Origin of the sequence: Gorillibacterium timonense, assembly GCF_001457415.1 — a bacterium.
In the GTDB taxonomy this organism is placed as follows: domain Bacteria; phylum Bacillota; class Bacilli; order Paenibacillales; family NBRC-103111; genus Gorillibacterium; species Gorillibacterium timonense.
The window spans coordinates 1-55,564 of the sequence record NZ_LN881719.1 but is presented as its reverse complement, the minus strand read 5'-3'; the positions used below and the strand labels follow the sequence as shown (position 1 = coordinate 55,564).

Annotated in this window: 66 protein-coding genes, 2 rRNA genes, 1 pseudogene and 1 other annotated feature; of the genes and pseudogenes, 1 reads left to right on the top strand and 68 read right to left on the bottom strand. The window is 54.0% G+C overall.

What is annotated here, in order from left to right; all coding sequences use genetic code 11:
* Positions 1–6 precede the first annotated feature (6 nt).
* The 58 genes and pseudogenes from rplQ to BN2684_RS00150 form a co-directional block, all read right to left on the bottom strand.
* A complete protein-coding gene (rplQ, locus tag BN2684_RS00425) occupies positions 7–369 on the bottom strand; it encodes a 50S ribosomal protein L17 (protein ID WP_058300220.1) in 363 nt (120 codons plus the stop codon).
* Positions 370–396: 27 nt separating this feature from the next.
* Complete coding sequence (locus BN2684_RS00420) at positions 397–1,341, bottom strand: DNA-directed RNA polymerase subunit alpha (protein WP_058300219.1); 945 nt, start codon at positions 1,339–1,341, stop codon at positions 397–399.
* Positions 1,342–1,467: 126 nt separating this feature from the next.
* Positions 1,468–1,866, bottom strand: coding sequence for a 30S ribosomal protein S11 (gene rpsK / locus BN2684_RS00415; protein ID WP_058300218.1), 399 nt, complete (start codon positions 1,864–1,866; stop codon positions 1,468–1,470).
* An 18-nt stretch (positions 1,867–1,884) separates the two neighbouring features.
* On the bottom strand, positions 1,885–2,253 hold the full coding sequence (gene rpsM, locus BN2684_RS00410; protein WP_058300217.1) for a 30S ribosomal protein S13: 369 nt from the start codon (positions 2,251–2,253) through the stop codon (positions 1,885–1,887).
* Positions 2,254–2,272: 19 nt separating this feature from the next.
* Positions 2,273–2,386, bottom strand: a complete 114-nt coding sequence (rpmJ, locus tag BN2684_RS00405) for a 50S ribosomal protein L36 (protein WP_023388342.1) — start codon at positions 2,384–2,386, stop codon at positions 2,273–2,275.
* Between the two features lie 151 nt (positions 2,387–2,537).
* Entirely contained in the window at positions 2,538–2,756 is a 219-nt protein-coding gene (gene infA, locus BN2684_RS00400; RefSeq protein ID WP_023558720.1) for a translation initiation factor IF-1, read from the bottom strand.
* A gap of 2 nt (positions 2,757–2,758) precedes the next feature.
* On the bottom strand, positions 2,759–3,064 hold the full coding sequence (locus BN2684_RS00395; RefSeq protein ID WP_058300216.1) for a KOW domain-containing RNA-binding protein: 306 nt from the start codon (positions 3,062–3,064) through the stop codon (positions 2,759–2,761).
* 6 nt (positions 3,065–3,070) lie between these two features.
* A complete protein-coding gene (gene map, locus BN2684_RS00390) occupies positions 3,071–3,820 on the bottom strand; it encodes a type I methionyl aminopeptidase (protein WP_058300215.1) in 750 nt (249 codons plus the stop codon).
* Positions 3,817–4,470 (bottom strand): adenylate kinase, encoded by a 654-nt coding sequence (locus BN2684_RS00385; RefSeq protein ID WP_058300214.1) that lies wholly within the window; start codon positions 4,468–4,470, stop codon positions 3,817–3,819. Before BN2684_RS00385 ends, map begins: the two co-directional genes overlap by 4 nt.
* Positions 4,471–4,516: 46 nt before the next feature.
* Positions 4,517–5,833 carry a preprotein translocase subunit SecY gene (gene secY, locus BN2684_RS00380; RefSeq protein WP_058300213.1) on the bottom strand — a complete coding sequence of 439 codons (1,317 nt, stop codon included), beginning with the start codon at positions 5,831–5,833 and terminating at the stop codon, positions 4,517–4,519.
* Positions 5,833–6,273, bottom strand: coding sequence for a 50S ribosomal protein L15 (rplO, locus tag BN2684_RS00375; protein WP_058300212.1), 441 nt, complete (start codon positions 6,271–6,273; stop codon positions 5,833–5,835). Before rplO ends, secY begins: the two co-directional genes overlap by 1 nt.
* Positions 6,274–6,334: 61 nt before the next feature.
* Positions 6,335–6,523: a 50S ribosomal protein L30 gene (gene rpmD, locus BN2684_RS00370; protein WP_058300211.1), complete on the bottom strand. Its 189-nt coding sequence runs from the start codon at positions 6,521–6,523 to the stop codon at positions 6,335–6,337.
* Positions 6,524–6,535: 12 nt separating this feature from the next.
* Positions 6,536–7,033 carry a 30S ribosomal protein S5 gene (gene rpsE / locus BN2684_RS00365; RefSeq protein WP_058300210.1) on the bottom strand — a complete coding sequence of 166 codons (498 nt, stop codon included), beginning with the start codon at positions 7,031–7,033 and terminating at the stop codon, positions 6,536–6,538.
* A 29-nt stretch (positions 7,034–7,062) separates the two neighbouring features.
* Positions 7,063–7,428, bottom strand: coding sequence for a 50S ribosomal protein L18 (gene rplR, locus BN2684_RS00360; protein ID WP_058300209.1), 366 nt, complete (start codon positions 7,426–7,428; stop codon positions 7,063–7,065).
* 76 nt (positions 7,429–7,504) lie between these two features.
* Positions 7,505–8,047 carry a 50S ribosomal protein L6 gene (gene rplF, locus BN2684_RS00355; protein WP_058300208.1) on the bottom strand — a complete coding sequence of 181 codons (543 nt, stop codon included), beginning with the start codon at positions 8,045–8,047 and terminating at the stop codon, positions 7,505–7,507.
* 31 nt (positions 8,048–8,078) lie between these two features.
* The gene (rpsH, locus tag BN2684_RS00350; protein WP_058300207.1) at positions 8,079–8,477 is read right to left on the bottom strand and encodes a 30S ribosomal protein S8; all 399 of its coding nucleotides are present in this window, start codon (positions 8,475–8,477) and stop codon (positions 8,079–8,081) included.
* Positions 8,478–8,508: 31 nt separating this feature from the next.
* A complete protein-coding gene (locus BN2684_RS23720; RefSeq protein ID WP_082651657.1) occupies positions 8,509–8,694 on the bottom strand; it encodes a type Z 30S ribosomal protein S14 in 186 nt (61 codons plus the stop codon).
* A gap of 25 nt (positions 8,695–8,719) precedes the next feature.
* The gene (rplE, locus tag BN2684_RS00345) at positions 8,720–9,262 is read right to left on the bottom strand and encodes a 50S ribosomal protein L5 (RefSeq protein WP_058300206.1); all 543 of its coding nucleotides are present in this window, start codon (positions 9,260–9,262) and stop codon (positions 8,720–8,722) included.
* A gap of 29 nt (positions 9,263–9,291) precedes the next feature.
* On the bottom strand, positions 9,292–9,645 hold the full coding sequence (rplX, locus tag BN2684_RS00340) for a 50S ribosomal protein L24 (protein WP_058300205.1): 354 nt from the start codon (positions 9,643–9,645) through the stop codon (positions 9,292–9,294).
* Between the two features lie 41 nt (positions 9,646–9,686).
* Complete coding sequence (gene rplN / locus BN2684_RS00335) at positions 9,687–10,055, bottom strand: 50S ribosomal protein L14 (RefSeq protein ID WP_058300204.1); 369 nt, start codon at positions 10,053–10,055, stop codon at positions 9,687–9,689.
* Between the two features lie 31 nt (positions 10,056–10,086).
* The gene (gene rpsQ, locus BN2684_RS00330; RefSeq protein ID WP_058300203.1) at positions 10,087–10,350 is read right to left on the bottom strand and encodes a 30S ribosomal protein S17; all 264 of its coding nucleotides are present in this window, start codon (positions 10,348–10,350) and stop codon (positions 10,087–10,089) included.
* Between the two features lie 31 nt (positions 10,351–10,381).
* Positions 10,382–10,579, bottom strand: coding sequence for a 50S ribosomal protein L29 (rpmC, locus tag BN2684_RS00325; RefSeq protein WP_058300202.1), 198 nt, complete (start codon positions 10,577–10,579; stop codon positions 10,382–10,384).
* Positions 10,576–11,004, bottom strand: coding sequence for a 50S ribosomal protein L16 (gene rplP / locus BN2684_RS00320; protein WP_058300201.1), 429 nt, complete (start codon positions 11,002–11,004; stop codon positions 10,576–10,578). Before rplP ends, rpmC begins: the two co-directional genes overlap by 4 nt.
* A 2-nt stretch (positions 11,005–11,006) precedes the next feature.
* Positions 11,007–11,669, bottom strand: a complete 663-nt coding sequence (gene rpsC, locus BN2684_RS00315) for a 30S ribosomal protein S3 (RefSeq protein ID WP_058300200.1) — start codon at positions 11,667–11,669, stop codon at positions 11,007–11,009.
* 13 nt (positions 11,670–11,682) lie between these two features.
* Positions 11,683–12,015, bottom strand: a complete 333-nt coding sequence (gene rplV / locus BN2684_RS00310; protein WP_058300199.1) for a 50S ribosomal protein L22 — start codon at positions 12,013–12,015, stop codon at positions 11,683–11,685.
* A 79-nt stretch (positions 12,016–12,094) separates the two neighbouring features.
* Positions 12,095–12,379, bottom strand: coding sequence for a 30S ribosomal protein S19 (gene rpsS / locus BN2684_RS00305; protein WP_058300198.1), 285 nt, complete (start codon positions 12,377–12,379; stop codon positions 12,095–12,097).
* 39 nt (positions 12,380–12,418) lie between these two features.
* Positions 12,419–13,249 carry a 50S ribosomal protein L2 gene (rplB, locus tag BN2684_RS00300; protein ID WP_058300197.1) on the bottom strand — a complete coding sequence of 277 codons (831 nt, stop codon included), beginning with the start codon at positions 13,247–13,249 and terminating at the stop codon, positions 12,419–12,421.
* Positions 13,250–13,282: 33 nt separating this feature from the next.
* Positions 13,283–13,573, bottom strand: a complete 291-nt coding sequence (gene rplW / locus BN2684_RS00295) for a 50S ribosomal protein L23 (RefSeq protein ID WP_058300196.1) — start codon at positions 13,571–13,573, stop codon at positions 13,283–13,285.
* On the bottom strand, positions 13,573–14,196 hold the full coding sequence (gene rplD / locus BN2684_RS00290) for a 50S ribosomal protein L4 (RefSeq protein WP_058300195.1): 624 nt from the start codon (positions 14,194–14,196) through the stop codon (positions 13,573–13,575). The genes rplW and rplD overlap by 1 nt, the downstream gene beginning before the upstream one ends.
* A gap of 21 nt (positions 14,197–14,217) precedes the next feature.
* Positions 14,218–14,841: a 50S ribosomal protein L3 gene (gene rplC / locus BN2684_RS00285; protein ID WP_058300194.1), complete on the bottom strand. Its 624-nt coding sequence runs from the start codon at positions 14,839–14,841 to the stop codon at positions 14,218–14,220.
* Positions 14,842–14,887: 46 nt separating this feature from the next.
* Positions 14,888–15,196 carry a 30S ribosomal protein S10 gene (gene rpsJ / locus BN2684_RS00280; protein WP_027092000.1) on the bottom strand — a complete coding sequence of 103 codons (309 nt, stop codon included), beginning with the start codon at positions 15,194–15,196 and terminating at the stop codon, positions 14,888–14,890.
* A gap of 251 nt (positions 15,197–15,447) precedes the next feature.
* The gene (gene tuf, locus BN2684_RS00275; protein ID WP_058300193.1) at positions 15,448–16,638 is read right to left on the bottom strand and encodes an elongation factor Tu; all 1,191 of its coding nucleotides are present in this window, start codon (positions 16,636–16,638) and stop codon (positions 15,448–15,450) included.
* Positions 16,639–16,675: 37 nt separating this feature from the next.
* Positions 16,676–18,751 (bottom strand): elongation factor G, encoded by a 2,076-nt coding sequence (fusA, locus tag BN2684_RS00270; protein ID WP_058300192.1) that lies wholly within the window; start codon positions 18,749–18,751, stop codon positions 16,676–16,678.
* A gap of 41 nt (positions 18,752–18,792) precedes the next feature.
* Entirely contained in the window at positions 18,793–19,263 is a 471-nt protein-coding gene (rpsG, locus tag BN2684_RS00265; protein ID WP_058300191.1) for a 30S ribosomal protein S7, read from the bottom strand.
* A gap of 50 nt (positions 19,264–19,313) precedes the next feature.
* Complete coding sequence (gene rpsL / locus BN2684_RS00260; protein ID WP_058300190.1) at positions 19,314–19,736, bottom strand: 30S ribosomal protein S12; 423 nt, start codon at positions 19,734–19,736, stop codon at positions 19,314–19,316.
* A gap of 125 nt (positions 19,737–19,861) precedes the next feature.
* The gene (locus BN2684_RS00255) at positions 19,862–20,113 is read right to left on the bottom strand and encodes a 50S ribosomal protein L7ae-like protein (RefSeq protein ID WP_058300189.1); all 252 of its coding nucleotides are present in this window, start codon (positions 20,111–20,113) and stop codon (positions 19,862–19,864) included.
* A gap of 168 nt (positions 20,114–20,281) precedes the next feature.
* The gene (rpoC, locus tag BN2684_RS00250) at positions 20,282–23,935 is read right to left on the bottom strand and encodes a DNA-directed RNA polymerase subunit beta' (RefSeq protein ID WP_058300188.1); all 3,654 of its coding nucleotides are present in this window, start codon (positions 23,933–23,935) and stop codon (positions 20,282–20,284) included.
* Positions 23,936–24,090: 155 nt separating this feature from the next.
* Positions 24,091–27,627, bottom strand: a complete 3,537-nt coding sequence (gene rpoB / locus BN2684_RS00245; protein ID WP_058300187.1) for a DNA-directed RNA polymerase subunit beta — start codon at positions 27,625–27,627, stop codon at positions 24,091–24,093.
* Between the two features lie 544 nt (positions 27,628–28,171).
* Positions 28,172–28,768, bottom strand: a complete 597-nt coding sequence (locus BN2684_RS00240; protein WP_058300186.1) for a class I SAM-dependent methyltransferase — start codon at positions 28,766–28,768, stop codon at positions 28,172–28,174.
* A gap of 80 nt (positions 28,769–28,848) precedes the next feature.
* Entirely contained in the window at positions 28,849–29,214 is a 366-nt protein-coding gene (rplL, locus tag BN2684_RS00235) for a 50S ribosomal protein L7/L12 (protein WP_058300185.1), read from the bottom strand.
* Positions 29,215–29,300: 86 nt separating this feature from the next.
* Entirely contained in the window at positions 29,301–29,813 is a 513-nt protein-coding gene (gene rplJ, locus BN2684_RS00230) for a 50S ribosomal protein L10 (protein ID WP_058300184.1), read from the bottom strand.
* Between the two features lie 41 nt (positions 29,814–29,854).
* Positions 29,855–30,004 (bottom strand) — a sequence feature (ribosomal protein L10 leader region).
* 43 nt (positions 30,005–30,047) lie between these two features.
* Positions 30,048–30,740 carry a 50S ribosomal protein L1 gene (rplA, locus tag BN2684_RS00225; RefSeq protein WP_058300235.1) on the bottom strand — a complete coding sequence of 231 codons (693 nt, stop codon included), beginning with the start codon at positions 30,738–30,740 and terminating at the stop codon, positions 30,048–30,050.
* A gap of 145 nt (positions 30,741–30,885) precedes the next feature.
* Positions 30,886–31,311, bottom strand: a complete 426-nt coding sequence (gene rplK / locus BN2684_RS00220; protein ID WP_058300183.1) for a 50S ribosomal protein L11 — start codon at positions 31,309–31,311, stop codon at positions 30,886–30,888.
* Between the two features lie 223 nt (positions 31,312–31,534).
* On the bottom strand, positions 31,535–32,068 hold the full coding sequence (nusG, locus tag BN2684_RS00215) for a transcription termination/antitermination protein NusG (protein WP_058300182.1): 534 nt from the start codon (positions 32,066–32,068) through the stop codon (positions 31,535–31,537).
* A 21-nt stretch (positions 32,069–32,089) separates the two neighbouring features.
* Positions 32,090–32,302: a preprotein translocase subunit SecE gene (gene secE / locus BN2684_RS00210; protein ID WP_058300181.1), complete on the bottom strand. Its 213-nt coding sequence runs from the start codon at positions 32,300–32,302 to the stop codon at positions 32,090–32,092.
* A 20-nt stretch (positions 32,303–32,322) separates the two neighbouring features.
* Positions 32,323–32,472, bottom strand: a complete 150-nt coding sequence (rpmG, locus tag BN2684_RS00205) for a 50S ribosomal protein L33 (protein ID WP_040953140.1) — start codon at positions 32,470–32,472, stop codon at positions 32,323–32,325.
* Between the two features lie 345 nt (positions 32,473–32,817).
* A complete protein-coding gene (locus BN2684_RS00200) occupies positions 32,818–33,837 on the bottom strand; it encodes an AraC family transcriptional regulator (protein ID WP_148449835.1) in 1,020 nt (339 codons plus the stop codon).
* A gap of 58 nt (positions 33,838–33,895) precedes the next feature.
* Positions 33,896–34,543, bottom strand: coding sequence for an RNA polymerase sporulation sigma factor SigH (sigH, locus tag BN2684_RS00195; protein WP_058300179.1), 648 nt, complete (start codon positions 34,541–34,543; stop codon positions 33,896–33,898).
* A 156-nt stretch (positions 34,544–34,699) separates the two neighbouring features.
* On the bottom strand, positions 34,700–35,206 hold the full coding sequence (locus BN2684_RS00190; protein ID WP_058300178.1) for an NYN domain-containing protein: 507 nt from the start codon (positions 35,204–35,206) through the stop codon (positions 34,700–34,702).
* Positions 35,207–35,213: 7 nt separating this feature from the next.
* Positions 35,214–35,954 (bottom strand): 23S rRNA (guanosine(2251)-2'-O)-methyltransferase RlmB, encoded by a 741-nt coding sequence (gene rlmB, locus BN2684_RS00185; RefSeq protein ID WP_058300177.1) that lies wholly within the window; start codon positions 35,952–35,954, stop codon positions 35,214–35,216.
* Between the two features lie 74 nt (positions 35,955–36,028).
* Entirely contained in the window at positions 36,029–36,448 is a 420-nt protein-coding gene (locus BN2684_RS00180) for a Mini-ribonuclease 3 (RefSeq protein ID WP_234340119.1), read from the bottom strand.
* A gap of 14 nt (positions 36,449–36,462) precedes the next feature.
* Positions 36,463–37,920 carry a cysteine--tRNA ligase gene (gene cysS, locus BN2684_RS00175; protein WP_058300175.1) on the bottom strand — a complete coding sequence of 486 codons (1,458 nt, stop codon included), beginning with the start codon at positions 37,918–37,920 and terminating at the stop codon, positions 36,463–36,465.
* Entirely contained in the window at positions 37,917–38,591 is a 675-nt protein-coding gene (cysE, locus tag BN2684_RS00170; protein ID WP_058300174.1) for a serine O-acetyltransferase, read from the bottom strand. The genes cysS and cysE overlap by 4 nt, the downstream gene beginning before the upstream one ends.
* Before the next feature lie 128 nt (positions 38,592–38,719).
* Entirely contained in the window at positions 38,720–39,001 is a 282-nt protein-coding gene (locus BN2684_RS00165; protein ID WP_058300173.1) for a hypothetical protein, read from the bottom strand.
* Positions 39,002–39,103: 102 nt separating this feature from the next.
* The gene (gltX, locus tag BN2684_RS00160; RefSeq protein WP_058300172.1) at positions 39,104–40,570 is read right to left on the bottom strand and encodes a glutamate--tRNA ligase; all 1,467 of its coding nucleotides are present in this window, start codon (positions 40,568–40,570) and stop codon (positions 39,104–39,106) included.
* 37 nt (positions 40,571–40,607) lie between these two features.
* Positions 40,608–41,093: a 2-C-methyl-D-erythritol 2,4-cyclodiphosphate synthase gene (gene ispF / locus BN2684_RS24815; protein ID WP_234340121.1), complete on the bottom strand. Its 486-nt coding sequence runs from the start codon at positions 41,091–41,093 to the stop codon at positions 40,608–40,610.
* A 90-nt stretch (positions 41,094–41,183) separates the two neighbouring features.
* Positions 41,184–41,753: pseudogene (gene ispD, locus BN2684_RS24810) on the bottom strand (2-C-methyl-D-erythritol 4-phosphate cytidylyltransferase); the annotation flags it as partial.
* A gap of 169 nt (positions 41,754–41,922) precedes the next feature.
* A complete protein-coding gene (locus BN2684_RS00150) occupies positions 41,923–43,008 on the bottom strand; it encodes a PIN/TRAM domain-containing protein (RefSeq protein WP_058300170.1) in 1,086 nt (361 codons plus the stop codon).
* A 209-nt stretch (positions 43,009–43,217) separates the two neighbouring features.
* Between BN2684_RS00150 and BN2684_RS00145 the strand changes: the two genes are divergently transcribed.
* Positions 43,218–43,613, top strand: a complete 396-nt coding sequence (locus BN2684_RS00145) for a hypothetical protein (protein WP_058300169.1) — start codon at positions 43,218–43,220, stop codon at positions 43,611–43,613.
* Between the two features lie 136 nt (positions 43,614–43,749).
* On the opposite strand, the gene pssA is transcribed toward BN2684_RS00145, so the two are convergent.
* The 10 genes from pssA to BN2684_RS00095 all read right to left on the bottom strand — a co-directional run.
* A complete protein-coding gene (gene pssA, locus BN2684_RS00140) occupies positions 43,750–44,448 on the bottom strand; it encodes a CDP-diacylglycerol--serine O-phosphatidyltransferase (protein ID WP_058300168.1) in 699 nt (232 codons plus the stop codon).
* A gap of 66 nt (positions 44,449–44,514) precedes the next feature.
* Complete coding sequence (gene disA, locus BN2684_RS00135; protein ID WP_187385731.1) at positions 44,515–45,585, bottom strand: DNA integrity scanning diadenylate cyclase DisA; 1,071 nt, start codon at positions 45,583–45,585, stop codon at positions 44,515–44,517.
* A 120-nt stretch (positions 45,586–45,705) separates the two neighbouring features.
* A complete protein-coding gene (gene radA, locus BN2684_RS00130) occupies positions 45,706–47,076 on the bottom strand; it encodes a DNA repair protein RadA (RefSeq protein WP_058300166.1) in 1,371 nt (456 codons plus the stop codon).
* A gap of 88 nt (positions 47,077–47,164) precedes the next feature.
* On the bottom strand, positions 47,165–49,543 hold the full coding sequence (locus BN2684_RS00125) for a DUF6242 domain-containing protein (protein ID WP_058300165.1): 2,379 nt from the start codon (positions 49,541–49,543) through the stop codon (positions 47,165–47,167).
* Between the two features lie 369 nt (positions 49,544–49,912).
* Positions 49,913–52,339 (bottom strand): ATP-dependent protease ATP-binding subunit ClpC, encoded by a 2,427-nt coding sequence (clpC, locus tag BN2684_RS00120; protein ID WP_058300164.1) that lies wholly within the window; start codon positions 52,337–52,339, stop codon positions 49,913–49,915.
* Positions 52,340–52,387: 48 nt separating this feature from the next.
* The gene (locus BN2684_RS00115; protein ID WP_058300163.1) at positions 52,388–53,446 is read right to left on the bottom strand and encodes a protein arginine kinase; all 1,059 of its coding nucleotides are present in this window, start codon (positions 53,444–53,446) and stop codon (positions 52,388–52,390) included.
* Positions 53,447–53,458: 12 nt separating this feature from the next.
* On the bottom strand, positions 53,459–53,980 hold the full coding sequence (locus BN2684_RS00110; RefSeq protein WP_058300162.1) for a UvrB/UvrC motif-containing protein: 522 nt from the start codon (positions 53,978–53,980) through the stop codon (positions 53,459–53,461).
* Positions 53,981–53,994: 14 nt separating this feature from the next.
* A complete protein-coding gene (locus BN2684_RS00105; protein ID WP_058300161.1) occupies positions 53,995–54,459 on the bottom strand; it encodes a CtsR family transcriptional regulator in 465 nt (154 codons plus the stop codon).
* 625 nt (positions 54,460–55,084) lie between these two features.
* Positions 55,085–55,201: ribosomal RNA gene (gene rrf, locus BN2684_RS00100) — 5S ribosomal RNA — on the bottom strand.
* Between the two features lie 256 nt (positions 55,202–55,457).
* Positions 55,458–55,564: ribosomal RNA gene (locus BN2684_RS00095) — 23S ribosomal RNA — on the bottom strand; the annotation flags it as partial.

Sequence of the window (55,564 nt, the reverse complement as noted above, 5' to 3'; positions counted from 1 at the left end):
GTACGACTAAGCGCGATCTACCAGTTCCAGATAAACCATAGGAGCTGCATCGCCGCGGCGAGGCCCCAGCTTCAGGATCCGAGTGTATCCGCCCTGCCGCTCGGAATAGCGGGTAGCCAGTTCCGTGAACAGCTTTTGAATCGCATCTTGATCGCCTGCGGATTCGCGGCGAACGTAGGCTGCGACTTGACGGCGAGCATGCAGATCTCCACGCTTTGCCAGAGTGATCAGCTTCTCGGCGATGGAGCGCACTTCTTTCGCTTTCGCTTCCGTCGTCTGAATGCGTTCGTAAATGAACAGATCGGTTACAAGATCACGGAACAATGCTTTCCGCGCGCTTGCGTCACGACCTAATTTTTGATATGCCATGAGGTTCCCTCCTCCTGTACGTAGTGATTATTCTTCGCTGCGAAGGCTGAGTCCGAGCTCGTCGAGCTTCTCTTGAACTTCCTCCAAGGACTTGCGTCCAAGGTTGCGCACCTTCATCATGTCTTCTTCGGTCTTGGTGATCAGTTCCTGCACCGTGTTGATGCCGGCCCGCTTCAGACAATTGTAAGAGCGCACAGAAAGATCGAGCTCTTCGATGGTCATCTCGAGAACTTTTTCCTTCTTGTCCTCTTCCTTCTCGACCATGATCTCGGCATCCTTCGCTTCATCGGTCAAGCCGACGAACAGATAGAGATGCTCGGTGAGGATTTTGGCGCCGAGACTTACCGCTTCTTCCGGACGAATGCTCCCGTCGGTCCAAACTTCCAGCGTGAGCTTGTCATAGTTGGTCACTTGACCGACTCGGGTGTTCTCCACGGTGTAGTTGACGCGCGTAATGGGCGTGTAAATCGAATCGATCGGGATTACGCCAATCGGCTGGTCATCCCGCTTGTTCTTGTCCGCCTGCACGTAACCGCGGCCCCTGTTCGCATGAATTCTCATGTGGACACGAGCGTCCGGGGAAAGCGTTGCGATATGAAGGTCCGGATTCAGGATTTCTACGTCGCTGTCGGCGCGGATGTCTCCTGCGGAAACCCGGCCTTCCCCTTCGGCGTCGATCTCAAGAATCTTCTCTTCGTCAGAGTGAATCTTAAGCGACAAGCCTTTGAGGTTAAGGATAATTTCCGTAACGTCTTCCATTACGCCCGGGATCGTCGAGAATTCGTGAAGAACTCCGTCGATCTGCACGGACGAAACAGCAGCACCCGGAAGCGAGGAGAGCAGAATACGGCGCAGGGAGTTTCCCAGCGTGGTTCCGTAGCCCCGCTCAAGCGGTTCTACCACGAACTTGCCGTAGTTGCCTTCCTCGTTTACGGTTACGGTCTCTATTTTCGGCTTTTCGATTTCTATCATGAAACTGAACCCTCCTTCGAAACGTCGTTTCCTCGGGATTACTAACGGATAATAACCTGGTAGTATGGCTTCCTTCTCCAGCTTTAACCAGAGAACGGATATTTATACTACCGAGCGATCCTTGGGTTACACGCGACGACGTTTCGGCGGGCGGCAGCCATTATGGGGAATCGGAGTGACGTCCTTAATCAGGTTCACTTCGAGGCCGGCGGCTTGCAAAGAGCGGATAGCTGCTTCGCGGCCCGATCCGGGTCCCTTGACCATCACTTCAACAGATTTCATACCATGTTCCATTGCGGCCTTGGCTGCAGACTCCGCTGCCATTTGAGCGGCGAACGGCGTGCTCTTCCGGGAGCCCTTGAAGCCCATGTTGCCGGAGCTGGCCCAGGAAATTGCATTTCCGTGCGGGTCGGTGATGGTAACGATGGTGTTGTTGAACGTAGAGCGAATGTGTGCTACGCCGGATTCAATGTTCTTCCGGTCGCGACGTTTCGTACGAGCAATTTTTGCTTTCGGTTTAGCCATTAGTGGTTTCCCCCCTTTTTATTTCTTCTTATTCGCTACGGTACGACGAGGACCTTTACGCGTACGGGCGTTGGTCTTCGTGCGTTGCCCACGAACGGGCAGGCCGCGGCGGTGGCGCACTCCGCGATAGCATCCGATTTCGACCAGACGCTTGATGTTCAGCGAGATCTCACGGCGCAGATCGCCTTCCACCTTGATATTCTTGTCGATCGCATCACGCAGACGGCTAACTTCATCTTCCGTCAGATCGCGTACGCGGGTATCCGGGTTAACTTCAGTTATGGCAAGAATCTTTTGCGACGTGGTTTTGCCGATTCCGAAAATGTACGTCAGGGCAATTTCCACACGTTTGTCACGGGGTAAGTCTACTCCAGCAATACGAGCCATTCTAGGCTACACCTCCTTGTTATCCTTGTTTTTGTTTGTGTTTCGGGTTTTCACAGATGACCATGACATTGCCTTTGCGCTTGATGACTTTGCATTTTTCGCAAATCGGCTTGACCGAAGGTCTGACTTTCATGGTTATGCCTCCTCTTCAAGCTTTTCGGCGCAGCTTCTCCTGCGGGAAAGCTTATTCGTGTGTGACGGCAAGCTTCCCGATGAGGGAAAGCCGTGTAATCGCCGCCGTAGAGCGGCTATCTGTTCTTCCTTGCGGAAGGGGATCTTGCTGCTTATTTGTATCGATAGGTGATCCGGCCGCGCGTCAGGTCGTAAGGCGACAATTCCACGGTCACTTTGTCACCCGGCAGGATTCGGATAAAGTGCATCCGGATTTTACCGGAGACATGGGCCAGGATCTTGTGCCCGTTCTCAAGCTCTACGCGAAACATGGCGTTCGGCAAAGGCTCGATAACCGTACCTTCTACTTCAATAACATCATCTTTGGCCACTTTCATTCTCCTCTCTCATGCGCTTCAAGCGTAAGATCCGCATTCTTCCGGTAGGAAAGAACAGCGAACCTCAGCTTTCCGTTGGTTACACGTCCCGTTTCGTTCAAACTATCCGCTACCTCGCGGCTCACTTCTTCAAGGAGCTCCAAGTGCTGGATGTTTTTTTTCTTCGGCTGGTCAAACTTGCGTTTGTCGCCATCCGCGATCCAAACGAACCGGGCATCTTCAATTCCGATGATGACCGCATATTGCTCCAGGCCACGGCCTCGCAAGATTCTCACAAGCTGGCCGATTTGAGCCGTTCTCATCGCTGGTCACCCGACTTTCGTCAGAATCTCATAGCCATCCGCCGTGATGGCGATGGTGTGCTCGAAATGAGCACAAAGAGATCCATCTACCGTTACCACCGTCCAATTGTCGGCGAGCGTCTTAACGTAGCGCTCGCCTGCGTTCACCATCGGCTCGATCGCCAGCACCATCCCCGGTCTCAACCGCGGTCCCCGATCAGCGGGGCCGAAATTGGGAATCTGCGGTTCCTCGTGGAGCTTCGTACCGACTCCGTGTCCGACGTATTCGCGGACAATGGAGAAACCGGCGCTCTCCGCGTAGGTTTGAATCGCATGGGAGATGCTGAACAGCCGCGCATCCGGCTTCGCTTCCGCGAGTCCGGCAAACAAGGATCCCTCCGTTACATCCAGAAGCCTCTGGGTTTCGGGAGAGATGGTTCCCACCGGATAAGTCCAGGCGGAGTCACCGTGATAACCCTTGTACTGCGCACCGATATCGATGCTGATGATGTCGCCCTCTTGGAGCGTTCGGTCGCCGGGGAAGCCGTGTACCAATTCATTGTTGACGGAAGCGCAGATGCTGGCAGGAAAACCGTTATAGCCCTTGAATGAAGGTACTGCTCCCTGACTTCGGATGTAATCCTCTGCGATCCGGTCAAGCTCCCGAGTCGTGATGCCCGGTTTAACCGCCTCCGCCATGAGACGATGAGTCTCGGCGACGATGCGGCCTGCTTGGCGCATCCATACAAGCTCTGCCTCGGACTTGTAGATAATCATTCAGCCTGCCCCCGCAGGATGGAATGAATCTCCTCCGTGACCGCATCGATGTCCTGTTCTCCGTTCAATTGCCGCAGCTTGCCCTTGGCCTGATAGTAGTCCAGAAGGGGAGCGGTCTTGTTGATGTACTCATCAAGCCGTGTGCCAACCTTCTCTTCCGTATCATCAGCGCGTTGGTAAAGCTCGCCGCCGCATTTGTCGCAGACACCCTCCTGCGAAGGAGGGTTGAACAGAACATGATAAGTCGCGCCGCAAGAGCGGCACACTCTCCGTCCGGTCAACCGGGCTAGAAGCAGACTCCGATCGACATGAAGGTCGATGACGTGATCAATCTCCTTGCCCATGCCGGTGAGCATGTCGTCCAGCGCCTCGGCTTGGGATATCGTGCGCGGAAAGCCATCCAGGAGAAATCCGGTTTCACAGTCTTTCTCCTGCAGCCTTTCCCGTACGATCCCATTCGTGATTTCATCGGGAACGAGCAGCCCTTGGTCCATGAACTTCTTGGCTTCCAGGCCGAGCGGCGTTCCCTGCTCTTTGGCCGCCCGAAACGCGTCTCCGGTTGAGATGTGCGGGATGTGATAACTCGCCACAATCCGCTCCGCCTGCGTTCCTTTACCCGCTCCCGGGGGGCCCATAAATACGATGTTCACGTTATGCCACCTCCCCATGGGTGTTTGGCAAGTTCCGGGCCATGCTTTATTTGTTAATGAAGCCTTTGTAGTGGCGTTTGATCAGTTGGCTTTCAATCGTCTTCATCGTCTCAAGAGCAACCCCGATCAAGATGAGGAGCGATGTGCCACCGATCTTCAGGCTTGCCGGCAAACCGACCAGATCCGTAAAGATCAGAGGGAGAACCGAGATCAAAGCCAGGAAAATCGCTCCGGCAAGAGTCAGTCTCGTCATAACCCGCGTCAGGTAAACCTGAGTGGTTTTGCCAGGACGGATACCCGGAATGTAGCCGCCGTTCTTCTTCATGTTTTCCGCCATTTGCTGCGGGTTCATCTGAACAAACGTGTAGAAGAACGTAAAGCCGACGATCAGCAGGACGTACAGCGTGATGCCGATTCCGGCCGGTTCTTGAATCGTGATGTTGTGCTGAATCCATTTGGCCCAAGCTTTATCGCTCCAGAACTGGGCGATGGTCGCCGGGAACATAAGCAGCGATACCGCGAAGATGACCGGGATAACGCCCGATGCATTCACCTTCATCGGAATGTGCGTAGATTGACCACCGTACATCTTGCGACCGACGACGCGTTTTGCGTATTGAACCGGAATTTTGCGTACGCCTTGCTGTACGAAGATAACTCCAGCTACGATCGCGATCACGACGACGACCAGCACGATGAATTTGATGATGTTCAAGAACAGCTTGTCGCCTGCATCGATGAACATCTGCTGAACCAGTTGACGAAGTCCTGTCGGGATGTTCGCTACGATACCGGCAAAGATCAGGATCGAGATCCCGTTACCGATTCCTTTCTCGGTGATTTGTTCACCGAGCCACATGAGGAACGCCGTACCTGCCGTGAGGACGAGCGCAATCAATGCATACGTAGAGAACTTCGGATCGATGACGATGGTGCCAGCCCCGGTCCGAACCAGGTTGTTGAAGCCGACCGCCGTACCAAAGCCTTGAACCAGACCGAGGACAATCGTGCCGTACCGGGTAATCTGAGCCAGCTTCTTCCGACCGCTCTCCCCTTCCTTGGCCCATTCCGCAAACTTCGGAATGACATCCATCGAAAGAAGTTGAACGATGATCGACGAAGTGATGTAAGGCATGATCCCCATCGCAAAGATGGAGAAGCGGAACAAGGCTCCGCCTGAAAAGGTGTTCATCAACCCGAAGACACTGCTGCCCTGCTCATCGAGGGCCTTCAGTGCTTCCGAGTTGATGTTGGGGGTAGGAATGAAGTTCCCGATCCGGTAAACAATCAAACAGAGAAGTGTAAAAATGATCTTCTTGCGGAGATCTTCTACCTTCAGAATGTTGGACAATGTTTTGAACATTAGATCACCTCGGATTGACCGCCGGCAGCTTGGATTTTTTCAACTGCGGAAGCAGAGAACTTATTCGCTTTGACCGTCAGCTTCACGGTCAACTCTCCATTGCCCAATACCTTGATGCCATCTTTGGGGTTCTTGACCAGACCGGTCTCCAGCAGCAGTTCCGGAGTTACAACGGTATCCGCTTCGAATGCGTTCAAGTCAACCAGGTTGATTACGGCGAATTCAACTCGGTTGAAGTTCTTGAAGCCGCGTTTCGGAAGACGACGGTACAACGGGTTTTGACCACCTTCGAAACCGGGGCGAACACCACCGCCGGAACGAGCTTTTTGGCCTTTGTGACCCTTACCCGAAGTTTTGCCGGTACCGCTACCGATACCACGGCCGATGCGTTTGCTAACGTGGGTAGAACCCGGAGCCGGGGAAAGTTCATGGATTTTCATCGCTCAAGCACCTCCTTGTATGTCTTTTCTATTGCAGCCTGACACAGGCTTTTGATTCGAGTTACGCTTCTACTTCAACAACGTCAACCAGGTGCTTCACTTGATTTACCATTCCGCGAATGGCCGGGTTGTCCTGTTGCAGCACCGTTTGGTGCATTTTCGTAAGTCCCAGCGTCTTAACGGTTACACGCTGCTTCTCCGGACGTCCGATCAAGCTGCGCACGAGGGTGATTTGCAATTGCTTAGCCATGATTACCCCTCCTTAACCCATCAACTCTTCAACGGTTTTGCCGCGAAGCTTGGCAACTTCTTCTGCCCGCTTCAAGCGTTGCAAGCCTTCCAACGTCGCATTAACCATGTTTGTCGAGTTGGAAGAACCGAGGGATTTCGTCAAAATGTCGCCTACACCAGCGAGTTCGAGTACGGCGCGAACAGGGCCGCCCGCAATAACTCCGGTACCTTCGGAAGCCGGCTTCAGAAGAACGCGGCCTGCTCCAAAACGTCCGGTAACCAGGTGAGGAATCGTCGTTCCGACGATCGGAACATGGATCAAGTTTTTCTTGGCATCTTCGATACCCTTCTTGATCGCATCGCCTACTTCGGAAGCTTTGCCGATCCCGGCGCCAACCCAGCCGTTGCCGTCGCCGACAACTACGAGTGCGCTGAAGCTGAAGCGGCGTCCGCCTTTGACTACTTTCGCAACACGGTTAATGTGTACGGTTTTGTCTTTCAATTCAAGTGTGTTCGGATCTACGCGCAAGTCCTTAACCTCCTTATTGGCAAAATGGATCAGAATTCGAGTCCGGCTTCGCGAGCCGCATCGGCCAGTGCTTGGATCCGACCGTGGTACAAGTACCCTCCGCGGTCAAACACGACTTTCTCGATTCCGTTTTCTTTGGCACGCTTTGCGATCAGGGCGCCAACTTGCTGAGCCGCTTCGACGTTACCGCCGTTTGCGATTTCTTTCAGTTCTTTATCTTGAGTCGACGCAGCTGCCAAGGTCTTGCCGTTGACGTCGTCGATGATCTGAGCATACATGTGCTTGGAGGATCGGTAAATGCTCAAGCGGGGACGTTCTACCGTTCCCTGGATTTTCTTGCGCACGCGCAAGTGCCGTTTCAAACGAGCTTCGTTCTTATCGCCTTTGGTGATCATGGGGAACACTCACTCCTTTCAGCTTATCTTCAGTTGCGGCCTGGTCTTGTCAGGCCACTAAGCCGCGAGTATCGGCTTATTTCTTCTTACCGGCTTTGCCTTCCTTGCGGATGATCCGTTCACCTTCGTATTTGATGCCTTTGCCTTTATACGGCTCGGGCTCGCGTACGGAGCGGACCTTGGCAGCCGTAGCGCCGACGAGTTCCTTGTCGATGCCGCGGACGATAATTTTGTTTTGTGCAGGCACTTCGAACTCAATGCCTTCTTCCGGGTTGATTTCAACCGGGTGGGAGTAACCGACGTTCAAGACCAGCTTGTTGCCGTTCTTGTTGGCACGGTAGCCGACGCCGACGAGCTCGAGGGATTTGCTGAATCCTTCGGTAACTCCGTTCACCATATTTGCAACCACGCTCCGGGTCGTTCCGTGCAGGGAACGGTGCAGCTTGTTGTCGGAAGGACGCTCAACGGTGATGACGTTCTCTTCGACGCTGACTTTCATATCTTTATGCAGTTCGCGGGACAAGGTACCTTTCGGGCCTTTTACCGTGATCAGGGTGTTGTCGAGAGTAACGGCAACTCCGCTGGGGACTGCAATGGGTTTACGACCAATACGGGACATGTTCACACCTCCATTCGTTCACGTTAGCCGATTACCAAACGTAGCAGAGAACCTCTCCGCCAGCTTTGGATTGACGAGCTTCTTTATCCGTCATGACGCCTTTGGACGTCGAGATGATCGCGATACCGAGACCACCCAGTACCCGGGGAATCTCTTGACTTTTCGCATAGACGCGCAGTCCCGGTTTGCTGATTCTCTTCAGACCGGTGATGACACGTTCGTTGTTCGAACCATATTTCAGGAACAGGCGGATGATGCCGTGCTTGTTGTCCTGAACATATTCCGCGTCACGGATGAAGCCTTCCCGTTTCAAAATCTCGGCGATTTCGCGTTTGATCTTGGAAGCGGGGATTTCCACGGTTTCGTGACGGACGATATTGGCATTGCGGATGCGCGTAAGCATATCGGCAATAGGATCAGACATTACCATGTAGCGAACCTCCTTCCCGTAAGCGGGGTGATTACCAGCTGGCTTTTCTTACGCCAGGGATCTGGCCTTTGTATGCTAATTCACGGAAACAAATCCGGCAAATCTTGAATTTGCGCAGGACGGAATGGGGACGCCCGCAGCGTTCGCAACGGGTGTACGCCTGGACCTTGAACTTCGGAGCGCGTTGTTGCTTGATCTTCATCGAAGTTTTTGCCACTAGATTTCCACCTCCATAGTAGGAATTACTTTACGAACGGCATGCCGAGTTGGGTCAGCAGTTCACGGGACTCTTCGTCCGTTTTTGCGGTTGTGACGATAACAACGTCCATCCCGCGGATCTTGTCAACTTTGTCATATTCGATTTCCGGGAAAATCAGTTGTTCTTTCAGCCCGAGCGTGTAGTTTCCACGGCCGTCAAAGGCTTTCGAGGAAACGCCGCGGAAGTCGCGAACGCGGGGAAGAGCAACGTTGAACAATTTGTCCAGGAAGTGATACATGCGCTCGCCGCGCAGCGTAACCTTCACGCCGATGGGCATTCCTTCGCGAAGCTTGAAGCCGGCGATGGATTTCTTAGCGCGGGTGATAACCGGTTTTTGACCTGCGATGATTTGCAGATCCTGAACTGCGGAATCAAGCACCTTGGAGTTGGCAACTGCGTCGCCTACGCCCATGTTGATGACCACTTTTTCCAGCTTCGGTACCTGCATAACCGTTTTATAATCGAACTTCTGCATCAGAGCAGGAGTGATTTCGTTTAAGTAACGATCTTTCATTCTTGCAGCCATGTTACATGTTCCTCCTTTCTTGCTTTATCTTAGTCGATTACTTCTCCGGAGCGTTTAGCTACGCGGACTTTTTCTCCATTGTCGAGCACTTTGTAGCCAACGCGAGTCGGTTTGCCGCTCTTCGGATCAGCCAGCATGACATTGGAGACGTGGATCGGAGCTTCCTGGTGGAGGATTCCGCCCTGCGGGTTTTTCTGGGAAGGCTTAGAATGCTTCTTCACCAGGTTGACCCCTTCAACCAGCACGCGGTTTTCGCGGGGAAAAGCAGCGAGCACGCGGCCCTTCTTGCCTTTATCTTTACCGGTAATGACAAATACCGTGTCGTCTTTTTTGACGTGAAGCTTGTTGCTGTGAGATTCCAGCTTCTTTTTTGCTTTCGGCATCTTCGGTTACACCTCCTAATGGCGGATAAAAGGTCCCTGTCTTAGATAACTTCCGGAGCCAGGGAGACGATTTTCATGAAGTCGCGGTCGCGGAGCTCACGGGCAACCGGCCCGAAGATCCGGGTTCCGCGGGGGCTCTTGTCGTCTTTGATGACAACCGCTGCGTTTTCGTCGAAGGAAATATAGGATCCGTCCTTACGGCGAGCACCGAACTTGGTGCGCACGATAACGGCCTTCACTACATCGCCCTTCTTGACAACGCCGCCTGGTGTTGCTTCTTTGACGGAGCAGATAATCGTATCACCGATATGTCCCACGCGACGTCCGGTTCCGCCCAGCACGCGAATGCACATCAGTTGCTTAGCGCCCGAGTTGTCGGCGACATTCAAACGGGATAAAGGTTGAATCATGGGGATACCCTCCTTTCGGCTTCAGTAGGCGTTAGATGATGACTGCTTTCTCTACGATTTCAACCAGTCTCCAGCTCTTGTCCTTGGACAGCGGGCGGGTTTCCATGATCTTCACCGTATCGCCAATCTTGGCTTCGTTCAGTTCATCATGAGCCTTGAACTTCTTCGTGTATTTGATCCGCTTGTGATACAAGCTGTGCTTTTTGTAGGTTTCAACGGCAACTACAACGGTTTTATCCATCTTGTCGCTGACGACTTTGCCGACTTGAACTTTACGTTCCTTGCGTTCTGCCATGTTTCATCCTCCTCTCTGGACTTGGATCGGATTAACCGATGCCGAGTTCCCTTTCGCGCAAAATGGTTTTGGCCCGTGCGATTTCCTTGCGCACGTTGCGGATTTGAGTCGGGTTATCCAATTGGCCGGTGGCCAGCTGGAAACGGAGGTTGAACAACTCTTCCTTGAACCCGGCCACTTTTTGCTCAATTTCGGCCGAGGTCAGGTTGCGGAGATCGCTAGCCTTCATTCTGCTTCACCACCCAGTTCTTCGCGTTTTACAAACTTCGTCTTGATGGGCAGCTTGTGAGCGGCGAGACGCATCGCTTCGCGGGCAATCTCTTCGCTAACGCCTGCCAGTTCAAACAGGATCTTGCCGGGTTTTACAACAGCAACCCATTTTTCCACGTTACCTTTACCACTACCCATACGAACTTCAAGGGGCTTTTGGGTGATCGGCTTCGAAGGGAAAATCTTGATCCATACTTTACCGCCACGTTTGATGTAACGGGTCATGGCAATACGGGCAGCTTCGATTTGACGGTTGGTGACCCAAGCCGGTTCGAGGGCTTTCAGGCCATATTCACCGAAGGATACTTCGGTTCCGCCTTTGGCGTTCCCTTTCATCGTACCGCGGTGCTCCTTGCGGTGCTTAACGCGCTTTGGTACTAACATGATTAGTTTCCTCCTTCCCGAACAGCCTTCTTCTTCGCCGTAGGAAGAACCTCGCCGCGGTAGATCCAGACTTTTACGCCGATCCGACCGTAAGTGGTGTGAGCTTCAGCGGTTCCGTAATCGATGTCCGCACGCAGCGTGTGCAGCGGTACAGTTCCTTCGCTGTAGCCTTCTGTACGGGCGATTTCGGCTCCGCCCAGACGGCCGCTTACCGAGGTCTTAATTCCTTTGGCTCCCGATCGAATCGTTCTTTGGATCGATTGCTTCATGGCGCGACGGAAAGATACACGGCGTTCCAATTGTTGAGCAATGCTTTCCGCAACGAGGATCGCGTCGAGCTCGGGGTTTTTGATTTCCGTGATGTTGATGTGAACTTTCTTGTTCGTCAGCTTCGACAGATGCGTGCGGATGTTCTCAACTTCCACTCCGCCTTTGCCGATAACCATACCCGGCTTAGCCGTGTGGATGGTGACGTTGACGCGGTTAGCTGCGCGTTCGATATCGATATGGGAAACCGAAGAATCCTTCAGCTTACCCTTCAGGTATTCACGAATCTTAACGTCTTCCATCAGCAGGGTGCCGTAGTCTTTACCAGCGTACCACTTGGATTCCCAATCACGGATGATGCCGATACGAAGACCGATTGGGTTTACTTTTTGACCCACACGTTTTCCCTCCTTATTTTTCGGATACCACCAAAGTGATGTGGCTCGTGCGTTTATTGATGCGGCTTGCGCGACCCATGGCGCGCTCCCGGAATCGTTTCATCGTCGGGCCTTGGTTGACATAGACTTGCGAGACAACCAATTTGTTCGGATCAAGCGAGTAGTTGTGCTCTGCATTGGCGATCGCCGAGTTCAGAAGCTTCTCGAGAATCGGGGATGCGGCACGCGGGGTGTTGCGCAGAATGGCAATCGCTTCGCCGACTTCCTTGCCGCGAATCAGGTCAACGACCAGTTGGGCTTTGCGGGGAGCGATGCGGATGAATTTCGCATTAGCAGTTGCTTGCATGGGATAAACCTCCTCTCATACCGTTGAAGTCAATGTGTACGGCTTCCGCTCTGCAAAACCGGTCTGGATAAGACCGGTTTTAGCGCTTGCCGGTTTTCTTGTCGTCGTCGGTGTGCCCTTTGTACGTGCGCGTCGGGGCAAACTCGCCGAGCTTGTGTCCCACCATGTCTTCCGTTACATAAACCGGAACATGCTTTCTTCCGTCGTACACCGCGAACGTATGTCCGATGAACTGCGGAAAAATCGTGGAACGGCGCGACCAAGTCTTGATTACCACTTTACGAGCCGTGGTGTCACCGGCCTGTTCGACTTTCTTAAGCAGATAGCTGTCCACAAAAGGTCCTTTTTTCAAGCTGCGTCCCATTGAAGATCCTCCCTTCCATAAGCCTTATCTCGTGCAATCTTATTTCGTGCGACGGCGTACAATGTACTTGTTGGAAGCTTTGTTCTTCTTGCGGGTTTTGTAGCCGAGAGTCGGTTTGCCCCAAGGAGACAAAGGCGATTTGCGGCCGATCGGAGCGCGGCCTTCGCCACCGCCGTGCGGGTGATCCACCGGGTTCATAACAACACCGCGGACTTCCGGACGTTTGCCCATGTGACGAGCGCGACCCGCTTTACCGATTTTGACGAGCTCGTGGTCGCCGTTACCAACGGAACCGATCGTAGCGCGGCAAACTTTCAGTACGCGGCGAACTTCGCCAGAGGAAAGACGGATGGTTACATACTCTTCTTCTTTACCAAGAAGTTGAGCTTCGGTGCCGGCTGCGCGAACCATTTGGCCGCCCTTGCCGGGCTTCAATTCAATGTTGTGGATAACCGTACCTACCGGGATGTTCTCGAGCGGCAGAGCGTTGCCCACTTTGATGTCGGAGTCTGCGCCAGACGTAATCACGTCGTCGACCTTCAGGCCTTTCGGAGCGATGATATAGCGTTTTTCCCCATCAGCATAATGAATCAAAGCGATGTTAGCCGAACGGTTCGGATCATACTCGATCGTAGCAACGCGACCAGGTATTCCATCTTTGTTCCGCTTGAAATCGATAATCCGGTATTTGCGCTTCGCACCGCCGCCTTGATGGCGAACCGTAATTTTGCCTTGGTTGTTGCGGCCGGCCTTCTTGTTCAAAGGCGCAAGCAAAGATTTCTCCGGTACGTTCGTGGTGATCTCTTCGAAAGTCGAGACGGACATCGAACGACGAGCCGGCGAAGTCGGTTTATATTTTTTTACGGGCACTTGGATTCCCTCCTTACTCGAAAGATAGTGGTCTTACACGGTTTCAAAGAACTCAAGTTCTTTGCTTTCCGGAGAAAGAGCCACGATGGCTTTTTTCCATTCCGAACGGAAGCCGGAATAACGGCCGTAGCGTTTCGGTTTAGCCGGCATACGGAGCGTATTGACGCTCACGACCTTCACTTTAAAGATCGCTTCAACGGCTTGTTTGATCTCGGTCTTGTTGGCGCGAATGTCCACTTCGAAGACGTACTTCTTCATGGCCATCAGGTCGCTGGTACGTTCCGTAATGACCGGGCGTTTGATAATATCGCGAGGATCTTTCATTACGCCAGCACCTCCTGTACTTTCTCGACCGCTTCCTTGGTGATGATCAGCTTGTCATGCAGCATGACGTCGAGGACGTTGATGCCGGTTGCGCTGACGAACTTCACGCCCGGAATGTTGCGAGCGGACAGAGCGACATTCTCATTGAAATCACCGGTGACGACCAGCGCACGGCGGTCTGCCTTCAGGTTCTTCAAGAGGCTGACGATCTCTTTCGTCTTGGGAGCAGCGAAGCTCAGTTGATCAAGGACAACAATGTTATTGTCGATCACTTTGGAAGACAGTGCGGATTTGATTGCCAGACGACGAACTTTCTTCGGCAGCTTGTAAGAATAGCTGCGCGGAGTCGGACCGAATACGATCCCGCCGCCTTTCCATTGAGGAGCGCGGATAGAGCCTTGACGGGCACGACCGGTTCCTTTTTGTTTCCACGGCTTGCGACCGCCGCCGCGTACTTCCGAACGACCCTTGGTGCTGTGCGTACCGGCACGCAGGGAAGCCTGCTGCATAACGACAGCCGAGTGAAGCACGTGTACATTCGGTTCAATTCCGAACACGGATTCGGACAGTTCGATTTCTCCTACTTCCGATCCGCTGACGTTGTAAACTGCTACTTTAGGCATGGTGATCCTCCTTTCCGTTTCTTACTTTTTGACTGTCGATTTGACAGAAACGTAGCTATTTTTAGGGCCTGGAATGGAACCCTTCACGAGCAGAACGTTGCGCTCCGTATCCACCTTCACCACTTGCAGGTTCTGCAGGGTTACGGTTTCTACGCCCATGTGACCCGGAAGGTGTTTGCCCTTCGGTACACGGTTCGCTTGGATGGAACCCATCGAACCCGGTCCACGGTGATAACGGGAGCCGTGAGCCATCGGTCCAGTATGTTGTCCCCAACGCTTGATGTTACCTTGGAACCCTTTACCCTTAGAAGTGCCTGTGACATCAACGAATTCGCCTTCGGAGAACACGTCAGCCTTAAGTTCCTGGCCAACTTCATAATCAGACAATGTTACCCCGCGGAATTCTTTAATGTAGCGCTTAGGGGCTGCGCCTGCTTTTTTCGCATGGCCCAGCTCAGGTTTGATGGCATTTTTCTTCTTATCGTCAAAGCCGAGCTGGATCGCTTCGTAGCCATCGTTCTCCACGTCTTTCTTTTGGAGGACTACGCAGGGACCGGCCAGGATGACGGTTACCGGAATAACCGTACCATCGGCAGCAAAAACTTGAGTCATGCCCAGTTTTTTACCTAAGATACCTTTTGTCATGTTGACACCTCGTTTCATTCACATGTGGATAATTTGTTTCTACTATTTACAGCTTGATCTCAATGTCCACTCCGGACGGCAGGTCCAAACGCATCAGTGCGTCGACCGTTTGCGGGGTCGGGTTGACAATGTCGATCAAGCGCTTATGAGTGCGCATTTCGAATTGTTCCCGAGAATCCTTGTACTTGTGAACCGCACGAAGAATCGTGATGACCTGTTTTTCGGTCGGAAGCGGAATCGGTCCCGATACACCTGCACCGGTACGTTTTGCCGTTTCAACGATTTTTTCTGCGGACTGATCAAGAATCCTGTGATCGTATGCCTTCAAGCGGATACGAATCTTTTGCTTTGCCATATGAGTCCCTCCTTCTATCGCCCAATTTTGTAATCGGACATACTCCGCGGAAATTCTCCAATACCCCTGCCAATGGCAAAGGGGCCGGGTGTATCGGCAACCTCCCGCATCATCGCAACGTCACAGACCAACGCTCACTATTATATAACAACGCCTAGATGAAAAGCAAGAATAATTTAAAGCTTTTTATTCCCGATTTAAAAAGAGCTCCCGTCTAACGACAGGAGCTCTCTTATTCGATTAGTGAAAACTTACTTCGTAATCGATACTACGGAACCGGCGCCAACCGTACGGCCGCCTTCGCGGATCGTGAACTTCGTTCCTTCTTCGATAGCAACCGGTGCGATCAGCTCGACGGTAACGGTGATGTTATCGCCAGGCATAACCATTTCGGTTCCTTCCGGAAGGTGAATAACGCCCGTTACGTCGGTCGTCCGGAAGAAGAACTGCGGACGGTAGCCCGTGAAGAACGGTTTGTGACGGCCGCCTTCTTCTTTGGTCAGGACGTATACGGAAGCGGTGAAGTTCGTGTGCGGCTTAACGGAACCCGTCTTAGCCAAAACTTGGCCGCGTTCGATGTCCTTACGGTCAACGCCGCGAAGCAGTGCGCCGATGTTGTCGCCAGCTTGAGCGGAGTCAAGCAGTTTGCGGAACATTTCAACGCCGGTAACGACGGTCTTGCGGGTTTCTTCAGCGATACCGACGATTTCAACTTCGTCGCCGACTTTAACCGTTCCGCGTTCTACACGGCCCGTAGCAACCGTACCACGACCGGTGATCGTGAACACGTCTTCGACCGGCATAAGGAAAGGCTTGTCGGTTTGACGTTCCGGAAGCGGAATGTATTCTTCGATCTTGTTGAACAGTTCAACGATCTTCTCAGCCCAAGGACCGTCCGGGTTTTGCAGAGCTTCACGAGCAGAACCTTGGATGATCGGCGTGTCGTCGCCCGGGAAGTCGTATTCGCTAAGCAGATCGCGAATTTCCATTTCAACCAGTTCAAGCAGTTCTGCGTCTTCTACCATGTCGCATTTGTTCATGAATACGACGATGTAGGAAACACCTACTTGACGGGACAGAAGGATGTGTTCGCGCGTTTGCGGCATCGGGCCGTCAGCAGCGGATACTACCAGGATAGCTCCGTCCATTTGAGCAGCACCGGTGATCATGTTCTTAACATAGTCGGCGTGTCCTGGGCAGTCAACGTGAGCGTAGTGGCGAGCAGCCGTTTCATACTCAACGTGAGCCGTGGAGATCGTGATACCGCGTTCGCGTTCTTCCGGAGCTTTGTCGATTTGATCGAAAGCTACGGCTGCGCCGCCGTATTTCTTGGAAAGAACAGTGGTGATCGCTGCCGTCAGAGTCGTTTTACCATGGTCGACGTGACCGATGGTACCGATGTTCATATGCGGCTTATTGCGTTCGTATTTAGCTTTAGCCATTGAAACGATTCCTCCTTAATTTAACTGATTATAATGGTTATGCACCTTTGTGCTTAGCCACGATTTCTTCGGAAATGGACTTCGGCACTTCTTCGTAGTGGGAGATCTCCATCGAGTAAACACCGCGACCTTGCGTCCGAGAACGCAGGGTGGTGGAGTATCCGAACATTTCGGACAGCGGCACCTTCGCACGGATGATTTGCGCTCCGTGACGAGCGTCCATCCCTTCGATGCGTCCGCGACGGGAGTTCAAGTCGCCCATTACGTCGCCCATGTACTCTTCCGGGACCGTCACTTCGACCTTCATGATCGGCTCGAGCAGGACGGGGTTACATTTGTCCTTGGCAGCCTTGAGGGCCATCGAGCCGGCGATTTTAAACGCCATTTCATTGGAGTCGACGTCATGGTAAGATCCGTCGAAGATCGTTGCTTTGATATCGACGAGCGGGAAGCCGGCGAGAACACCGTTCTTCATCGATTCTTCGATACCGGCTTGAACCGGAGCAATGTATTCGCGCGGAACTACGCCACCGACGATTTTATTCTCAAACAAGAAGCCTTCGCCAGCTTCGCGCGGTGCGAATTCGATCCATACGTGACCGTATTGACCGCGACCGCCGGATTGGCGAACGAACTTGCCTTCCACCTTGGCGGCGGAGCGGAACGTTTCGCGGTAGGCAACTTGCGGTTTACCCACGTTGGTTTCGACTTTGAATTCACGAAGCATCCGGTCAACGATAATTTCCAGATGGAGCTCGCCCATCCCTTGAATGATCGTCTGGTTAGTTTCTTCATCGGTGTAGTAACGGAACGTCGGATCTTCTTCCGCCAGTTTGGAGAGGGCGATACCCATCTTGTCCTGGTCAGCTTTGGTCTTCGGTTCAACTGCGATGGAGATAACCGGATCCGGGAAGTTCATGGATTCAAGAATTACCGGGTGCTTCTCGTCGCACAGGGTATCTCCCGTAGTCGTATCTTTCAGACCGACAGCAGCCGCGATATCACCGGAATACACTTCCTGGATTTCTTGACGGCTGTTGGCATGCATCTGAAGAATACGACCCACGCGTTCGCGCTTGTTCTTCGTGGCGTTCAGGACATAAGAGCCGGAGCTCAAAACACCCGAATACACGCGGAAGAAGGTCAAGCGGCCAACGTAGGGATCCGTTGCGATTTTGAAGGCAAGAGCGGAAAAAGGCTCGTTATCGGCCGAACGACGCGTAACTTCGTTGCCGTCTTCCAGATGTCCCTTGATATCCGGAACGTCGATCGGAGCAGGCAGGAAGTCGACAACAGCATCCAGCATCGGCTGTACGCCTTTGTTGCGATAGGAAGATCCCGCGATAACCGGGAAGATCTTCACTTCGCAGACACCCTTACGGAGAGCGGCTTTGATCTCCGGAATGGAGATTTCTTCGCCTTCCAAGTACTTCATCGTGAGTTCTTCGTCCAGCTCGGCGACTTTCTCGACGAGTTCAAGACGCAGCTCAGCAGCCTTGTCTTTCAGTTCGGCCGGAATTTCCACTTCGTCAGCTTGTTTTCCGAGGTCGTCTTTGTAGACAAGGGCTTTCATTTCGATCAGATCGACGATACCGACAAAGTCGTTCTCGGCTCCAATCGGGAGTTGAATCGGAACAGCGTTCGCTCCGAGCTTTTCGCGCATTTGCTGCACGGCTCCGAGGAAGTCAGCTCCGATGATGTCCATCTTGTTGACGTAAGCGATGCGGGGTACTCCATAACGGTCAGCTTGACGCCATACCGTTTCGGATTGCGGTTCAACGCCTTCTTTGGCGCTGAACACACCCACTGCTCCATCCAGAACGCGCAGGGAGCGTTCAACTTCAACGGTGAAGTCAACGTGTCCCGGGGTATCGATGATATTGATGCGGTGTCCTTTCCACTGAGCAGTGGTCGCGGCAGACGTAATCGTAATACCGCGCTCTTGTTCCTGCTCCATCCAGTCCATCGTGGCAGCACCTTCGTGCACTTCCCCGATCTTGTGGGTACGGCCGGTGTAGAACAAGATCCGTTCCGTAGTGGTGGTTTTCCCGGCATCAATGTGAGCCATGATCCCGATGTTACGCGTATCTTTCAAGGAGAACTCTCTTGCCATGGGGTATTCTCCTTTCGTTTAACCCGGTTATACCGGAGGGTTTACCAGCGGTAGTGGGCGAACGCTTTGTTGGCTTCCGCCATCTTGTGTGTATCTTCGCGTTTCTTGACGGATGCGCCGGTGTTGTTGCTGGCGTCGATGATCTCGGCGGCCAGGCGCTCTTCCATCGTCTTCTCGCCACGGAGGCGAGAATAGTTCACCAACCAACGGAGACCGAGGGTGGTGCGGCGTTCCGGACGAACTTCAACCGGTACTTGGTAGTTGGAACCACCAACGCGGCGAGCTCTTACTTCCAGTACGGGCATGATGTTCTTGATAGCAGCTTCAAACACTTCCATCGGATCCTTACCCGTGCGCTCTTGAATCGTCGTGAACGCATTGTACAGGATCTTCTGGGCGGTTCCCCGCTTACCGTCGATCATGATGCGGTTGATCAAACGGGTGACTAATTTGCTGTTGTATATGGGATCAGGCAGCACGTCTCTGCGTGTTACAGGACCTTTGCGCGGCATAGTTATCCCCCTTTCTTACGGAATCGTTCATCTTAACGGTTGTTGCGCCATTATTTCTTGGCAGCTTTGGGACGTTTCGCTCCGTATTTGGAACGGGATTGTTTGCGGTTGTTGACGCCAGCGGTGTCAAGCGCGCCACGAACAATGTGATAACGTACACCAGGCAAGTCCTTAACACGACCACCACGAACCAGCACGACACTGTGTTCTTGCAGGTTGTGTCCGATCCCAGGAATATAAGCCGTTACTTCGATCCGGTTGGACAGACGTACACGGGCATATTTACGGAGAGCAGAGTTTGGTTTTTTCGGCGTCATCGTACCGACACGAGTGCAAACTCCACGTTTTTGCGGTGCGCTCAGGTCGGTTTCTTCCCTTTTCAGCGCGTTAAAGCCAATTTGCAGAGCAGGCGATTTGGATTTAACCACCTTTGCTTTGCGGCCTTTACGAACCAATTGATTGATTGTCGGCATTTCAGCACCCCCTTCCAGTCATTCTAAAAACCTTGTATTGCAAGCCCACAGATCCAGGTGAGTCGCAATTGGACAAAGGAAACGTTTTTGCCGCCGGAATCCAGCAACAAAAACGAGTAGGTCCTTCATTCAGCTGCAACTGCCGCCACAGCGGCTCCCACTTCAATTCCGCATGCTTTGCCAAGCTGCTTCATGGAATCGACGTAAGTGACTTTCACTCCGCAATTCTTGCAGAGGCTCACAACTTTTGCGGTGAGACGCGGATCCGCATCTTTGGCAACGAAGACCTCAGTCGCTTCTCCAAGCTCGATCATTCTTGTCGCCTGCTTTGTGCCAATACGGAGCTTACTAGCCTGTTTTACTTTATCATAAGACATAAAAATCATATCCTCCAAAGCACAGGGAAACAATCGATTTTGGCACACTACGACATAATAGCATTTCCCCCTATCGCGTGTCAAGAAAAGTTCGTGCTTTCTGTGGAGAAAGTGAACGATTCTTGACACGGCTTAAGGGTTATCCCCAGGGGGATAGCTTATATCTACTTACTGAACTTCTACAGCGTCGGCTTGCTCGGCCGTCTCGCCCGAGCCTAAGGCCTGTTCCGCAGCTTCCGGTTCGCCGAGCGCTCCGTTGGCATCGCTTAAACGGATATTGCGGTAGCGTGCCATCCCGGTTCCAGCCGGAATCAGCTTGCCGATGATGACATTTTCCTTGAGGCCAAGCAATTTGTCCACTTTGCCCTTGATCGCTGCGTCCGTGAGAACCCGGGTCGTCTCCTGGAAGGATGCTGCGGAGAGGAAGGAATCCGTTTCAAGCGATGCCTTCGTGATCCCGAGCAGAACCGGTTTGGCTACAGCGGGCTCATCACCACCAAGCAGAGCTTCCAGGTTGGCCGCTTCATATTCATGCATGTCGACGAAGGAACCGGGCAGAAGCGTTGTGTGACCCGCGTCGATAACGCGAATCTTACGCAGCATTTGCCGGATCATGACCTCGACGTGCTTGTCATTAATTTCTACACCTTGGTTCCGGTATACGCGCTGGACTTCCTGAAGAATGTAGTTCTGCACGCCGCGAATTCCCTTGATGCGGAGCATGTCTTTCGGGTCGATGGAGCCTTCGGTGAGCTCATCTCCCGCTTCAACCTGCTGGTCTTTGTAGACGCGGATCCGGGATCCGTAGGTAACCGAATATACCTTGGACTCGGCTTCGCCCTGAATTTCGATCTCACGGCGATCTTTCGCTTCGCGAATGTCCTTCACGACGCCGTCGACTTCGGAGATGATCGCTTGGCCCTTCGGATTCCGAGCTTCAAAGAGCTCCTGAATCCGGGGAAGACCTTGCGTGATATCGTCTCCGGCAACGCCTCCGGTATGGAACGTACGCATCGTGAGCTGGGTTCCCGGCTCTCCGATGGATTGGGCGGCGATGATGCCGACCGCTTCTCCGATCTCCACATGATCGCCGGTCGCCAGATTGCGTCCATAGCACTTCTTGCAGACGCCATGACGAGCGCGGCAGCTGAGAACGGAACGAATCTGCACCTTTTCGATGCCGGCATTGATAATCTCATCCGCGATAGAGGGCTCGATCAACTCGTTGCGGCGGACAATGATTTCGCCCGTCTGCGGGTGCTTGACGGTTTCGAAAGCATAGCGCCCTTCAATCCGGTCGTACAGCTCCTCAATGATTTCCTTGCCGTCCTGTATGCGGCTGACGGAGAAGCCCTTGTCGGTTCCGCAGTCATCTTCGCGTACGATGACATCCTGCGCGACGTCGACGAGACGGCGGGTCAGGTAGCCTGAGTCAGCGGTACGGAGCGCGGTATCGGCAAGACCCTTCCGGGCGCCGTGCGTCGAGATGAAGTACTCGAGGACCGTCAGGCCTTCGCGGAAGTTCGAGATGATCGGCAGCTCGTAAATCCGTCCGGTCGGCGTAGCCATCAGGCCGCGCATCCCGCCGAGCTGGGTGATCTGAGATTTGTTACCCCGCGCTTTCGATTCGACCATCATGTTGATCGAATTGAACTTGTCGAGCGACTTCATCAGGATATCGGTCAGTTCGTCCTTCGTCCGACTCCAGATGGCGATGACGCGGGTATAGCGTTCTTCATCGGTGATGAGCCCGCGGCGATATTGGTTCGTAACCGTGCGGACCTTCTCGTCGGATTCCTTGATGATGCGCGCTTTATCCTGCGGAATCGTTACGTCAGAGACGGCGATGGAAATACCGGCTTTGGTCGAATAGGTAAAGCCATTTTGCTTGATACGGTCGAGAATGACCGAGGTTTCCGTCGTCTTGTAGCGGCGGAAGCATTCGGCGATGATCGAACCGAGGTACTCCTTGCCGACGCCCTTCGTTTCCGGAGCGTTTGCAATGCGCTCTTGAATGTCGGCGCCCTTCTCAAACACAAAGTGCTTGTCGGAGATGCCGTTCAAGAGGTTTTCCTTGGTCGCTTCGTTGATGTATGGGAAATCGTCCGGGTAGATTTCATTAAAGATAATCTTCCCGATCGTGGTGATCACCATGGCATTTTGCTGCTCGGGCGTAAAGCTCGTCTTGTGCAGAATGCGAGCAGGAACTGCTACTACAGCGTGCAAGGAAGCAATGCCGCGTTGGTACAGGGAGACGGCTTCATGAATCGAGCCGATAACCGCACCCGTACCCTTCGCTTCCTTGTCGGACAAGGTCAGGTAGAAGCTGCCAAGAACCATATCCTGCGAAGGCGTAACGACCGGTTTGCCGTCCTTCGGGTTCAGAATGTTGCCCGAAGCAAGCATGAGCAGGCGGGCTTCCGCTTGAGCTTCTGCCGAAAGCGGAACGTGGACAGCCATTTGGTCACCGTCGAAGTCAGCGTTATACGCCGTACAAACGAGCGGATGAAGCTTTATGGCTTTGCCTTCGACCAGAATCGGCTCGAACGCTTGAATCCCCAGTCTGTGCAGCGTGGGGGCACGGTTCAGGAGAACCGGATGCTCCTTGATGACTTCTTCGAGAACGTCCCAAACTTCACCGCTGCTGCGCTCAACCTTACGCTTCGCGCTCTTGATGTTGTGAGCGAGTCCCTTGTTGACGAGCTCTTTCATGACGAACGGCTTGAACAGCTCGAGTGCCATTTCCTTCGGAAGACCGCATTGGTACATCTTCAGGTTCGGGCCGACAACGATAACGGAACGGCCGGAATAGTCAACCCGTTTGCCGAGCAGGTTTTGCCGGAAACGGCCTTGTTTCCCCTTCAGCATATGGGACAGGGATTTGAGCGGACGGTTGCCGGGACCCGTAACCGGGCGGCCGCGGCGGCCGTTGTCGATCAAAGCGTCAACGGCTTCTTGAAGCATCCGCTTTTCATTCTGCACAATGATGTCCGGAGCGCCCAGATCAAGCAGACGTTTCAGACGGTTGTTCCGATTGATTACACGACGATAAAGATCGTTCAAGTCAGACGTAGCGAAACGGCCGCCATCCAGCTGAACCATCGGACGAAGCTCCGGAGGAATGACCGGAAGCACATCGAGGACCATCCAGTCCGGCTTGTTCTTGGAGTTGCGGAACGCTTCGATGACCTCAAGGCGTTTGATCGCCCGGTTGCGGCGTTGGCCTTGTGCCGTGCGAAGCTCTTCTTTGAGCATTTCCAGCTCGCGATCGAGATCGATGTCCTGCAGAAGCTTTTTAACGGCTTCCGCACCCATGCCAGCTTGGAAGGCATACCCGTATTTCTCACGGTAGCTGCGGTATTCCTTCTCGGACAGGAGCTGCTTCTTCTCAAGAGGCGTGTCTCCCGGATCGGTTACGACATAGGATGCAAAGTAGATGACTTCTTCCAGAGAACGCGGGGACATATCAAGAGCAAGACCCATGCGGCTCGGAATGCCTTTGAAGTACCAGATATGGGATACCGGAGCAGCGAGCTCGATGTGGCCCATGCGTTCGCGACGAACCTTCTGGCGGGTAACTTCAACTCCGCAGCGGTCGCAGACAACGCCTTTGTAGCGCACTCTCTTGTACTTGCCGCAATGGCACTCCCAGTCCTTCGTCGGTCCGAAGATCTTTTCGCAGAAGAGACCTTCTTTTTCCGGCTTCAGCGTCCGGTAGTTGATCGTTTCAGGCTTTTTGACTTCGCCGCGGGACCAGGAGCGAATCTTCTCCGGTGAGGCGAGGCCGATTTTCATGTATTCAAAATTGTTAACGTCGATCAAGGAGCAACCCTCCTCAAGATTGAAAAGCTAGGGAAACGGAAATGACACGGTGGCTTGCCGAAGGCCCCGGGCTTCTCCTACGAATACCGGGGCGCTTCAACAAAGCGATAAATTATGGTACGGCTGATGGAGCCGTGACTAAGTGGGACCGGGAGTTATTCGACGCCGTATTCCGCGCCTTCGAGATTGAGGTTCAGCTTATCGCCGCTGACGTCGTCCTCGTCGTCGAGCTCTTTCATTTCGATCTCCTCTTCGTTCTCGGAGAGGATCTTGACATCCATGCCAAGACTTTGCAGTTCCTTGATGAGAACCTTGAAGGATTCCGGTACGCCCGGCTCCGGTACGTTCTCGCCTTTGACGATGGATTCATAGGTTTTGACGCGGCCGACCACATCGTCGGACTTCACGGTCAAAATTTCTTGCAGTGTATAAGCGGCGCCGTAGGCTTCCAGCGCCCATACTTCCATTTCCCCGAACCGCTGGCCGCCGAACTGGGCTTTACCGCCGAGAGGCTGCTGGGTGACGAGAGAGTACGGACCCGTCGAACGGGCATGGATCTTGTCATCGACCATGTGCGCCAGCTTGATCATGTACATGACGCCGACGGTGACTTCGCGCTCGAATTCCTCGCCGGTGCGGCCGTCGTACAGCTTGGTCTTACCGTTTCGCTGCATACCGGCTTCCACCATCGTATCGAACACGTCATTTTCATGCGCGCCGTCGAAGACCGGCGTAGCCACGTGAATGCCGAGGCCGCGAGCTGCCATGCCGAGATGGACTTCAAGCACCTGCCCGATGTTCATCCGGGACGGAACCCCGAGAGGGTTCAGCACGACTTGAACCGGCGTGCCGTCCGGCATGAAAGGCATGTCTTCTTCCGGAAGAATCCGGGCGACGACCCCTTTGTTCCCGTGGCGGCCGGCCATCTTATCGCCTTCGGAGATCTTCCGCTTTTGCGCGATGTAGACGCGCACCAACTGGTTGACTCCAGGCGGCAACTCGTCGCCGTTCTCGCGGGTAAAGACCTTCACGTCCACGACGATCCCGTCGGTGCCGTGAGGAACGTGCAGCGAGGTGTCGCGCACTTCGCGCGCCTTCTCGCCAAAGATCGCATGCAGCAGGCGCTCTTCCGCCGTCAGCTCGGTTACGCCCTTCGGCGTTACTTTGCCAACAAGGATATCGCCAGCCGCGATTTCCGCGCCGACGCGGATGATTCCGCGCTCGTCGAGATTCTTGAGCGCTTCTTCCCCGACGTTCGGGATATCGCGGGTGATTTCTTCCGGTCCGAGCTTCGTGTCCCGGGCTTCGGACTCATATTCCTCGATATGGATCGAGGTATAGACATCTTCCTTGACGAGCTTCTCGGACAGCAGGATCGCATCCTCGTAGTTGTACCCTTCCCAGGTCATGAAGGCGACGACCACGTTGCGGCCGAGCGCGAGTTCGCCCTGTTCGGTGGAAGGTCCATCGGCGAGGATATCGCCGGCTTTCACGATTTCGCCGCGGAAGACGAGCGGACGTTGATTAATGCAGGTTCCTTGGTTGGAACGTTCGAACTTGTGCAGCTTGTATTTATCCAGGTTGCCGGTAACGACCTTGCCATCGATGGTTTCCTGACGGCGGAGCCAAATCTCATTGGCAGACGCCCGTTCAATAACACCATCATGCTTCGCAACGATGCAGACGCCGGAGTCCTTCGCCGCTTTGTGTTCCATGCCCGTACCTACAAAGGGCGAGCGAGGAACGAGCAGCGGAACGGCCTGCCGCTGCATGTTGGATCCCATGAGCGCGCGGTTCGAGTCATCGTTTTCCAAGAAGGGGATGAGCGCCGTTGCGACCGAAACGACCTGTTTCGGAGAGACGTCCATGTAATCGACGCGTTCGCGCGGCAAGGTCAGGATTTCATCCTTGAACCGGACGATAACCGACTCGTCCTGGAAACCGTACTCTTCGGTGAGCACCGCGTTCGCCTGAGCAACAACATAGTTATCTTCTTCATCGGCGGTCAGGTAGTCGATATGTTCCGTGACGATTCCCGTCTTCGGATCAACACGACGGTAAGGCGCTTCGATAAATCCGTATTCGTTGATACGCGCAAAGGTCGACAACGAGTTGATCAGACCGATGTTCGGACCTTCAGGCGTTTCGATCGGGCACATCCGGCCGTAGTGGGACGGGTGAACGTCACGCACTTCCATGCCGGCCCGTTCCCGGGTCAGACCGCCCGGTCCGAGCGCGGACAAACGGCGTTTGTGCGTGAGCTCGGCTAGAGGGTTCGTCTGGTCCATGAACTGGGACAACTGGGAGCTGCCGAAGAACTCTTTGATGGAAGCGATGACGGGACGAATGTTGATCAACGCTTGCGGCGTAATGACATTGGCGTCCTGAATCGACATACGCTCGCGAACAACACGTTCCATACGGGACAACCCGATGCGGAACTGGTTCTGCAAGAGCTCACCAACGGAGCGAAGACGACGGTTGCCCAAGTGGTCGATGTCGTCGATGTTTCCGATGCCGTGCAGCAGGTTGATGAAATAGTTAATCGACGCGATGATATCCGCCGGCGTGATATGCTTCACCGACTTGTCGATGATCGCGTTGGAGATCACCTTGATCACCTTGCCATCCTCTTGAGGAGAATAAACGTTGACGACCTGCAGCGGAATGTCGTCCGTTTCGGAGACACCGCCCGCCACCGGGAAAGTCGTGCCGTTCAGATTCTTCTCTAGGTGAGGCAGAATCTGATCGAGCAGGCGCCGGTCAAGCATCTGACCCGATTCCGCCAAGATTTCGCCGGTTTCCGGATCCACCAGCGTTTCTGCCAGACGTTGATTGAACAGGCGGTTCTTGATGTGGAGCTTCTTATTAATTTTGTAACGGCCGACATTGGCCAGATCGTAGCGTTTTGGATCGAAAAAGCGAGCCACGAGCAAGCTCTTGGCATTGTCGAGCGTAGGCGGTTCGCCCGGACGCAAGCGCTCGTAGATTTCGATCAGCGCTTTTTCGGTAGAGTCGGTATTATCCTTGTCCAGCGTATTACGGATAAACTCGTCATCTCCGAGAAGGTCGAGGATTTCGGCGTCCGTGCCGAAGCCAAGTGCCCGCAAAAGCACCGTAACCGGAATCTTCCGCGTGCGATCAATCCGCACATAGATGATATCTTTTGCGTCGGTTTCCAGCTCGAGCCAGGCACCGCGGTTTGGAATTACCGTAGCCGTGAAGGTCTTTTTCGCATTTTTATCGGTCTTCGTGCTGAAATAGACGCTGGGGGAACGAACGAGCTGACTGACGATAACGCGTTCCGCACCGTTGATAATAAAGGTACCGGTGTCGGTCATAAGCGGGAAATCGCCCATGAACACTTCCTGTTCCTTTACTTCCCCGGTCTCCTTATTGATCAGGCGGACTTTGACTCGGAGAGGAGCTGCGAACGTGACGTCGCGCTCTTTGGAATCGTCCACGGTGTACTTGGGCTCACCGAGGCTGTAATCGATAAACTCCAACACCAGATTGCCCGTAAAGTCCTGAATCGGGGAAATATCCTGGAACATTTCCCGCAGGCCTTCATCCAGAAACCATTGATAGGATTTCTGTTGAATTTCAATCAGGTTCGGGACTTCCAAGACTTCGTTGATCCGCGCGTAGCTTCTGCGAGTGCGTCGTCCGAATTGTACAAGATGACCTGCCAACTTTTCTTCACCCCTTGTGTCTACTCAATGAAACGAATCAGCTATTCGAAAATGCGTTTCCTAGAGAGGAAGCGCCCTTTCGGACAGCGATAAAACAAGAAAAAGCTTCAATGATGAAGCCTTCCGCGACTTCACCTGCCGATGATCCGGGGCACAAGTCTTTCTTTTGATGTGCGGCCGGGCTTATGCGACTTTCGATCTCTCCTATTGATCAACGAAGCGCAAGCACCTGATCGACCTGACTCTAGGAAAAACATATCCCGCATGCCCATCGATGTTGAAAACGGCCGAGTCTCCTACTCTGTAGATATTGCCCAAAAACCGATTATTATACGCCATTCGGGCAAACTTTATGCACAAGCCCTCTTTCGCTCGAATCCTCCGCCGGCCGGCAGCTCAAATCCGGAAGCTAGAAAAGGCTTGACATTTTAGTCAACTAAAGACATGGAGCCCATTTTATACTGACATTTAATTATGATACCACAAAGCAAATAGAGAGTCAACCGTAAAGATGACCCCCCCTTTTTCACTGCTAGAACCTTCGCTACTTCTCACAGACGATGATTCGATAGCCTTTGTCTTTCTCCACCTCGCGAACGGAGGTGAACATCGTCTCCAGCTTCGCAAAGGCGGAAGGAGCGCCTTGTTTCTTTTGAATGACCACCCACAGCTTGCCTCCCGGAACGAGACATTCCGCTGCTTCTTCGAAGATCCGATGAACGACTTCCTTGCCCGCACGAATCGGCGGATTGGTGAGCACGCAATCAAACGAACGACCTTTAACAGCCGTAACCCCGTCGCTCACGAAAACCTCCGTATTCCCGATACCGTTCATCCGAGCGTTTTCCCGGCTCAGTTCGACCGCCCGCTCGTTGACATCCAACATGGTAACGGTTGAAGACGGGGAGAGTGTCGCGGCCGTCAAACCGATCGGGCCATATCCGCAACCGACATCAAGCACTCTAGCGCCATCCGGAATCTCCATGCAGCGGATAAGCGCTTTGCTTCCGTAGTCTACTCCACCTTTGGAGAAAACTCCGGCATCCGTTACAAAAGTAAATTCAATCCCCCGAAGCGTTTCCTTCAAGGTCCGGGTATCGTGCTTTACGGTCGGTTTTCCGGTGTAATAGTGCTCGCTCATGCGGGATCTCCTGCCCTAAGGTGATGGATAAAAACCCCCTTGAAGTCGACCTTCAAGGGGGTTCTATTCAAGGACCAACCTTATTTAACTTCTACGGTTGCGCCAGCTTCGGTCAGCTTAGCTTTGATAGCTTCGGCGTCTTCCTTGGATACTTTTTCTTTGACCGGTTTCGGTGCGCCGTCAACCAGATCCTTGGCTTCTTTCAGGCCAAGACCGGTGATTTCGCGAACGACTTTGATGACGTTGATCTTGGATGCGCCAGCGTTGGCGAGGATAACGTCGAATTCGCTTTGTTCTTCTGCTTCAGCAGCAACGGCTCCGCCGCCAATTACGGCAACAGGGGCAGCTGCGGTTACGCCGAATTCTTCTTCGATGGCTTTCACGAGATCGTTCAGTTCCAGAACGGTCATGCCTTTGATGGCTTCAAGGATTTGCTCTTTGCTCATGGTAAACCTCCATGGATTCGTATTTGGTGCTTCGTTCGAAGCGAAAGATCTTGCAGATGATCAGCTATCCAGCAGGCGCGAGAAGCTTACGCTTCTTGTGCTCCGCCTTCTTGCTTCTCGGATACAGCTTTGACTGCCAACGCGATGTTGCGCATCGGAGCTTGCAGTACGGAAAGCAGCATGGACAGAAGTCCTTCGCGGGAAGGAAGATCAGCCAGTGCTTTGATTTGGTCAAATCCTACGACTTTGCCTTCAACGACGCCGCCTTTGATGTTCAGCTTGTCGTTTTTCTTAGCGAAGTCAGAAAGGACTTTGGCCGGTGCTATCGCGTCTTCTTTGCTGAACGCGATGGCGGTCGGGCCGGTCAGATATTGGTCAAGCTCGGACAGCTCGGCTTCTGCCGTAGCCCGGCGAACCAGGGTATTCTTCAGAACTTCGAATTCTACGCCAGCTTGGCGAAGTTGCTTGCGAAGCTCGGTTACCTGGGATACGTTCAAGCCGCGGTAGTCCACTACAACCGTCGTGGAGCTATCCTTCAGCTTGCCGGACACTTCCGAAACTTGCTCTTGTTTCCCTTCCAAAATCTTTGCGTTTGCCATCGTTACACCTCCTGTTACTGTCGTCCTGCCATGGATTCCCCGATCGTATAAGAAGGGCCTCCGTGCATCCGCACGAAGGCCCGAAATTCGATGTTCACAATGGAACCGCCGAACTGTATTCGAACGCCTCGGGAGGAAATTAAGCCCGACACGCGGGCACCTACTGTCTACGGCAGACTATTCAATTCCAAAAACCTTATCCAGAATAGCAGACGGGATAACCCGTGTCAAGGCTTATCTGAAGGATTGGAGATTCAGCTTGACGCTCGGTCCCATGGTAGACGCAACCGCAGCGCTCTTCAGGTATACCCCTTTGGCGGCAGCAGGTTTCGAACGAACCAGGGCTTCGATCAGAGAGCGCAAGTTATCGGACAGCTGTTGCTCCGAGAAGGACGCTTTGCCGATCGGGGCATGAATCTGACCCGCGCGGTCCAAGCGGTACTCGATCTTACCAGCTTTGATTTCTTGCACAGCCTTCGTCACGTCGAACGTAACGGTACCGGCTTTCGGGTTCGGCATAAGGCCCTTACCCCCGAGCAGACGGCCCAGTTTCCCGACTTCGCTCATCATGTCCGGCGTAGCTACGCAGACGTCGAAGTCGAACCAGCCTTGCTGAATCTTGTTGATCATATCTTGGTCACCGACAAAATCGGCGCCGGCTTGTTCCGCTTCCTTGGCTTTGTCGCCTTTGGCGAAAACGAGCACACGCTTCGTTTTACCGGTTCCGTGCGGCAGTACTACGACACCGCGGACGGCTTGGTCTTGTTTCTTCGGGTCAACTCCGAGACGGATAGCCGCTTCGACGGTTTCGTCGAATTTGGCCGTCGCGTTCTTCTTGACCGCGGTCACCGCGTCGAGAAGCTCATAAAGAGCGTCTTGATCGATGGTCTTGACCGCTTCGGCATATTTCTTACCATGCTTCGGCACGTCTTGTTCCTCCTTTGTGGTGTTAACGGAATATCCTCCCACATACGGCTCCTGAGAGCCGATATCCAAATGGTAAACAGAAAGTCTCCTCACGGAGAGCGAATCAGTTTCGGGAAGCTTGCATTTGGATGGCTGCCAACCAGAATTAGTCGGCGATCGTGATGCCCATGCTGCGGGCGGTACCTTCGACCATGCGCATTGCGGCTTCAACCGATGCTGCGTTCAGGTCTTCCATTTTTTGCTCGGCGATTTCGCGGACTTTGTCGCGCTTTACCGTAGCAACTTTTTTCTTGTTCGGTTCGCCGGAACCTTTGGCAACACCGGCTGCAACGCGAAGAAGAACGGCTGCGGGCGGAGTCTTCGTAACGAACGTGAAGGAACGGTCTTCGAACACGCTGATGACAACCGGGATAATCAGGCCGGCTTGATCGGCGGTACGAGCGTTGAATTCCTTACAGAACGCCATGATGTTCACGCCTGCTTGACCGAGGGCCGGACCGATAGGCGGAGCCGGATTCGCTTTCCCTGCGGGAACTTGCAGTTTGACCATTTTGATAACTTTCTTAGCCATGAGGGACACCTCCTTGCTGGAATGTGGTCGAACGGGTAAAACCCTCCCACCTAAGGCAAACGGCCTTTTTCACCAAGTACGGACGAATCCGCGGCAAAAAGAGAGCCGGTTAACCGCGCGCCACGCCGCTTAAACGGCGGGCATCCATGCGTCGTCCGAAGGACGATCGTGCGCAAAACTCGTTACAGGCCAGAGGCCGAGTGCCAACAGCGCCCGGTGTGTCCTATAATTTTTCCACCTGAGTGAAATCCAATTCAAGCGGAGTTTCGCGGCCAAACATGTTCACGTGCACCTTCAGTTTGTTCTTGTCGAACAAAATCTCTTCGACGGAACCCACGAAGTCGGCGAATGGTCCAACCTTCACGCGAACGGTTTCCTTGAGCTCAAAGTCGATCCGTGGTTTCGGTTCTTCAATGCCCATATGGCGAAGAATAGCCTCAACCTCTTCGGCCAGAAGCGGAGTCGGCTTGGAACCCGATCCGGTAGAGCCCACAAAGCCGGTAACGCCCGGAGTATTGCGGACCACGTACCAGGAGTCGTCGGTCTGAATCATTTCCACGAGTACATAACCCGGATAGACCTTGCGCATGACGGTTTTCTTCTTGCCGTCCTTGCTTACCACTTCCTCTTCCATCGGAACGAGGACGCGGAAGATCTTATCGGTCATGTTCATGGACTCGACGCGTTTCTCCAAGTTGGCCTTCACTTTGTTCTCATACCCGGAGTAGGTATGGACAACGTACCATCGTTTCTCCATGATCGTCTCCTTGCGTCACTCTTATTTAGTGACCAATCTCACGATCTCGGAAATAATCAAATCCAAGATAGTGAAATAGATTCCCACGAAAATGACCGTAGTGATAACCACGATCGTGTAGCTGGTCAATTCCTTACGCCCTGGCCATTTGACCTTGCGCAGTTCCGCCCAACTTTCCGCGAAGAAGGAAAACGTGGAGCTGAATCCTTGCTTCATTCTGGCTACGAATCCCACAACAGCACCTCCGTATTACCTTAACGGGTCTCGCGATGAAGCTGATGAGAATTGCAGAATTTGCAATATTTCTTCTTCTCCAAGCGGTCAGGGTTGTTACGCTTGTTCTTGTTGGACGTGTAGTTTCTTTGCTTACAGCTCGTACAAGCCAACGTGATAATAACCCGCATGGATCACACCTCCCGAGACAACCTGAATTAAAGAACCCCGATTGTCTTGAGTAGACTCCGACAAATAGGGTTACCTAAAATAATTTATCACAGTGTCAATCCTCTGTCAAGACGACATTGACGATTCTGTAAACTCTCAGGAGAGAGAAGGCATACCGGAGGTGCCTGTCGCGGAATGCGAAAAGGAGCGGAAAGAGGCGTTTCTTCTAGTATGGACGGGAAATAATGAAATCAAACACGGCTCTTGACCGGCATCCGAATTTGAAAGACTCTCTTCCTACCAAATATTTGATAAAGAGGACCGAACGAAAAGGGGGCTGCCTCTTTTCGTCCGGTCCTTACGCCCTACAGTGGTCTCACAGGGACGCAAATGTCCAGTGTAAACTTCCCTTCCGGATGATCCTCGGGACTGCCATGATACCACTCGAAGCATGGGCGGTCGTCCGTTGTATAGCCGCTCGCGGGTAGCCATTCTCCATATACCCAACTCCAAGCCTGTTGAAATTCATCTGCCCCGAGCACATAGCGGGCGAGTGCATATCGTCCGGCAGGTATGGTTAATTTTCCTACCTCGCCCGATATCTGCGTGTCTTCCGGTACCGTCAAGCATACGCTTATCCGTAGCTTATTCTCATCTGTGATTTCGGGGCTATCGTGATAAATGACCAGTGACTGAGTCTCGGGATAACGCACGAGACCCCGAGGACCCGCCCACTGATGCAGGGTACCGTGCAGTCTTTCGAACAGTTGGGAATCACCTTGATACGGTCCTACGTAGCGAAAATAAGCAACCGTCATGTCCGGCAAATCCTTCACTTCCACCGTTTGAGTCAAATTGTTGTTCATGGGAACCCTCCAGATATGAGAATGTGCTGCATATTCAATATACCTGGAGGGAAAACGACAATCTTTACGGTTATTGCGATTCATTTGACTCGAGCTGCTCTCCGCTTTGCTCTCCTTGCTATTTCGTTCCGTCAAGCAGCTCTCCGGTTCAGGAGACACCTTCTGACTGCGCCATTGTGTTGCGGAGACTCCAAAACAGGCGCGGAACGCTCTAGCGAATACGGAGGAGCTGGAAAAGCCATATTCCAAAGCGACTTCCGTGACCGTAAGCCCGGGATTTAGAAGGAGAAGAGAAGCACTTTTCTCCAGACGTAGACGTTGGATATAGTCAAATAAGGTTTCGCCCGTATAGGCATGAAACATTCGATGAAAGTGATATTTGGAGAACCCGGCGACTTCAGCCAACTCCTCAAGACTAAGCGCATCGGGTAAATGCATTTCTATGTAATCCATCACCCGGTTGATTCTCGCTGCATATTCCGCCGCATAGATACGGCCCGAATCTTGAATCTCCGTCACCAATCGCCCTGCCTCTCTCGCTCATAAAAAAGCATCTGTCCTCCGAAGGAACAGATGCTTAGTTCATATCCCGAACTTCCAAATACTTCTCCAGCTTGCGCTTTACCCGCTGCAGAGCATTGTCAATCGACTTCACGTGACGATCCAGATCGACAGCGATCTCCTGATAGGATCGGCCGTCCAGATAGAGCATGAGAACACGCCGTTCCAAATCGCTTAGAATCTCGCCCATCTTGTCTTCCAGACCGGAGAATTCTTCCTGATTAATGATAAGTTCTTCCGGATCGGTTACCTTTGGTCCGCAAATCACATCCAGCAGGGTGCGGTCCGACTCCTCGTCATAGATCGGCTTGTCCAGCGAGACATAGGAGTTGAGAGGAATATGCTTCTGGCGGGTGGCGGTCTTAATCGCCGTAATGATCTGTCTCGTGATGCACAGCTCGGCAAACGCCTTGAAGGAAGCGAGCTTGTCGCCCCGGAAATCCCGAATTGATTTGTACAGGCCGATCATGCCTTCCTGCACAATATCTTCCCGGTCCGCGCCGATTAAGAAATAAGACCGGGCCTTCGCCCGAACGAAATTCTTGTATTTGTTAATCAGGTGTTCCAGAGCATCGCTGTTCCCCGCTCTTACCGCCTCGACATTGTCCTCATCGGTCAAAAGGGCATAGTCCTGCTTTCTTAAATCATTGAGGTCAATACCCACGAAAATCCCTCCGGCTTGGCCTGTCAGGCAGCAATTGCAATTCGCAGAAAAATGGGAAAATAAGCAAACATATGAAATAAGTATACCTGATGCATCCGATTATCGTCAACCTGTTTCCCTTTGCCATTCCGCCGAAAATGCCCGATGGTACGGCATTTATTCCCGTCTCCATTTTTCAAACCGCTCCCGCAATTCGTCACTCAGCTTGCTATCGATGGTGTTGCCGGCCCGTTTCGATTCTTCCAGCTGCATGCGGACCTCCTTGCGGCTCTCTTTCACCTTCGAGAGGAGCTCCCGAGCGGGAAGCCGGAAAGCCCCTCTTCCGAAGATCACATGCTGCTCGGTCATATCGGATGTCGCCACATAAACGAGCCGACGCCTTCCCGTCAAGTCGGAGACAAGCCGCTCGATCAACTCGTCAGCCGTTTCCTTCTCTTTGGTATAGACCACCTGCAGGCGGCTCTGCTCGTACTTGCCGCCAACGCCGGGCACCTGATGGGCATCGAATACCAGATAGATCTTCATTCCGGAATAAGCTTGATAATCCGCCAAAATATCGATCAGCCGATCGCGGGCATCCTCCAAGCGGATATCTTTCAGACGGGCCAACTCCGGCCAGGCTCCGATCACATTGTAGCCGTCGACGATCAGATAGTCCTTCATCTCGGGCCTACTTGGCGATCCTGCGCTGGCGAACAACCTCGTACATGAACAGGGAAGCGGCCACGGAGGCGTTCAGCGAATTGATGCTTCCGAACATGGGGAGCTTGACGAGAAAATCGCATTTTTCCCGAATCAGCCGCCCCATCCCCTTGTTCTCATTGCCGATGACCAAAGCGAGAGGCATACGGAAATCGGTGCTGTAAATATCCTGAGTGGCGCTGCCGTCGGTGCCGGCAACCCAAATGCCTTTTTCTTTCAGTTCATCGATGGTCTGCGCGAGATTGGTCACTTTGGCCACGGGCACGTATTCGATCGCGCCAGCTGATGTCTTAGAGACAGTAGCCGTAAGACCGACCGATCGGCGCTTCGGGATTATCACCCCGTGAACTCCCGTGCATTCTGCCGTTCGAAGAATGGACCCGAGGTTATGCGGGTCTTCAATCTCATCGAGCAGGAGGAGAAACGGCGGTTCTCCGCTGTCAGCGGCAGCCTGTAAAATGTCGTCGAGCTCGGCGTATTCGTATGCGGCCACCTGGGCGACGACACCTTGATGCTGTACGCCACCCGCCATCTGGTCCAGCTTGCGTTTGTCTGCCGTCTGGGTCACGATGCCAAGCGCCTTCGCCTCCGTCGCGATCGGAACGACCAGATGCTTCTGCGCTCCCTCCGCAAACCAGATTTTGTGAATCGCGCGGCCGGAGCGGAGAGCCTCCAGCACGGAGTGCTTGCCTGCCAAATATTCTTCCATGTTCGTTCTTCCTCTCTGTTCGTTCCGTCATTCTCAGAGAACCGGTAAGTCGAGGGCCGGTTGGCCGCCTCAACTTACCCGAGAATATCCGGATAGGAGCTGATGCTAATCATCAGCAGATCGTGCAGCCGGTCATATTGCTGGCGGTAATACAAATAGCCGATCAAGCATTCGAAGGCGGTGCTGTGCCGATAGACGAGCACATCCGTATTTTTCGGCACGGTTCCACTCTTTGCGTTGCGGCCGCGGCGCACTACCTCCTGCTCTTCTTCGGTCAGCAGCGGCAGCCACCGGTCCAGCGCCTTAGCCTGAGCTTTGGCGGAAACGTAGCGGCTCGCTTCCTTGTGGAGATGATGGGGCCGATGATTCGGCTGGGCGATGAGGTGCTGACGCACGAACAAATCGTAGATCGTATCTCCGATATAAGCGAGCGCGAGCGGATTCATCAGCTTGGGATCCTTAATCGGAGGAATAAACAGAGGTATGCTGTCCATCAGATCGGATCTCCTCATTTCCTGCGCCAACGGATGCCTTGGGGTGTATCCTCCAGAATGATTCCCCGCTCCGTAAGCTCGTTCCGGATTTCATCCGCACGTCCGAAATTGCGTGTCCGGCGGGCCTCCTGCCTATCCTCGATCAGCTGCTCAATCTCAGCGTCCTCCGCCGAGGGCTCCGCGCTGTACAAGAGGCCAAGAACCGAATCCATCCGTTCGAACCCCCGCCGCAAAATCTGCAGCACTTGAACGGAGGCCTGTTCGGCCAAGAGGTACTTGTTCGTCGCAGCGGCGAGATCGAACATGGCGGTAATCGCATCGGGTGTATTAAAATCGTCATCCATACGCGCGACAAAATCGTTCAATGCCCGGGAAGCTTCCCTTACGCTTTCCTCCGCATCATCCCGGTTGCCGTCGGCAATGAGGGCATCCAGGGCTTCGTCGCTGTCGGGCTTCCAGCCGGACTTCTCCTCCGTCAGGATCTGCAGCCGGTGGATGAGATTGGTGAAGCTGTTATTCAGCCGCTCCACTCCCGCCTCTCCCTGCTTGAGCGATTCGTCATTGAAGTTGATCGGATTGCGGTAATGCGTCGACAGGATGACATACCGGATGGCCTCCGGTTTGGCCGATTGCAGGATCGCACGGACGGAAAGGCCGTTTCCGAGCGACTTCGACATTTTTTCCCCGGCGATATTGAGATAGCGGTTGTGCATCCAATACCGGGCGAGAGGCTTGCCGGTCAGCGCTTCGGACTGAGCTGCTTCGCATTCATGATGCGGGAATTCCAAATCCTCTCCTCCGCCATGAATATCGATCGTCTCGCCCAAATACTTGGCCGCCATAGCCGAGCACTCGATGTGCCACCCTGGCCTCCCGTCGCCCCATGGGCTGGGCCAACGGATTTCGCCAGGCTTCGCTTTCTTCCAGAGGACGAAATCATGAGGGCTTTCCTTGCGCTCGTCGACCTCAATGCGGATGCCATGCTGCAGCTCATCCAGGTTCTTGTGCGAGATTTGCCCGTATTTCGGATAGGCTTTGGTCCGGAAGAAGACATCCCCGCCGCTCTCATAAGCAGAGCCATTCTCGACGAGGCCCGCGATGAAGGCGATGATCTCTTCAATGTTCTCCGTCACCCGCGGATGCAGCGCCTTATCAGCTCGGAGCGCTTCCGAGTCCTTCAAAAAAGCCTGGATATACGTGCTCGCAAGCTCGGGAACAGGAATTCCCCGCTCTTCCGAGCGCTTGATCAGCTTGTCGTCCACATCGGTGAAGTTAACGACATATTTCACGTCGTAACCCGAGAATTCCAGATAGCGCCGAACCGCGTCGAAGAAAATCACGGGACGGGAATTGCCGATGTGAATGTAGTCATAGACGGTCGGCCCGCAGACGTACATCCTTACTTTGCCCGGCTCGATCGGCCGGAACTCCTCCTTGGTTCTGGTCAGCGTATTGTAAATGCTCAGCGTCATAGTTTCCGCTCCTCTGTGTATTCGAGTACCTCTGCCCGTTCCCGCCTCTCCCGGGACAACGTTTCCTTCAATTCATCGATCTGCGCTTGCAGGGAGCGAAACAGCTCGCTTGAAGGGTCTGGCATGTCGGTGTGATTGAGCTTGTTCACCCTCACTCCGTCGCGCCTGACCACCCGGCCGGGATTGCCAACCACGGTACAACCCGCCGGCACCTCCTGAAGCACCACCGCATTCGCACCGATGCGAGAATTATCGCCCACCTTGAAGGAGCCGAGCACCTTGGCTCCCGACCCCACCACAACATTGCTGCCAATGGTCGGATGCCGCTTTCCCTTTTCCTTACCCGTTCCTCCGAGTGTGACGCCCTGGAACAGCACGACATCGTCGCCGATCTCACAGGTTTCCCCGATGACGACGCCCATGCCGTGATCGATGAACAGCCGACTGCCGATTTGGGCTCCCGGATGAATCTCAATGCCGGTCATAAAGCGTCCGAACTGGGAGATGGCTCTCGCAAGGGCGAAGCTGCGATGGCGGTAAAACCAATGAGCAATCCGGTGCAGCCAAATGGCGTGCAGACCGGAGTACGTAAGCACTACCTCCAGGACGGATCGAGCGGCCGGATCATTGTCGAACACGGCTGACAGATCCGAACGGATGCGTCGAAACATAGGACAACCCCCCCTGTACTCCCCTGAATTGGCGGTATTCGCCGTCTCTCTTGTTTCCTCTAGGGTTCATAGCTGCCGCCGGGACAGGTGTTTTACTGAAGGGCACCCTTCGACTTCGTTCGACTTGATCAGCCTTCCGACTTCAAAAAAAACGCCCCGGCAGCCTTGCGGCTGCAGAGACGCTTGATCACGCGGTTCCACTCTGCTTGAAGGTTGTCCTGCCGGTTCCGCCGCTCAAGCATAAGCTCGCGCATGCGCCAACCGGGAACTTCCTCCCCCTTGGCATCCGTATCGTGGATGTGACCGGCGGAATCTACGGTGAACCATTCGACTCCGCTGCTCCCGGGCGCATTTTCACGTCGGCGGGGAGGGATGACTTGCAGCCGGGTCCCTCTAGCGGGCCCGATCATCCTCTCTGTGCTCCCCTTCCGGCGGTACTTATCCGGTCATGGCATTCTCAGATGAACGGAATTTCTTCCGAATTTGTAATCAGTATATCCCACCCGACCGCGTTATGACAATAAGGCGGAGATGCGGGAAATGGTTTTTTCGCGGCCAAGCAAGGAGATCGTCTCGTTGAGGTCCGGACCGTGCATCTGCCCGGTGACCGCGACGCGGATCGTCATGAAGAGCTGCATCCCTTTGTAGCCCGTCGCCTTCTGCACGCTCTTCAGCATCGCTTTAACCGTTTCGGGGGCAAGGTAGCCTTCTTCATCCGCCGCTTTCAGCTCGTTCAACATGCCGCCAAGCACGACCGGAACATGCTCTCCGACGAGAACTTCCTTCGCTTCGTCATCCCGCTCGACAGCTTCCTCAAAGAACAAGCCGGTAAGGCCAACGATGTCCGCTCCGCAGGTCAGCTTGTCCTGGAACAGACGGATCAAGCGGCTTGCCCATTCCTTCTGCGCTTCATCCATCGTCTCGGGAAGCATGCCAGCCTCCTGCAGATGAGGCAGACAGAGAGCAATGATCCGCTCGGGCTCGGCGTTCTTGATGTATTGGCTGTTCATCCAAGCGAGCTTATGGGTGTCGAACATGGCCGGACTTTGCGACAGCCGTTCCGGATTGAAGGAGGTGATCAGCTCGTCCTTCGTGAAGATTTCGTTCTCTCCTTCGGGCGACCAGCCGAGAAGCGCGATGAAATTCATCATCGTCTCGGGGAGGTATCCGAGCTTGTCGTATTGGGCGATGAACTGAACGATCGATTCGTCGCGTTTGCTCAGCTTCTTGCGGTTTTCACCGACGATCAGAGTCATGTGCCCAAACACGGGCGCTGCCCAGCCGTACGCTTCGTAGATCATCAGTTGGCGCGGCGTGTTGGAGATATGCTCTTCCCCGCGCAGCACGTGAGAAATCTTCATGAGATGGTCATCGATGACGACGGCATAGTTGTAGGTGGGAATGCCGTCCTTCTTGACGATGACGAAATCGCCGATCTCTTCCGTCGTGAAGGAAATATCCCCCTTTACCATGTCATCGAACGTATACGTACGGCCTTCCGGCACCAGAAAACGGATGCTTGGCACCCGGCCTTCCGCTTCGAGCGCACGGCGCTGCTCTTCCGTCAGATGACGGCATTTGCCGGAGTAGCGCGGGGTTTCGCCTTTTTCCTTCTGCTCCTCGCGTTCCTGTTCCAGCTCTCCCTCTGTGCAATAGCACGGATATGCGAGCCCCTTATCCAGAAGCTCCTGCCAGTGCTGCCGGTATATGTCGAGGCGTTCCGTCTGCCGATAAGGGCCGTACGGTCCGCCGATATCCACGCTCTCGTCCCACTCCATGCCAAGCCATTTCAAGTATTTCAGCTGGCTTTCTTCTCCGCCGGCCACATTGCGCTTGAGGTCGGTGTCTTCAATCCGGATGATGAATTGGCCGCCGGCGTGGCGGGCAAACAAATAGTTGAACAGTGCCGTCCGGGTGTTACCGATATGCAAATGCCCTGTCGGGCTCGGTGCGTAGCGGACGCGAACTTGTTCCGTCATGGTCGTTCCTCCGTTCATTCTTAGGCAAGATTACATGCTATGATAGCACATTCGCAAAAAGACAAACAACTGCTTGCGCGGCAATTCCTTCCTCGCGGCCCGTAAATCCCAGCTTCTCCGTCGTCGTCGCCTTTACGTTCACAAGTCCGGGCTCCGCACCAAGCGCTTCCGCAATGATCTCAACCATATGCGGTATGTAGGAAGCCATCTTCGGCCGCTGGGCGATGATCGTCGCATCGAGGTTCCCGAGCCGGTACCCGCGCTCCACTGCGAGCTTCCAGACTTGCTTCAGCAAGAGAAGGCTGTCCGCATTCTTGAAAGCCGCGTCCGTATCGGGAAAGTGTTTCCCGATATCACCCAGTGCAAGCGCTCCGAGAATTGCGTCAGATATCGCATGCAGCAGCACATCGGCATCCGAATGGCCGGCGAGGCCCTTCTCGAAGGGGATATCCACCCCTCCGATGATGCATTTGCGCCCTTCTTCAAAAGCATGAACGTCAAAGCCTTGTCCAATCCGGATCATATCCGCTTCCCTTCCCACCGGCGCCTCGCGGGCGAGATAAGCCTCTGCCCACTGAAGATCCTCCGGCGTCGTGATTTTTATATTGTCATAGCTGCCTTCGACCACACGGACCGTACCGCCGATCCGCTCGACCAGGCTGGCGTCATCCGTGCCGAGGTATTCTTCTTCTCTTGCAGCAGCGTGCGCCGCCAGCAGAAGGTCGCGGCGGAACGCCTGCGGCGTCTGCACCGCCCATAAGGTGCGCCGGTCCGGCGTTCCCGTGATCTCCCCGTACGCGTCAGCCGTCTTGATCGTATCCTTCACCGGGACCGCAAGCACCGCGCCCCCTGCCTGGCGAGCCGCATCGAGGCAAGCCGCAATATGCTCCTGCGAAGCAAATGGACGTGCCGCATCGTGTACCATCACCCAATCCAGATCTTCCGGCAGCGCTCCAAGTCCGCAAGAAACGGAATCCTGCCGCTCGGCTCCGCCCGGTACGACAGCATGGACCTTGGTGATGCCGTAGCGACGGATCAGCTCCCAGCAGCGATCGATTTCGGCAGCTCCCGCCACCAGGACAACGCATGCCGCTTCTGGCATCCACTCAAACCGCTCCAATGCGTGGACCAGGATCGGCTTGCCGGCAAGCGGCAAAAACTGCTTGCTCTCGGCGCTTTTCATGCGGGATCCTTTGCCGCCAGCCACGACTATGACACCAAAGACCGTATTGGCCTGTTTGTTCATCGTTCATCCATCCCTTGCATCAGTTGCCTACCTACAGAAAAACAGCCGCGAGACAGCGGACACCTTCATGCCCTCCGTCCTGCCGGCTGTTTCTATCATAATCGTTTTATTGGGCTTTTTCCAATAATTTAGGCTTGGCAAAGATCATACGGCCAGCAGAGGTCTGAAGCACGCTCGTCACCATAACCTCCATGGTGGTTCCAATGTACTCGCGGCCTCCTTCCACCACGATCATCGTTCCATCGTCCAAATAAGCTACTCCTTGCCCGTGCTCCTTGCCATCCTTGATCACCTGCACGACGATCTCCTCGCCCGGCAGCACCACCGGCTTTACCGCGTTGGCCAAATCGTTGATGTTCAACACCGATACGCCCTGCAGCTCGCACACCTTGTTCAGGTTGAAATCATTGGTCAGCACCTTGCCGCCGAGCACTTTGGCGAGCCGGACCAGCTTGCTGTCTACCTCGGAGATTTCCTCAAAGTCTCCCTCGTAGATCTCCACCTTCACGTCCAGCTCTTTCTGAATTTTATTCAGAATATCGAGCCCGCGGCGTCCCCGGTTTCGTTTTAAGAGATCGGATGAATCAGCTATATGCTGCAGTTCCTCCAGAATGAATTCCGGAATGACCAGCGTTCCCTCAATAAATCCAGTTTTGCAGATATCGGCTATTCGACCGTCAATGATCACGCTGGTGTCAAGAATTTTCCGTTGTTCCCATTCATCCTCGTCATCCTCCGCTTTGTCCTTGCCGCCATCCTTCAGCACTCTCCAGAGCTCAAGTCCTTTGGAACGGGCAATGCGGTACCCGGACCAGACGAGGAAAACCGTCGCAGCGAGTGCCAGAATCGGACCTCCTCCTCCTAGCGCTGACAGCAGCGGATAGAGCAGTGCCGCCATCAAGAGCCCGAGCGTGATGCCTGCCGACGAAGCCAGTAGCTCCGGTACCGGCATGTGCCGGATCGCCGTTTCCGAACGCGTCAGAACCCGAAGCAGCCATTCGCCGCAGAGCGCGGCGGCAAGCAGAAACAGCAGGGCAATGGTCCCCGTGCTGAGGATCTCCCTCCCGCTCTCCGAGAGCCGTCCGAACCCGGAGCCAAGCCAATTCTCCAATAGCCTCCCCACGTCGAACCGGTTTTGATAACCGACAAAAAAGCCAATGATGAGCGCGATTGCTTGAATTCCTCTTTTCATTTGCTACACCTCCACTTTTTCCAGTAGTTCATGTGATTTCCTGCATTTGGTAGGATTCACCGTGTTACCAGTATGGTCGAAAGCAAAAGCATCTAAACCTGTCGGAACGCAGTCTGAATCGAAAACCCGAACAGAATGGAAATTGAATTGTAAGTCCAGTTCCTTTATAATGACCTTAGTGCCTATCCTTTCCTTGGGGTGAAGAGAGAATGAATTCGCTTAGCCTTAGACAATTCCAAAACCAGGTTTCGGATCTCCTGCTTCGCCACCGCAGTCTTCTCGATGTTTTGTCGAAGACGACCCAGTCTAACGCTGCCGTCAACCGCGCCGTGACCAAGGCGATCACCGAATGCGGATGCGTGCAAGTCCACGCCGGCAAGCAGCATTATTCCACGGAAATGACAATCGATGACGCGAAGAAACTTCTCGATACCCATATGACCGGAGAACTCTGTGAGAACTGCACGGAAGTCGTCGCAGCCGAGCTCGGACGCAATCTGTTCTATCTGGCCTCCATGTGCAACCTGCTCGGAATCGATATGCAGCAGGTCGTCGAGGATGAATCCAAGAAGTGCTCCACTCTGGGATTCTTCAATATGTCTTGAGTGCCACTTACATAACTGGCACCTTCCAAAACCTAAAGAAAGACCGTCAGGCATCCCCTGGCGGTCTTGTTTGTTTCCCCGTAGTATAGCGCAAAAAAACCGGCTTTCGCCGGTCGCCTTGCGATACGTTTCCGTTCTATCGCTTGCGCTTGAAGCCCATGAAGGTTCCGTACAGCGCATAGATCACGAGAGGGACGAAGATGAGGCGGGACAGATAGTTCGGGAACAGAACCGCAATGATCAGGGCGATTCCTACAAATAGGAGCATGAGAAGAGCCGCTTTTTTGGTAATGCGAACCTTCTTGAAGCTTGGGTACTTGATCCGGCTGATCATGAGAAAAGAAAGCAAGAGCGAAGCAGGCACGAGAACATAAGAGCTCATCTCCTGATGGAACAACGCAAGGGTACAGAGGATAACTCCGGCAGCCGGAATCGGGAGCCCGATGAAATACCCCGGAATGCCTTCAATGACGTTAAACCGCGCAAGCCGCAAGGCCCCACAGATGGGGAAGATCGCGGTGGTGATCCAAGCCAAGGGAGGATTGATGTCTCCGTAAGCCACGACATACATGATAAAGGCTGGAGCGACCCCGAACGAGATGACATCGGACAAGGAATCGAGTTCCTTCCCGAATTCACTCTGCACATTGAGCGCACGGGCCAGCCGTCCGTCGATGCCGTCCATCATCATCGAGATGATGACGATGATCGACGCCAGATTGGCATTGTCAAAATCGGGAAAGACCGGGGTGTCGTTCAAAACGAGTATGATCGCGACGATCCCAAAAAAGAGGTTCAGCACCGTGAACATGTTGGGTACCGATTTTCGTAACATGAGGACCCACCTTTGTATCCGCCGCAAGCTGACGGCAGGAAGTTAACCTACAAAATTGTAGTCAATTTAGATTTGCCTGTCAATGAATACCTGCTCTTGAAATCTCCGAAGCCCTTCCTTGATGGCTCTTGCGCGGACTTCGCCGATCCCATCCACTTCATCCAACTGCTCGATGGAGGCGGATATGATCTGGGGAAGACACTCAAACTTCTCGACCAGATTGGAGATGATGATCGAGGGAAGCCGGGGAATCTTGTTCAGCACCCGGAACCCGCGAGGCGACACCTGCTCATCGAGAATGTTGTTCGTGACGTTGTAGCCGAGCAGTCGAACGATGTGATGCAGATCGAGCAGTTCCTCGCTTGTGAGCCGCGAGAGTCCGGCCCGAATCTCCTTGATTTTCTCATCGGTGTTCTCCCGGGCATAGTCCCGGATGAGCAAGACCGACTCATGCTCGATGTGAGCGACCAACTCCTCGAGCTGCATGCTGATCAACCGGCCCTCCACCCCAAGCTCGTTGATGTAGCGCCGGATCTCGGCTTTGACCCGCAGCACCATTTCTGCCCTCTGCAGGGCGTGAACCGCGTCCTCATACGTCACCGCATCTTCAAATTCCGTTGCTCCCAAATTGATGAGATTCTGATCGAGCACGGATTTGTATTTTTCCAGTGTCTGCATCGCCTGGTTGGCCTTCGTCAGAATGACGCCGATATCTTTAAGGGAATACCGCAAGTTCCCCTGATACAGGGTAATGATATTCCTCCTCTGGGAGATGGAGACCACCAATTTGCCGGTCTGCTTCGCGACGCGCTCCGCCGTCCGGTGACGGATCCCGGTTTCATTCGAGGAAATGGCTGGATCGGGATTGAGCTGCGTGTTGGCGTAATGAATCTTCTTGACATCCTCGCTTAGGATGATCGCTCCGTCCATCTTCGCAAGCTCGTATAAAAAGTTAGGGGTGAAGTCGCAGTTGATGCAGAATCCGCCATCTGCAAGCTCCATTACCTCCGGACTGTAACCGACAACGATAAGCGCGCCGGTCTTCGCCCGCAGCACATTCTCCAGCCCTTCTCGGAACTGGGTTCCGGGAGCGACCAGCTTAATGATCCGTCCTTTTATTTCTTCTTCCTTCGCCATCATGTACCCCCTCTTCTCTCTAGCCCTAGCTCGGTTGAATCGGCGCTGCTGCCGGCCTCCCTCCCCTGGGTATTTCTCTAGTCCTAACGATCCTATCGGCATATGAATCCAATTCGATGATTACTCGTCAAGAGCGGCTGCCAGAGCTTCCGCTACCGTGTTGACTCCCTTTACTGCGATACCTTCGGGCGGTATCCATCCTTTCAAGCTGATCGCCGGAAGAATGATCCGTTTAAAGCCGAGCTTCTCCGCTTCCCGAACCCGCTGCTCGATCCGGGAGACGCCCCGGACCTCGCCGGTGAGGCCGATCTCCCCAAATACGACGTCGTCCGGACGCGTGGGGCGATCCTTAAAGCTGGAAGCAATGCTTACCGCAACCCCCAGATCCACGGCCGGTTCATCCAGACGGACTCCGCCCGCCACATTCAGATAGGCGTCCTGGCTCTGCAGGAACAAGCCATTGCGCTTCTCCAACACAGCCATGATAAGCGACATGCGGTTGTAATCAAAGCCTGTTGACATCCTTCGGGGTGAGGGAAAGGTCGTGGGAGAGACCAAGGCCTGCAGCTCGACGAGCATCGGCCGCGTCCCCTCCATGCTGGCAACGACCGTCGAACCGGATACTCCCCGAGGACGCTCCGACAGGAACAGCTCGGACGGGTTGGCAATTTCGGCGAGACCCGCCTCCCGCATTTCAAAAATCCCGATCTCATTGGTCGAACCGAACCGGTTCTTGACCGCGCGGAGCAGGCGATACGTATGGTGGCGCTCGCCTTCAAAGTACAGCACACAGTCCACCATATGCTCCAGAAGTCGCGGACCGGCGATCGCTCCTTCCTTCGTCACGTGTCCGACCAGAACGATGGCGATTCCCTTCGTTTTGGCGAGCCGCATGAAGTGCGAGGTGCATTCCCGCACCTGGGAAACGCTTCCTGGAGCGGACGTGACAGCCGGATGGTACACCGTCTGAATGGAGTCGATCACAACGAAATCCGGAGCCACCTTCTCGATGGCCTCGTCGATCCGCTCCAGATTGGTTTCGCAGAGCACATAGAGCAGGGGAGACAACGCCCCGAGGCGATCGGCCCGCAGCTTCGTCTGCCGCGCCGATTCTTCTCCTGATATATAAAGGGCCTTACGGCCTGCGAGAGTCAAGGAGTGAGACGTCTGCAGAAGGAGAGTCGATTTACCGATACCCGGATCGCCGCCGACCAGAATCAATGAGCCCGGTACGATTCCTCCGCCCAGGACGCGATCGAGCTCCCGGTTCTCCGTTCGGATCCGCGGGTCAAGCGCTCCGGCGATCTCCGTGATCGAGACCGCTTTCTCCTGAGAGAGCCCGCTTACCGGGAGGACCCCCTGGGTCATCACCTTCGTCTCCACTTCTTCCACAAGCGTATTCCAGGCCTCGCAGCCCGGACATTTCCCAAGCCATTTAGGCGATTCGTATCCGCAGTCCTGACAGACAAATTTCGTTTTCGCTTTCGCCATATCGATCTCCAACTCTAAAAAATACGCACTCTCCGAAGTGTACCATTTTTGTCGACTTAATGAAACTTACCGATGATACAATCCATTCTCAAGGCAGCTTGGCCACCAAGGTCTTGTTAGAGTTCCCTACCAGATAGACACTGCCTTTAAATTCGGCTGCCACGAGCCACGTTCCGGCTGTCATCGCGGGCTGCTTCTTCCACTTCTCCGCATCCTCCGAGACGAAGACGGCTCCGCCGCTTCCTACCGCGACAAACAATCCGCCCACAGCGGAAACTCCGTATAAGCCCGGCGTGCTGACCGACCCTTCTGGCGTTTCATCCTTGAACGAAATCTTCTTCCAGGTCGTTCCGTCGGAAGAGACCAAGACGGTCGAATCCTCTCGATTTTCCACATGGCTTTGGCCGGTCGCGACGAATTTGCCGTTCCCCCAAACCACATCGTAGAGATCGCCCTTGAACAGTTTGGCCGGCTTGGTCCAATTCACCCCGTCCTTAGAAACAATCAGCGTCCCTTCCTTCCCCACTGCGACCACCATCTTGTCATTAGCCGCAATCGAGTTCAGCGTTACACTGACGCCTGTATTCGCTTTCTTCCACTTCACCCGGTCGGTGGAGGTCAGAATCGTTCCTTTTGTCCCGCTGACATAATAATTCCCGTTCGCATAGGCGACGCTGCTCAAGGTTTCCTTGGTCGGAGAAGCGATCGCCTTCCAGGCAAGACCGTCGGTCGAGGTCATCATTTTACCGGAATACCCTACTGCAAAAAAGTCCTTGCCGGTCCAGACGACACTTGTTAGCGGAAGGGTCCCTTTGATCGAGGATCCTTTCCACTTCCCGTCCGTCCCCATCCGTACAGCACTCTGATAGCTCTGTTCAACCTGCCTAAAGGAGTCATAATGTCCGCCGACCATGACCAGGTTTCCGTTGCCCACCGCTGAGTCTTGAAGAATCCCAGTATCGAACAGCGGATAGGTGAAGGCTTGGGTCCACTTCACTCCGTTGGCGGAGGTCTGAAATCCTGCCGTGGTCGCGGTCACATACTGTTTTCCGTTATACAGCGTAAACTGGGGCTCTTGATTTGGCGAATTCGTAAAGCCGGCGCTGGTCCACTTTTTCCCGTCCTTGGAGGTCAGATGAGCCGGTTTGCGAGAAGGCGTGTACTCCGAACCGTATATGTAAAAGCGATCTTTGGCCCACATCACTTGGCTGAGCGTGGTCTTAGATGAAGCGGCGGAGATGTACGTCCACGTCGTGCCATCCTTGGAGGTCATGATCGTGCTGCCGCCAACGGCAACAAAGAGTCCTCCGCCAAAAGCAATATCGTACATGTCATGATAGTTGGGCTGCTTGGTCTTCACTGTTTTCCAGGTGATGCCGTCTGAAGAGACGACCACTTGACCCCACTCTTCTCCCTGACCTACAAATACCCCATTGCCATAGGCAAGTCCCTGGATTTGGGTGTCGAGATTCAACGAGCGCTTGGTCCATTTTTGCCCGTCCTCGGATGTATAGATCCCCCCGTCTACGGCGACATAACGCTTTCCGTTCCAGGCGGCAAGCCGGCAGCTGCCGGTTCCGAACTTCTCCTTATGCTTGGTCCAGGTGATCCCGTCCTTGGAGCTCCAAACGGTGTTCCCCCACCCTTCCGGCTTGAAGCCCAAAAATTCATTCTTGCCCCAAACAATGGACATGAAGGGCTGGGAATCGCCAGAGTAGTACCTTGTCCAATTGAGGCCGTCTGTCGAAACCATCGTATTGCCTTCCGAAGCCGCGGTTACATAGCGTCCGTTACCGTAAGCATAGTTCCAAGAATATGAGGCCTCAAGCCCGGTTACCTCGGTCCAATCCAGCAGCAGCTTGCTTTTCGGGACCGCCTTTTGCTCCGTGTAGGCATCCACGAACTGCGTTACTTTCGTACGCTTTAGCGTATTGATCTGCTCGACTATCTCCGTATCCGTAAGATCGAGAAGGTTCTTCGAAACGGAGAGCTTCGTCAGGTTCGTCAGCTTTAGCAAGGGCTTCAAGCTGCTCACCTGATTATCGGAGCAATCCAATACGTTCAATTCCGCAAGCCCACTGAGAGGGTCGAGGCTGGTAATCTGATTGCCGGACACATTCAGCTTCTCCAGCTTGGTCAGCTTGGAGAGCGGAGACAAGTCCTTGATCTGATTGTGGCTTACATTCAGCTCGGCCAGATCCCTTAGGGATGCGAATGGAGCCAGACTCACGATTTCATTGCGGCTCAGATCCAAGACTCGCAAGCCTTGGAGTCCCAGCACAGGCGTGAAATCGGTCACTTTGCTGTCCGTCAGAGTAAGCATGACCAACTGCCCTGCATCCTCCAATCCTCGAAGAGAATGGACCTTACTCGAATGAATCTCCAACGAGTGAAGACTGTACACCGCCTCTTTAGTGAGCGGTTGATTAGGATCGTATTCAAGCTTCGCGCGAATGGCTTCTTCCACGAAAGGATCTTCTATATAGGCAAGGCTCTCTGCCCGCGCTTGCGGACTGGGCAGGATGGGGACAAGTCCTGCGATTAGAAGTAGAGCAAGAAATACAGGAAAGAGACGATGGCAACGGCGACGCATAAAGAGCTCCTCTCAATGGCGATGATTGTATAATTATAGCAATCGAACGCCGCCTAGTATACAACTATACTTATTATTTCCAGTCTCTGTCGACCAGAGATCTAGCCTCTTCTGAACCATGCGAAATCGTTACGCCTGGCATTTGCAGCGCAAAAAACACCCGATTCTCCGTCGATCCCTCCCATAGAGAGAGGAACGTTACGGTGAATCGGGTGCTTGGCGTTTGTGCTAGTATTGGGCTGCTTACCCGTTGCGAACGACTTCGAGCGCGCCTTCTTTCACGTCAATGGTGAGAGAATCACCTTTGGCGATGTTGCCCTTGAGGAGTTCCTCGGACAGGCGATCCTCGATGTGCTTCTGAATGGCCCGACGGAGCGGCCTTGCTCCAAATGCAGGATCATAGCCTTCCTTCGCGAGGAATTTCTTGGCTTCTTCGGTCAGGACGAAGTCTACGTCATGCTCCTTCAGGCGCTTGCGAAGATCTTCGGCCATCAGCGAGACGATCTCCTGAATATGGGCTTCATCCAGGTTGTGGAAGACGATGATCTCGTCGATCCGGTTGAGAAACTCCGGACGGAAGCTCTTCTTCAGCTCAGCCATGACTTTGTCCTTCATGTTGTTATATTCGCGGCTTGAATCGTCAGCGGCCGTAAATCCGAGCGTGGAATTCTTCTTGATCGTATCGGCCCCGACGTTGGAGGTCATGATGATCAGCGTGTTGCGGAAATCGACCGTGCGTCCCTTCGAGTCGGTCAGTCGGCCGTCTTCCAGCACTTGCAGCAGGATGTTGAACACTTCCGGGTGCGCCTTCTCCACTTCATCGAGCAGCACGACGGAGTAAGGCTTGCGGCGTACTTTCTCCGTAAGTTGGCCGCCTTCTTCGTAGCCGACATATCCCGGAGGCGCTCCGACGAGACGGGAGGTCGAGTGCTTCTCCATGTACTCGGACATATCGATCCGGATGACGGCATTTTCGTCTCCGAACATCGCTTCGGCCAGTGCGCGTGCGAGCTCAGTTTTCCCGACGCCGGTCGGTCCAAGGAAGATGAACGATCCGATCGGACGCTTCACATCCTTCAGTCCTGCCCGTGCCCGACGAATCGCGCGGCTTACGGAACGCACCGCTTCATCCTGCCCAATGACGCGCTCGTGAAGGATCGATTCCATCTTGAGCAGCCGTTCGGTTTCCTCTTCGGCCAGCTTCCGTACCGGGATGCCGGTCCAGCTCGCCACGACGTCCGCGATATCCTCAGGGGTTACCTCTGAATCGGTTCTTCCTTGCGTTTCCTTCCACTCATTGCGGGTATCTTCGAGCTCTTCCTTCAGCTTCTGCTCCGTATCGCGCAGAGCAGCGGCTTTCTCAAACTCCTGGCTCTGCACTGCAGCGTCTTTCTCCTTACGGATGTCCTCCAGCTTGCTTTCCAGCTCCTTGAGCTGCGGAGGCGTCGTATAGGAGCGCAGCCGTACCTTCGAGCCGGCTTCATCGATGAGGTCAATGGCTTTGTCCGGCAGGAAACGATCGGTGATGTAGCGGTCGGACAGCTTCACCGCTTGCACGATCGCTTCGTCGGTGATCTTCACGCGGTGATGAGCCTCATAGCGGTCGCGCAGCCCGTGAAGGATCTGAATGGCTTCCTCCGGCGTCGGCTCGTCGACCTGGATCGGCTGGAAGCGGCGCTCCAGAGCTGCGTCCTTCTCGATGTATTTGCGATATTCGTCCAGCGTCGTCGCCCCGATGCACTGAAGCTCGCCCCGGGCAAGCGCCGGCTTCAGGATGTTGGACGCGTCGATAGCGCCCTCTGCTCCGCCTGCACCGATCAAGGTGTGAAGCTCGTCGATAAAGAGGATGATATTGCCTGCTTGACGGATCTCATCCATGATCTTCTTCAAGCGGTCTTCGAATTCGCCGCGGTACTTGGTGCCTGCGACAACCGAGCCCATATCCAGCGTCATGACGCGTTTCTCCCGGAGCGTCTCCGGTATTTCGTTGTTGACGATGCGCTGGGCGAGCCCTTCCGCAATCGCCGTCTTCCCGACGCCAGGTTCCCCGATGAGAACCGGGTTATTCTTCGTCCGACGGCTCAGCACCTGGATGACGCGCTCGATCTCCTTGCTCCGACCGATCACCGGATCGATGTTGCCCTCCTTGGCGAAGGCCGTCAAGTCACGCGCCAGTCCATCCAGTGTTGGCGTGTTGACATTCGCTTGCGTCCCGTGGTTGGATGAAACCGAGTCGCTGCTCCCGAGCAGTTGAAGAACCTGCTGGCGAGCCTTGTTGAGCGAGATGCCCAGGTTGTTTAGTACCCGTGCGGCTACGCCCTCTCCCTCGCGGATTAAACCGAGAAGAATATGCTCCGTGCCTACGTAGGTATGGCCAAGCTTCCGCGCTTCATCCATGGAAAGCTCGATCACTTTCTTGGCGCGCGGGGTATATGCAATATTCGTCGGCTGTTCTTGTCCGCGTCCGATTAGGGATTCCACTTCGTCTTGAATTTTCTCGAGACCGAGACCGAGGGCCATGAGCGCCTTGGCGGCGATCCCCTCTCCTTCCCGAATCAGACCGAGCAGGATATGTTCGGTTCCGATATTGTTATGACCGAGGCGAACCGCCTCTTCCTGAGCCAACGCAAGCACCTTTTGTGCCCGTTCCGTAAATCTCCCAAACATCATTCACTAGCACCTCCGTTATTAAATTCGGGTCGACTACCGTCCCGACCGTTACTCCTGAACCCGTTCGCGGATGAGCTCCGCTCGGCGGATGTCCCGGTTCTCAGCGGTGAGCAGTTCTCCCGAGTGCTTCTGCAAAAATCCCGGTTGTGTCATAACCAAAAGCTCATTCAGCGTCTTCGGCTCAATACCGCCGAGAAGGCCCAGATCGATGCCAAGGCGAACATCCGACAGCCGCTGCATGGCTTCCTTGGAGTCGAGGATCACCGCATGGGAAAGGATGCCAAACGATCGGTTAATCCGGTCTGCCAAACGATGCGGCGTATCCTCTTGAAGCCTTTCGCGAGCGGCGCGTTCATGCTCAATGATCTGTTGAACCACGCCATAGAGATTGTTCAAAATCTCTTCCTCGGATTGCCCGAGGGTAATCTGGTTGGAGATCTGAAACAGGTTGCCGGAAGAGTCGCTTCCTTCCCCGTACATTCCCCGAACGACCAGCCCCACTTGAGTGACGGCGGACAGGATGCGATTGATCTGCTGGGTCATCACAAGCGCCGGGAGATGGATCATCACCGAAGCGCGAAGACCGGTTCCCACATTCGTGGGACAGCTGGTCAGGTACCCCCGCCGTTCATCGAAGGCATAATTCAATTGACTTTCTATAATATCATCAATCCGGTTGGCCATATCCCAGGCCTCGCGGATTTGAAACCCGGGAGTCAAGCATTGGATGCGAAGATGGTCTTCTTCGTTCACCATGATGCTGATCGATTCATTCTGGCTGAGAATGACCGCTCCGCCTCGCGATTCGTTCGCTAGGCTCGGACTGATCAGGTGCTTTTCAACCAGCACCTTCTTCTCCAGCTCGCTGATGTCGGAAAGCGGAATGATCGTAAAATCTCCCAGCTCCCGCAGCTCCTCGTTCTCCAGCACCTCGGTAACCTTATCGAGCACATCGCGGGATTGCTGATTCGTCGCCAGCATCGGGAAGGGATAACCCCGCATATTGCGCGCCAGTCGAATCCGACTGGACAGGACAATATCGGATTCAGGCCCCTCCTGCTTCATCCAGTCGCTCAAGGCATGATCGGTAAAATGTCCCACTACCATGTTGCACCCTCCTTATACGTCGGAGATCCGTTTTTCCAGCTCGCGGATCTGATCGCGGATCGAAGCCGCTTCCTCAAATTCCTCTTGCTGGATCAGCTCTGACAGCCTCTGCTTGAGCGCATTGAGTTCCCGCCTCTGCTGAAGAACCCCGCCGGAGCGCAGGGGCACCTTACCGCTATGGGAGGTGCTTCCGTGCACCCGCTTAAACAGCGGGTCAAGCCGATCGCCGAATGCTTGGTAGCACGAGCTGCAGCCGAATCGCCCCAGCTTGCTGAACTGCGCATAAGTAAGTCCGCATTCCTCGCACCGGTTGTTCATCGGCGGCGCCGCTACAGTACCCGGCATGGCAGCTGAATCATAATTGAGCAGTCCCGACAGCAGATTGTGGATCGAAAACCCGCCCGGTGTTCCGGGAATTTGCTCTCCCTTTTCCCTCGCACAGGTTTCGCACAGGTGCGATTCCGTCTTTTCACCGCCGACAATCTTGGTAAAATGCAGGGTTGCCGGACGTTTTCCGCATTCCTGACAAAGCATTTGGTACTCCCTCCTTATGGATGGCTGAGCAATGACAATAACATTGCCTTCAGCAGCCTGGCTCGGATTTCATCCCGAAGGGGAAGCTTGAGATAGAGAACGTCTCGCGACATGGCCGCCTTGATGAGGCTGGCCTCCCGACAGGTTATGAATCCGCCCTCCTCGAGTTGATACAGCAACCCTTCCGAACTGGTTTGATCAATTCGGTCACCGATAGTTCCAAGTACGTAATCCAGAATAACTCCATGAGAGGACAGCTGAACCTTCTGAATCCGGATATAGCCACCGCCACCCCGTTTGCTTTCCACGATGTAGCCCTTTTCCAGAGTAAAGCGGGTGCTGATCACGTAGTTAATCTGCGAGGGGACGCATTGGAATCGATCGGCCAACTCATTGCGTTGAATCTCGATGACGCCGGTTGGGCTTTGCATCAGAATATTCTTGAGATACTGTTCAATCATATCCGAAGCATTGCGCATCCATTCACCCTCCGCTTCTTATAAGGAAAGGCCATGAAACCCGAATCGAGAAGACGGCAAACAGACCAAATTGCAGCCTGGGTGCGAATCATCTGACTTTGACTTTCTTTGACCTTAAAATTATTATAGCATGCTTTTTCATGTTTTCAAGCGTCTCCATGAAATTATTGTCTGCCTATTTCACCGTCCGTATACTTGCTTTGCATCAGTGGTGTCTATTCAAACTTCGGGAATACGATGAAGTCAGGGGGATCATATGGCCGTATGCCTTCCAATGGATCTCAAGACTCCTCCCCATTCGTCATTCAATTATGTACCCTTATCAGCCATTCGTTGAAACCCTCCTGTTGTGTCGTTCCCGTTACGGATTTTGAAAGAACCCGTCTTTTAAAATCGCATTCCCGGGCAGACGACCCATGAACCGAAAGCGAGAAGCGAGAGCATATATCGCCGAATCATCATTTCCTGCAAAATGACCACACCCCGAATCCCATCCGTTAGCGAAGAATGCCGTCACTCTTGTTCTCCTCAGCTTTTTCGTTTCCATACCCACTCTGCATTTACCAGCTTGGCCGGAACCCTGAAACAACAAAAAAGCCTGCACGGTGTGTGCAGACTTGATTGTGCTTGGCGACGTCCTACTCTCCCAGGACCCTGCGGTCCAAGTACCATTGGCGCTGGAGGGCTTAACGGTCGTGTTCGAGATGGGAACGCGTGGTTCCCCTCCGCCATTATCACCAAACTACAGGTTTTACGAAGTAAAACCACATCGAAAGCTTACGCTTTCCCAAAAAGTGAAGTGAAGCTCTGAAGCTTACTCCGATTACTTTTCGGGGACCCCGAAATTCGAGGTCGCTCAGAGAAGGTCATTCCCTGAAAACCGGATGCGAAGCAACTCGCTTGGAACATTCTTACCTGTGTGTCCCCTTGTTATCGGGGCCCCCGCAAAGTACCAGGAATCCGCTTCGTCAGCGTTCCCTTCACTTTGTGGGGTCTATTTGGATAAGCCCTCGACCGATTAGTATCCGTCAGCTGCATGCGTTGCCGCACTTCCACCTCGGACCTATCAACCTGGTCGTCTTCCAGGGGTCTTACTAACTGGGAA

Excerpts from the sequence above, each read along its gene's own strand:
- rpsJ (WP_027092000.1), bottom strand. The coding sequence starts at position 15,196 with ATGGCAAAGCAAAAGATTCGTATCCGCTTGAAGGCATACGATCACAGG.
- tuf (WP_058300193.1), bottom strand. The coding sequence starts at position 16,638 with ATGGCTAAAGCTAAATACGAACGCAATAAGCCGCATATGAACATCGGT.
- BN2684_RS00420 (WP_058300219.1), bottom strand. The coding sequence starts at position 1,341 with ATGATAGAAATCGAAAAGCCGAAAATAGAGACCGTAACCGTAAACGAG.
- radA (WP_058300166.1), bottom strand. The coding sequence starts at position 47,076 with ATGGCGAAAGCGAAAACGAAATTTGTCTGTCAGGACTGCGGATACGAA.
- BN2684_RS00165 (WP_058300173.1), bottom strand. The coding sequence starts at position 39,001 with ATGATCGGGCCCGCTAGAGGGACCCGGCTGCAAGTCATCCCTCCCCGC.
- rpsS (WP_058300198.1), bottom strand. The coding sequence starts at position 12,379 with ATGGGACGCAGCTTGAAAAAAGGACCTTTTGTGGACAGCTATCTGCTT.
- rplC (WP_058300194.1), bottom strand. The coding sequence starts at position 14,841 with ATGACAAAAGGTATCTTAGGTAAAAAACTGGGCATGACTCAAGTTTTT.
- BN2684_RS00255 (WP_058300189.1), bottom strand. The coding sequence starts at position 20,113 with ATGTCTTATGATAAAGTAAAACAGGCTAGTAAGCTCCGTATTGGCACA.
- nusG (WP_058300182.1), bottom strand. The coding sequence starts at position 32,068 with ATGGAGAAACGATGGTACGTTGTCCATACCTACTCCGGGTATGAGAAC.
- cysS (WP_058300175.1), bottom strand. The coding sequence starts at position 37,920 with ATGACGCTGAGCATTTACAATACGCTGACCAGAACCAAGGAGGAGTTC.
- ispF (WP_234340121.1), bottom strand. The coding sequence starts at position 41,093 with ATGATCCGGATTGGACAAGGCTTTGACGTTCATGCTTTTGAAGAAGGG.
- BN2684_RS00180 (WP_234340119.1), bottom strand. The coding sequence starts at position 36,448 with ATGGACAGCATACCTCTGTTTATTCCTCCGATTAAGGATCCCAAGCTG.
- rpsK (WP_058300218.1), bottom strand. The coding sequence starts at position 1,866 with ATGGCTAAACCGAAAGCAAAAATTGCTCGTACGAAACGTCGCGACCGG.
- rpsM (WP_058300217.1), bottom strand. The coding sequence starts at position 2,253 with ATGGCTCGTATTGCTGGAGTAGACTTACCCCGTGACAAACGTGTGGAA.
- rplD (WP_058300195.1), bottom strand. The coding sequence starts at position 14,196 with ATGCCTAAAGTAGCAGTTTACAACGTCAGCGGATCGGAAGTAGGAGAA.
- clpC (WP_058300164.1), bottom strand. The coding sequence starts at position 52,339 with ATGATGTTTGGGAGATTTACGGAACGGGCACAAAAGGTGCTTGCGTTG.
- rplL (WP_058300185.1), bottom strand. The coding sequence starts at position 29,214 with ATGAGCAAAGAGCAAATCCTTGAAGCCATCAAAGGCATGACCGTTCTG.
- rpsL (WP_058300190.1), bottom strand. The coding sequence starts at position 19,736 with ATGCCGACAATCAATCAATTGGTTCGTAAAGGCCGCAAAGCAAAGGTG.
- rplJ (WP_058300184.1), bottom strand. The coding sequence starts at position 29,813 with ATGGCAAACGCAAAGATTTTGGAAGGGAAACAAGAGCAAGTTTCGGAA.
- rlmB (WP_058300177.1), bottom strand. The coding sequence starts at position 35,954 with ATGGAAGAATATTTGGCAGGCAAGCACTCCGTGCTGGAGGCTCTCCGC.
- cysE (WP_058300174.1), bottom strand. The coding sequence starts at position 38,591 with ATGTTTCGACGCATCCGTTCGGATCTGTCAGCCGTGTTCGACAATGAT.
- rpsH (WP_058300207.1), bottom strand. The coding sequence starts at position 8,477 with ATGGTAATGTCTGATCCTATTGCCGATATGCTTACGCGCATCCGCAAT.
- rplQ (WP_058300220.1), bottom strand. The coding sequence starts at position 369 with ATGGCATATCAAAAATTAGGTCGTGACGCAAGCGCGCGGAAAGCATTG.
- map (WP_058300215.1), bottom strand. The coding sequence starts at position 3,820 with ATGATTATCTACAAGTCCGAGGCAGAGCTTGTATGGATGCGCCAAGCA.
- pssA (WP_058300168.1), bottom strand. The coding sequence starts at position 44,448 with ATGTTACGAAAATCGGTACCCAACATGTTCACGGTGCTGAACCTCTTT.
- rpmC (WP_058300202.1), bottom strand. The coding sequence starts at position 10,579 with ATGAAGGCTAGCGATCTCCGCAACCTGACCTCGGCCGAAATTGAGCAA.
- rplV (WP_058300199.1), bottom strand. The coding sequence starts at position 12,015 with ATGCAAGCAACTGCTAATGCGAAATTCATCCGCATCGCTCCCCGCAAA.
- BN2684_RS00190 (WP_058300178.1), bottom strand. The coding sequence starts at position 35,206 with ATGAAGGACTATCTGATCGTCGACGGCTACAATGTGATCGGAGCCTGG.
- gltX (WP_058300172.1), bottom strand. The coding sequence starts at position 40,570 with ATGACGGAACAAGTTCGCGTCCGCTACGCACCGAGCCCGACAGGGCAT.
- rplK (WP_058300183.1), bottom strand. The coding sequence starts at position 31,311 with ATGGCTAAGAAAGTTATCAAAATGGTCAAACTGCAAGTTCCCGCAGGG.
- rplP (WP_058300201.1), bottom strand. The coding sequence starts at position 11,004 with ATGTTAGTACCAAAGCGCGTTAAGCACCGCAAGGAGCACCGCGGTACG.
- rplF (WP_058300208.1), bottom strand. The coding sequence starts at position 8,047 with ATGTCCCGTATTGGTCGTAAACCCATTGCAGTCCCCAGCGGAGTTGCC.
- BN2684_RS00150 (WP_058300170.1), bottom strand. The coding sequence starts at position 43,008 with ATGAAAAGAGGAATTCAAGCAATCGCGCTCATCATTGGCTTTTTTGTC.
- BN2684_RS00105 (WP_058300161.1), bottom strand. The coding sequence starts at position 54,459 with ATGCGCAATGCTTCGGATATGATTGAACAGTATCTCAAGAATATTCTG.
- rpsQ (WP_058300203.1), bottom strand. The coding sequence starts at position 10,350 with ATGGCAGAACGCAAGGAACGTAAAGTTCAAGTCGGCAAAGTCGTCAGC.
- BN2684_RS00110 (WP_058300162.1), bottom strand. The coding sequence starts at position 53,980 with ATGCTTTGTCAGGAATGCGGAAAACGTCCGGCAACCCTGCATTTTACC.
- rpsG (WP_058300191.1), bottom strand. The coding sequence starts at position 19,263 with ATGCCGCGCAAAGGTCCTGTAACACGCAGAGACGTGCTGCCTGATCCC.
- rpmG (WP_040953140.1), bottom strand. The coding sequence starts at position 32,472 with ATGCGGGTTATTATCACGTTGGCTTGTACGAGCTGTAAGCAAAGAAAC.
- rplN (WP_058300204.1), bottom strand. The coding sequence starts at position 10,055 with ATGATTCAACCTTTATCCCGTTTGAATGTCGCCGACAACTCGGGCGCT.
- rplX (WP_058300205.1), bottom strand. The coding sequence starts at position 9,645 with ATGCCGAAAGCAAAAAAGAAGCTGGAATCTCACAGCAACAAGCTTCAC.
- disA (WP_187385731.1), bottom strand. The coding sequence starts at position 45,585 with ATGGCGAAGGAAGAAGAAATAAAAGGACGGATCATTAAGCTGGTCGCT.
- BN2684_RS00145 (WP_058300169.1), top strand. The coding sequence starts at position 43,218 with ATGAATTCGCTTAGCCTTAGACAATTCCAAAACCAGGTTTCGGATCTC.
- BN2684_RS00240 (WP_058300186.1), bottom strand. The coding sequence starts at position 28,768 with ATGAGCGAGCACTATTACACCGGAAAACCGACCGTAAAGCACGATACC.
- secY (WP_058300213.1), bottom strand. The coding sequence starts at position 5,833 with ATGTTCAAAACATTGTCCAACATTCTGAAGGTAGAAGATCTCCGCAAG.
- BN2684_RS00115 (WP_058300163.1), bottom strand. The coding sequence starts at position 53,446 with ATGGTAGTGGGACATTTTACCGATCATGCCTTGAGCGACTGGATGAAG.
- rplR (WP_058300209.1), bottom strand. The coding sequence starts at position 7,428 with ATGATCACCAAAGGCGATAAGAACGAAGCTCGTTTGAAACGGCACTTG.
- rplW (WP_058300196.1), bottom strand. The coding sequence starts at position 13,573 with ATGAAAGATCCTCGCGATATTATCAAACGCCCGGTCATTACGGAACGT.
- fusA (WP_058300192.1), bottom strand. The coding sequence starts at position 18,751 with ATGGCAAGAGAGTTCTCCTTGAAAGATACGCGTAACATCGGGATCATG.
- rplE (WP_058300206.1), bottom strand. The coding sequence starts at position 9,262 with ATGGCTGCAAGAATGAAAGATCGTTACTTAAACGAAATCACTCCTGCT.
- rplO (WP_058300212.1), bottom strand. The coding sequence starts at position 6,273 with ATGAAAATCCATGAACTTTCCCCGGCTCCGGGTTCTACCCACGTTAGC.
- rpmD (WP_058300211.1), bottom strand. The coding sequence starts at position 6,523 with ATGGCTAAGCAATTGCAAATCACCCTCGTGCGCAGCTTGATCGGACGT.
- rpmJ (WP_023388342.1), bottom strand. The coding sequence starts at position 2,386 with ATGAAAGTCAGACCTTCGGTCAAGCCGATTTGCGAAAAATGCAAAGTC.
- BN2684_RS00395 (WP_058300216.1), bottom strand. The coding sequence starts at position 3,064 with ATGAGAACGGCTCAAATCGGCCAGCTTGTGAGAATCTTGCGAGGCCGT.